Origin of the sequence: Methanolobus sp. (assembly GCF_030682845.1) — an archaeon.
In the GTDB taxonomy this organism is placed as follows: Archaea; Halobacteriota; Methanosarcinia; order Methanosarcinales; family Methanosarcinaceae; genus Methanolobus.
Genome location: NZ_JAUXNK010000096.1, coordinates 1 through 57,006, shown reverse-complemented (window position 1 = coordinate 57,006; position 57,006 = coordinate 1). Strand labels below are relative to the sequence as shown.

General features: G+C 46.6%; 61 protein-coding genes (1 of these 61 only partly in view). 22 read left to right on the top strand and 39 right to left on the bottom strand.

Annotated elements, in window-relative coordinates:
- From pdxT to Q8J68_RS13285, 3 genes are all read left to right on the top strand, one after another.
- A protein-coding gene (gene pdxT, locus Q8J68_RS13295; protein WP_305311995.1) for a pyridoxal 5'-phosphate synthase glutaminase subunit PdxT crosses the window boundary here: on the top strand, positions 1-559 show its 3' portion. It extends 35 nt beyond the left edge of the window; only the last 559 of its 594 coding nucleotides appear in the window; its start codon lies off the left edge, out of view; the stop codon is at positions 557-559.
- A 122-nt stretch (positions 560-681) separates the two neighbouring features.
- The gene (locus Q8J68_RS13290; RefSeq protein WP_305311994.1) at positions 682-1,089 is read left to right on the top strand and encodes a pyridoxamine 5'-phosphate oxidase family protein; all 408 of its coding nucleotides are present in this window, start codon (positions 682-684) and stop codon (positions 1,087-1,089) included.
- A 571-nt stretch (positions 1,090-1,660) separates the two neighbouring features.
- Positions 1,661-2,746, top strand: coding sequence for a hypothetical protein (locus Q8J68_RS13285; RefSeq protein WP_305311993.1), 1,086 nt, complete (start codon positions 1,661-1,663; stop codon positions 2,744-2,746).
- Between the two features lie 73 nt (positions 2,747-2,819).
- Here the strand turns inward: Q8J68_RS13285 and Q8J68_RS13280 are convergent, their stop codons facing one another.
- The 19 genes from Q8J68_RS13280 to mbhE all read right to left on the bottom strand — a co-directional run bounded on the left by Q8J68_RS13280 (position 2,820) and on the right by mbhE (position 18,466).
- Positions 2,820-3,218, bottom strand: a complete 399-nt coding sequence (locus tag Q8J68_RS13280) for a 30S ribosomal protein S6e (RefSeq protein WP_305311992.1) — start codon at positions 3,216-3,218, stop codon at positions 2,820-2,822.
- A 71-nt stretch (positions 3,219-3,289) separates the two neighbouring features.
- The gene (gene infB, locus Q8J68_RS13275) at positions 3,290-5,065 is read right to left on the bottom strand and encodes a translation initiation factor IF-2 (RefSeq protein WP_305311991.1); all 1,776 of its coding nucleotides are present in this window, start codon (positions 5,063-5,065) and stop codon (positions 3,290-3,292) included.
- A gap of 95 nt (positions 5,066-5,160) precedes the next feature.
- Positions 5,161-5,610, bottom strand: a complete 450-nt coding sequence (gene ndk / locus Q8J68_RS13270; RefSeq protein WP_305311990.1) for a nucleoside-diphosphate kinase — start codon at positions 5,608-5,610, stop codon at positions 5,161-5,163.
- A 13-nt stretch (positions 5,611-5,623) separates the two neighbouring features.
- A complete protein-coding gene (locus Q8J68_RS13265) occupies positions 5,624-5,812 on the bottom strand; it encodes a 50S ribosomal protein L24e (RefSeq protein WP_305311989.1) in 189 nt (62 codons plus the stop codon).
- Positions 5,813-5,817: 5 nt separating this feature from the next.
- Entirely contained in the window at positions 5,818-6,033 is a 216-nt protein-coding gene (locus Q8J68_RS13260) for a 30S ribosomal protein S28e (RefSeq protein WP_015054764.1), read from the bottom strand.
- Between the two features lie 21 nt (positions 6,034-6,054).
- Positions 6,055-6,411: a 50S ribosomal protein L7Ae gene (gene rpl7ae, locus Q8J68_RS13255; RefSeq protein ID WP_015054765.1), complete on the bottom strand. Its 357-nt coding sequence runs from the start codon at positions 6,409-6,411 to the stop codon at positions 6,055-6,057.
- Between the two features lie 307 nt (positions 6,412-6,718).
- A complete protein-coding gene (locus Q8J68_RS13250) occupies positions 6,719-7,573 on the bottom strand; it encodes a hypothetical protein (RefSeq protein ID WP_305311988.1) in 855 nt (284 codons plus the stop codon).
- 55 nt (positions 7,574-7,628) lie between these two features.
- Positions 7,629-8,855: a SufD family Fe-S cluster assembly protein gene (locus Q8J68_RS13245; protein ID WP_305311987.1), complete on the bottom strand. Its 1,227-nt coding sequence runs from the start codon at positions 8,853-8,855 to the stop codon at positions 7,629-7,631.
- Positions 8,834-9,580, bottom strand: coding sequence for an ABC transporter ATP-binding protein (locus Q8J68_RS13240; protein ID WP_305311986.1), 747 nt, complete (start codon positions 9,578-9,580; stop codon positions 8,834-8,836). Before Q8J68_RS13240 ends, Q8J68_RS13245 begins: the two co-directional genes overlap by 22 nt.
- A gap of 226 nt (positions 9,581-9,806) precedes the next feature.
- On the bottom strand, positions 9,807-10,163 hold the full coding sequence (locus tag Q8J68_RS13235) for a winged helix-turn-helix domain-containing protein (RefSeq protein WP_305311985.1): 357 nt from the start codon (positions 10,161-10,163) through the stop codon (positions 9,807-9,809).
- Positions 10,164-10,880: 717 nt separating this feature from the next.
- Positions 10,881-11,123 carry a hypothetical protein gene (locus Q8J68_RS13230; RefSeq protein WP_305311984.1) on the bottom strand — a complete coding sequence of 81 codons (243 nt, stop codon included), beginning with the start codon at positions 11,121-11,123 and terminating at the stop codon, positions 10,881-10,883.
- 25 nt (positions 11,124-11,148) lie between these two features.
- The gene (locus tag Q8J68_RS13225) at positions 11,149-12,198 is read right to left on the bottom strand and encodes an L-threonylcarbamoyladenylate synthase (protein ID WP_305311983.1); all 1,050 of its coding nucleotides are present in this window, start codon (positions 12,196-12,198) and stop codon (positions 11,149-11,151) included.
- Between the two features lie 421 nt (positions 12,199-12,619).
- Positions 12,620-12,976 (bottom strand): monovalent cation/H(+) antiporter subunit G, encoded by a 357-nt coding sequence (gene mnhG / locus Q8J68_RS13220; RefSeq protein WP_305311982.1) that lies wholly within the window; start codon positions 12,974-12,976, stop codon positions 12,620-12,622.
- A 5-nt stretch (positions 12,977-12,981) separates the two neighbouring features.
- Positions 12,982-13,242: a cation:proton antiporter gene (locus Q8J68_RS13215; protein WP_305311981.1), complete on the bottom strand. Its 261-nt coding sequence runs from the start codon at positions 13,240-13,242 to the stop codon at positions 12,982-12,984.
- Positions 13,239-13,733: a Na+/H+ antiporter subunit E gene (locus tag Q8J68_RS13210; protein ID WP_305311980.1), complete on the bottom strand. Its 495-nt coding sequence runs from the start codon at positions 13,731-13,733 to the stop codon at positions 13,239-13,241. The genes Q8J68_RS13215 and Q8J68_RS13210 overlap by 4 nt, the downstream gene beginning before the upstream one ends.
- On the bottom strand, positions 13,730-15,268 hold the full coding sequence (locus Q8J68_RS13205) for a proton-conducting transporter membrane subunit (RefSeq protein ID WP_305311979.1): 1,539 nt from the start codon (positions 15,266-15,268) through the stop codon (positions 13,730-13,732). The genes Q8J68_RS13210 and Q8J68_RS13205 overlap by 4 nt, the downstream gene beginning before the upstream one ends.
- A complete protein-coding gene (locus Q8J68_RS13200; protein WP_305311978.1) occupies positions 15,268-15,687 on the bottom strand; it encodes an NADH-quinone oxidoreductase subunit K in 420 nt (139 codons plus the stop codon). Before Q8J68_RS13200 ends, Q8J68_RS13205 begins: the two co-directional genes overlap by 1 nt.
- Entirely contained in the window at positions 15,684-16,100 is a 417-nt protein-coding gene (locus Q8J68_RS13195; protein WP_305311977.1) for a monovalent cation/H+ antiporter subunit B, read from the bottom strand. The genes Q8J68_RS13200 and Q8J68_RS13195 overlap by 4 nt, the downstream gene beginning before the upstream one ends.
- Complete coding sequence (gene mbhE / locus Q8J68_RS13190) at positions 16,097-18,466, bottom strand: hydrogen gas-evolving membrane-bound hydrogenase subunit E (protein WP_305311976.1); 2,370 nt, start codon at positions 18,464-18,466, stop codon at positions 16,097-16,099. The genes Q8J68_RS13195 and mbhE overlap by 4 nt, the downstream gene beginning before the upstream one ends.
- A gap of 178 nt (positions 18,467-18,644) precedes the next feature.
- On the opposite strand from mbhE, the gene Q8J68_RS13185 reads away from it, so the two are divergent.
- Positions 18,645-19,316 (top strand): HAD family phosphatase, encoded by a 672-nt coding sequence (locus Q8J68_RS13185; protein WP_305311975.1) that lies wholly within the window; start codon positions 18,645-18,647, stop codon positions 19,314-19,316.
- Between the two features lie 42 nt (positions 19,317-19,358).
- Here Q8J68_RS13185 and Q8J68_RS13180 read toward each other — a convergent pair whose 3' ends face one another.
- The 7 genes from Q8J68_RS13180 to Q8J68_RS13150 form a co-directional block, all read right to left on the bottom strand.
- Positions 19,359-21,269 carry a beta-CASP ribonuclease aCPSF1 gene (locus Q8J68_RS13180; RefSeq protein ID WP_305311974.1) on the bottom strand — a complete coding sequence of 637 codons (1,911 nt, stop codon included), beginning with the start codon at positions 21,267-21,269 and terminating at the stop codon, positions 19,359-19,361.
- Positions 21,270-21,384: 115 nt separating this feature from the next.
- Positions 21,385-22,017, bottom strand: a complete 633-nt coding sequence (gene psmB, locus Q8J68_RS13175) for an archaeal proteasome endopeptidase complex subunit beta (protein ID WP_015054783.1) — start codon at positions 22,015-22,017, stop codon at positions 21,385-21,387.
- Positions 22,018-22,127: 110 nt separating this feature from the next.
- Positions 22,128-22,619 (bottom strand): TIGR00295 family protein, encoded by a 492-nt coding sequence (locus Q8J68_RS13170; protein WP_370867651.1) that lies wholly within the window; start codon positions 22,617-22,619, stop codon positions 22,128-22,130.
- Between the two features lie 16 nt (positions 22,620-22,635).
- Complete coding sequence (locus tag Q8J68_RS13165; RefSeq protein WP_305311973.1) at positions 22,636-23,130, bottom strand: transcription factor; 495 nt, start codon at positions 23,128-23,130, stop codon at positions 22,636-22,638.
- Positions 23,131-23,250: 120 nt separating this feature from the next.
- Entirely contained in the window at positions 23,251-24,420 is a 1,170-nt protein-coding gene (locus Q8J68_RS13160) for an ATP-grasp domain-containing protein (RefSeq protein WP_305311972.1), read from the bottom strand.
- A 12-nt stretch (positions 24,421-24,432) separates the two neighbouring features.
- Positions 24,433-25,500, bottom strand: a complete 1,068-nt coding sequence (locus Q8J68_RS13155) for a 60S ribosomal export protein NMD3 (protein ID WP_305311971.1) — start codon at positions 25,498-25,500, stop codon at positions 24,433-24,435.
- Positions 25,501-25,557: 57 nt separating this feature from the next.
- The gene (locus tag Q8J68_RS13150; protein WP_305311970.1) at positions 25,558-26,613 is read right to left on the bottom strand and encodes a DUF362 domain-containing protein; all 1,056 of its coding nucleotides are present in this window, start codon (positions 26,611-26,613) and stop codon (positions 25,558-25,560) included.
- 376 nt (positions 26,614-26,989) lie between these two features.
- On the opposite strand from Q8J68_RS13150, the gene Q8J68_RS13145 reads away from it, so the two are divergent.
- Both Q8J68_RS13145 and Q8J68_RS13140 read left to right on the top strand, forming a co-directional pair.
- Positions 26,990-27,157: a hypothetical protein gene (locus Q8J68_RS13145; protein ID WP_305311969.1), complete on the top strand. Its 168-nt coding sequence runs from the start codon at positions 26,990-26,992 to the stop codon at positions 27,155-27,157.
- Positions 27,148-27,327: a hypothetical protein gene (locus tag Q8J68_RS13140; protein WP_048147235.1), complete on the top strand. Its 180-nt coding sequence runs from the start codon at positions 27,148-27,150 to the stop codon at positions 27,325-27,327. Before Q8J68_RS13145 ends, Q8J68_RS13140 begins: the two co-directional genes overlap by 10 nt.
- Positions 27,328-27,354: 27 nt before the next feature.
- Here Q8J68_RS13140 and Q8J68_RS13135 read toward each other — a convergent pair whose 3' ends face one another.
- The 7 genes from Q8J68_RS13135 to cdhA form a co-directional block, all read right to left on the bottom strand.
- Entirely contained in the window at positions 27,355-27,702 is a 348-nt protein-coding gene (locus tag Q8J68_RS13135) for a hypothetical protein (protein WP_305311968.1), read from the bottom strand.
- A gap of 121 nt (positions 27,703-27,823) precedes the next feature.
- Entirely contained in the window at positions 27,824-29,230 is a 1,407-nt protein-coding gene (gene acsC / locus Q8J68_RS13130) for an acetyl-CoA decarbonylase/synthase complex subunit gamma (RefSeq protein WP_305311967.1), read from the bottom strand.
- 3 nt (positions 29,231-29,233) lie between these two features.
- Positions 29,234-30,565, bottom strand: a complete 1,332-nt coding sequence (gene cdhD / locus Q8J68_RS13125; RefSeq protein ID WP_305311966.1) for a CO dehydrogenase/acetyl-CoA synthase subunit delta — start codon at positions 30,563-30,565, stop codon at positions 29,234-29,236.
- A gap of 43 nt (positions 30,566-30,608) precedes the next feature.
- Positions 30,609-31,361: an AAA family ATPase gene (locus Q8J68_RS13120; protein ID WP_305311965.1), complete on the bottom strand. Its 753-nt coding sequence runs from the start codon at positions 31,359-31,361 to the stop codon at positions 30,609-30,611.
- 11 nt (positions 31,362-31,372) lie between these two features.
- Positions 31,373-32,794 carry a CO dehydrogenase/CO-methylating acetyl-CoA synthase complex subunit beta gene (gene cdhC, locus Q8J68_RS13115; RefSeq protein WP_305311964.1) on the bottom strand — a complete coding sequence of 474 codons (1,422 nt, stop codon included), beginning with the start codon at positions 32,792-32,794 and terminating at the stop codon, positions 31,373-31,375.
- Positions 32,795-32,824: 30 nt separating this feature from the next.
- Complete coding sequence (gene cdhB, locus Q8J68_RS13110; protein WP_305311963.1) at positions 32,825-33,337, bottom strand: CO dehydrogenase/acetyl-CoA synthase complex subunit epsilon; 513 nt, start codon at positions 33,335-33,337, stop codon at positions 32,825-32,827.
- Positions 33,338-33,339: 2 nt separating this feature from the next.
- Complete coding sequence (gene cdhA / locus Q8J68_RS13105) at positions 33,340-35,748, bottom strand: CO dehydrogenase/acetyl-CoA synthase complex subunit alpha (RefSeq protein WP_305311962.1); 2,409 nt, start codon at positions 35,746-35,748, stop codon at positions 33,340-33,342.
- Between the two features lie 357 nt (positions 35,749-36,105).
- Here cdhA and Q8J68_RS13100 point away from each other — a divergent pair, with 357 nt between their 5' ends.
- From Q8J68_RS13100 to Q8J68_RS13090, 3 genes are all read left to right on the top strand, one after another.
- The gene (locus Q8J68_RS13100) at positions 36,106-36,978 is read left to right on the top strand and encodes a rhomboid family intramembrane serine protease (protein ID WP_305312012.1); all 873 of its coding nucleotides are present in this window, start codon (positions 36,106-36,108) and stop codon (positions 36,976-36,978) included.
- Positions 36,979-37,004: 26 nt separating this feature from the next.
- On the top strand, positions 37,005-37,403 hold the full coding sequence (locus Q8J68_RS13095) for a hypothetical protein (protein WP_305311961.1): 399 nt from the start codon (positions 37,005-37,007) through the stop codon (positions 37,401-37,403).
- 191 nt (positions 37,404-37,594) lie between these two features.
- A complete protein-coding gene (locus tag Q8J68_RS13090) occupies positions 37,595-38,194 on the top strand; it encodes a TIGR00288 family NYN domain-containing protein (RefSeq protein ID WP_305311960.1) in 600 nt (199 codons plus the stop codon).
- Here the strand turns inward: Q8J68_RS13090 and Q8J68_RS13085 are convergent.
- The 6 genes from Q8J68_RS13085 to Q8J68_RS13060 form a co-directional block, all read right to left on the bottom strand.
- On the bottom strand, positions 38,191-39,363 hold the full coding sequence (locus Q8J68_RS13085; protein WP_305311959.1) for a homocitrate synthase family protein: 1,173 nt from the start codon (positions 39,361-39,363) through the stop codon (positions 38,191-38,193). The genes Q8J68_RS13090 and Q8J68_RS13085 overlap by 4 nt on opposite strands.
- Positions 39,364-39,587: 224 nt before the next feature.
- A complete protein-coding gene (locus tag Q8J68_RS13080; RefSeq protein WP_305311958.1) occupies positions 39,588-40,421 on the bottom strand; it encodes an NAD(+)/NADH kinase in 834 nt (277 codons plus the stop codon).
- Positions 40,411-41,226, bottom strand: coding sequence for a bifunctional fructose-bisphosphatase/inositol-phosphate phosphatase (locus Q8J68_RS13075; protein ID WP_305311957.1), 816 nt, complete (start codon positions 41,224-41,226; stop codon positions 40,411-40,413). Before Q8J68_RS13075 ends, Q8J68_RS13080 begins: the two co-directional genes overlap by 11 nt.
- A gap of 14 nt (positions 41,227-41,240) precedes the next feature.
- The gene (locus tag Q8J68_RS13070) at positions 41,241-42,248 is read right to left on the bottom strand and encodes a type II glyceraldehyde-3-phosphate dehydrogenase (RefSeq protein WP_305311956.1); all 1,008 of its coding nucleotides are present in this window, start codon (positions 42,246-42,248) and stop codon (positions 41,241-41,243) included.
- Between the two features lie 110 nt (positions 42,249-42,358).
- Complete coding sequence (locus tag Q8J68_RS13065; protein WP_015054805.1) at positions 42,359-42,547, bottom strand: CooT family nickel-binding protein; 189 nt, start codon at positions 42,545-42,547, stop codon at positions 42,359-42,361.
- A gap of 13 nt (positions 42,548-42,560) precedes the next feature.
- Positions 42,561-43,436, bottom strand: a complete 876-nt coding sequence (locus Q8J68_RS13060; RefSeq protein WP_305311955.1) for a DUF89 domain-containing protein — start codon at positions 43,434-43,436, stop codon at positions 42,561-42,563.
- Between the two features lie 180 nt (positions 43,437-43,616).
- Here Q8J68_RS13060 and Q8J68_RS13055 point away from each other — a divergent pair, with 180 nt between their 5' ends.
- From Q8J68_RS13055 to Q8J68_RS12995, 13 genes are all read left to right on the top strand, one after another.
- Entirely contained in the window at positions 43,617-44,564 is a 948-nt protein-coding gene (locus Q8J68_RS13055; protein WP_305311954.1) for a calcium/sodium antiporter, read from the top strand.
- Between the two features lie 60 nt (positions 44,565-44,624).
- Complete coding sequence (locus Q8J68_RS13050) at positions 44,625-45,074, top strand: membrane-binding protein (protein WP_305311953.1); 450 nt, start codon at positions 44,625-44,627, stop codon at positions 45,072-45,074.
- 671 nt (positions 45,075-45,745) lie between these two features.
- Positions 45,746-47,260 carry an ABC transporter substrate-binding protein gene (locus tag Q8J68_RS13045; protein WP_370867650.1) on the top strand — a complete coding sequence of 505 codons (1,515 nt, stop codon included), beginning with the start codon at positions 45,746-45,748 and terminating at the stop codon, positions 47,258-47,260.
- A gap of 637 nt (positions 47,261-47,897) precedes the next feature.
- Positions 47,898-49,472, top strand: coding sequence for an ABC transporter substrate-binding protein (locus Q8J68_RS13040; RefSeq protein ID WP_305311951.1), 1,575 nt, complete (start codon positions 47,898-47,900; stop codon positions 49,470-49,472).
- A gap of 195 nt (positions 49,473-49,667) precedes the next feature.
- The gene (locus tag Q8J68_RS13035) at positions 49,668-50,597 is read left to right on the top strand and encodes an ABC transporter permease (protein ID WP_305311950.1); all 930 of its coding nucleotides are present in this window, start codon (positions 49,668-49,670) and stop codon (positions 50,595-50,597) included.
- Positions 50,594-51,451 carry an ABC transporter permease gene (locus tag Q8J68_RS13030; protein WP_305311949.1) on the top strand — a complete coding sequence of 286 codons (858 nt, stop codon included), beginning with the start codon at positions 50,594-50,596 and terminating at the stop codon, positions 51,449-51,451. Before Q8J68_RS13035 ends, Q8J68_RS13030 begins: the two co-directional genes overlap by 4 nt.
- Positions 51,452-51,512: 61 nt before the next feature.
- Positions 51,513-52,490, top strand: a complete 978-nt coding sequence (locus tag Q8J68_RS13025; protein WP_305311948.1) for an ABC transporter ATP-binding protein — start codon at positions 51,513-51,515, stop codon at positions 52,488-52,490.
- Positions 52,480-53,157 carry an ABC transporter ATP-binding protein gene (locus tag Q8J68_RS13020; protein ID WP_305311947.1) on the top strand — a complete coding sequence of 226 codons (678 nt, stop codon included), beginning with the start codon at positions 52,480-52,482 and terminating at the stop codon, positions 53,155-53,157. Before Q8J68_RS13025 ends, Q8J68_RS13020 begins: the two co-directional genes overlap by 11 nt.
- Before the next feature lie 110 nt (positions 53,158-53,267).
- Positions 53,268-53,825, top strand: a complete 558-nt coding sequence (locus Q8J68_RS13015) for a CBS domain-containing protein (RefSeq protein WP_305311946.1) — start codon at positions 53,268-53,270, stop codon at positions 53,823-53,825.
- Positions 53,826-54,023: 198 nt separating this feature from the next.
- A complete protein-coding gene (locus Q8J68_RS13010; protein ID WP_305311945.1) occupies positions 54,024-55,178 on the top strand; it encodes an alanine--glyoxylate aminotransferase family protein in 1,155 nt (384 codons plus the stop codon).
- A gap of 13 nt (positions 55,179-55,191) precedes the next feature.
- Positions 55,192-55,656, top strand: coding sequence for a riboflavin synthase (gene ribC, locus Q8J68_RS13005; protein WP_305311944.1), 465 nt, complete (start codon positions 55,192-55,194; stop codon positions 55,654-55,656).
- 24 nt (positions 55,657-55,680) lie between these two features.
- Positions 55,681-56,085: a 6,7-dimethyl-8-ribityllumazine synthase gene (gene ribH / locus Q8J68_RS13000; RefSeq protein ID WP_305311943.1), complete on the top strand. Its 405-nt coding sequence runs from the start codon at positions 55,681-55,683 to the stop codon at positions 56,083-56,085.
- Positions 56,086-56,129: 44 nt separating this feature from the next.
- Positions 56,130-57,006, top strand: an 877-nt coding sequence (locus tag Q8J68_RS12995; protein ID WP_305311942.1) for a pyridoxal phosphate-dependent aminotransferase, incomplete at its 3' end; no start/stop codon positions are given.

Here is a 57,006-nt window from a genome sequence, read left to right as displayed (position 1 = left end):
TTCCGAACATGTGGACGCGCTTGTCAGGGCGCTGGAGGAGCGCGGCCAGTCTGCCGATATCGTGACCATCAAGCACAAGGGCATTGTACTCGATTGTGACGCACTCATTCTTCCAGGAGGGGAGAGTACAACCCTGGGCCGTCTGCTTATACGGGAGGGCATTGCGGATGAGATAAGGCAAATGCATCTCTTAGGGAAACCCATTCTGGGAACATGCGCCGGCCTGATCCTGCTCGCAAAGGAAGGTGATGAGCAGGTGAGAAAGACCCATCAGCATCTTCTGGGAATAATGGATACGAAGGTGAACAGGAACGCTTTTGGAAGACAGCGTGAGTCTTTTGAGACCGGGCTTGAGCTTACTTTCCTTAATTCCCCATACAATGCCGTTTTCATCAGGGCGCCCGGCATTGTTGGATGCGGGGAGGATGTAACTATCCTGGCAAAGATGGATGGCATGGTGGTGGCTGCAGAACAGGGAAACATCCTGGCACTGGCTTTCCATCCGGAACTTACGTTTGATACAAGGGTGCATCAGTATTTCCTTGACAAGTTATTCTGATATTGCTTCCAATGTTTTTCCTTTTCTCTTTTTCCCTATATTCATCACTGATGAAAAAGTTTAAACTTAATTGATGTGTAGATTACCTGAGTCTTATATTTTGATATGCAGAGGTGACATCAATGGTAAAATTAACAGATGAGATTAAAGCAGAATTCGCAAAGATGAAGATATTCCCTTTCGCAACAGCCTCCAAAGACGGCGTACCAAATGTAATCCCTATAGGGATGTGCATGCTTCAGGAAGATGCTGAGACAATATGGATCGTTGACAACTACTTCCTCAAGACTATGGAGAACCTCAGGGCAAACCCAAAAGGTGCTATTTATGTATGGGGGCCTGAGATTAACGGATGCTTCCAGATAAAAGGCGATATAAAGACCATAGACCGTGGTGAGGAATATGATGAGATGCGCAAGATAGTAAAAGCAAAGAGTGACCGCTTCCCTGCAAGATATCTTCTAAAAATGAAGATAACAGATGTATTTGAATGTAAAAGTGGACCTGAAGCCGGAAAGAAGCTGATATGATCAACTTTTCTATTCATGGTTTTGCTTTTTATTGTTTCAGAAGGGCGGAATGTGTTAGGTTCTTGCGAACCTAACATCATTTCCAAGTAGCAATGTTTGGAGTGTTATGTCCGACAAAACATAACGATAGTTGCTACGTACTTCAAGTATAAGTACTTGTTTATATCCTGATTCTGTTAGGTAAAGGAACATTTTCAGTTTGTTTTCTTGGTTTATTTTTCCTGCTCCCGGAACAGGTAATCATTGTATTATATTGTAAGTTATATATTTATATAGGCAAATCTAATTTCATTTAATAATTACACATAGTGATTGAATGAGGCTGTCTAGAATAACTAATAGATTCACGTTTTCTCTTTCCTATGCTCTTTTCAACAGGGCCGGTGGAACAAGTGGAGCCATTTTTCAGATATACTCTCTTGTATGGGTAATGTGGCTGGCTTTCTTTTTAGTGGGAATGTTACATCCTTTGTCTTTTGGCATTGGCCTGCAAGCCCTTGCTTATTCCCTGATGCCCCTTAGCATTTCATCCTTAATGTTGGAAGTTATGCCATTATCAGTGCCAGTTTTTATGCTGGCTTTACTCGTGTTTGTCATACTTCCTTACACGCCAATCTATCTTTTCTGGGTATATGAGAAGACTTGGGGAATAAGCAAGAGAAGGTTCCTTGGGATGCAGGTATGTGATGCGGTGGCCGTGGAGTATGACCATCCTGCAAGTACGGAAGCAGGGTTTCCGTGTGCATTGACTTTAAGTGTTAACAACCCTACTGACACCGATATCAATAACGTATGGCTTAGATGGGTGTTCCATGGCTCTTTCAAGTGCGCTGGCTCCCAACTTCCTCTTGGCACCATTGCAGGAGGGTCTTCAGGATACGTATCAATGCCTTTTATCCCTCTGCATACAGGAAAGAGCTCCATGGGCACAGCGGACCTGTATTTTGAGATACGTGGGCAGAAATACACAAAGACCAACCTTCCGATTGGTTTGTGTAATGTTATCTGCTCCTGCCTGTATGTGAATACCAGTATTGCGGATACCTTGCAATTCGGGGAAGAGGCTCCCCTGGGGATATATATCATGAACAGGCTTTCCTTTTCTCTGGATGATATACAGGTAAAGTGTTCTTTCAGGGACGACATAGACCCGGATGTGACATCATTTAGTATTGGTAATATGCAGGCAGGGTCCGGGCAGGCACTGGCTATTAACATAACTCCTAAGACTATCGGCGAGATAAGTGTAGGTCATTTAAGTGTCGAGTACAGGATGAATGGTAATGTCTGCAATGCGGGACCACTTGGATTCGATGTTCGCCGGATATTTGCTCCGGAGCTGAATGTCAGGATGAATACGCCGGAAACCCTTTACAAGGGCATCCCTGCATCTCTCGGTTTCATTGTAGAGAACCGCTCGGATGAACCACTGATCAATATAACTCTCTCTAGCTGCTTCTCTTCACAGATCGAGTGTGATGTCCCGACAGTTCTTATTGAGAGGTTACTACCCTCAGCTTCGCGTTATGTTTCCATTGCTATCAGGCCTATGACACGTGGAAAGGCAGACCTTGGAAACCTGAATGTATCTTTTGAGGTAAATGGTATTCTCTGCAGGAAAGAGCCGCTTGTGCTTGGCGCCCATAAGATCAATTAAAATAGAAAGTAGACAAGTAAAAGGAAGCAAACGAGTAAAAAAGTGATAAAAATTAGTATGAAGAGTGAGTTGCTCACTCTTCTGCTGCTGCTTCTCCGCCACCAACGATGACTTCGATGGCCTTGTCACCATATTCAACGACAACTGTGTTGACCTGTATTATGTCCGGTGCAATTTCCCTTCCGCGCATCATTTTTCTACGGCGGACACCGCTTGCGACAGGAGAGTAACCTACACCCTGTGCAACAAGTACTTTCTGTCTCCTTGGACCGGGGATCTCAGGTCTCATGACCATGCCGCTCTTGTCGCTTCCGCCTGTAATCTTCAATGCATAGCCTGGGAGTCCGACGATTGCGCCGTCAACGGTCTGGCCTATGGATTTTCCGACAAGCTTGTTAGCTTCCGGTCCTGTCACATTGAACTGATATGATTTTGTCTTCGGGTCTGATACTACTATTTTGAAATCTGCCATATTTATTCCTCCAATTTTTTGTTCGTTCCTACGTTCCTGTGATATCTATGATCATGCGTTACCCTGAATACTTATTTTGCCCAGAAGGGATTACCCCTTCTTTTGAATTCAAGGAACGCCTCAAGTGTCTCTAATTCATCTGCCGTCAATGAGTCGTTAATTTCATTTTCCATCTTCTTAGCATGCCGTTCCGGGACGTTGATAAAGAGGGTATCTCCTTCCTTGATCTGCCTTCCGACAGTCGGGCCTTCTATTGCCATGGCAACTTCCATGCCGACCTTTGCCTCCGAAATATTTTCACCGCTGGATTGAAGGCCTTTAACCTTACCGACGATGGTACCATCAAGTGCCATTATATCGAGTTTTGTCCTGACGACTCCCCCGATTATTTTCACACCTACGACAGCAGGTTTACTCTGCCGGAATGTACAGTTTGGCAATATCTGGAACCTTCCTGGTTTTATGATAGTGTCAGCCATCTCCTTCTCAGCCAGTTCTTTCTGCTCCTGCACCCAGTCCTTGTAGTCATCTATCAAACGATATATGACATCATTCTGGAAAAGCCTGACATGTGTATCCTGCACTTTGTCTCTTGCATCTGGAAGCACCTTTATGTTGAATCCGATGATCACTCCATAGGAATGGTCCTCGATGGCTGAAACTTCCACAACATCACGCTGGGATACATCTCCCACGGTCGCTTTTCTGATGGGTATATTCTCTTTCCTCAGCTCGTTGACAATGGCCTCAAGAGAACCTATAGTATCCGCTTTTATTGTAATTCCCATTGAGTCAGTGTCTATCTGGACATCTTCTATCTCACTCTGTACCTCTTGGGTGATGTCATCGATAGTCTCAGGCGTTGCGACCCTGACGGGAGACCCGGCAAGTGCACCTTCAAGCCCGGGTGCAGATATCTTCACGCCTATGGCTGCTGTAGCGAATGGGACCTGCTCGAATCTCTCTTCGGATTTTATCTCGGTAAGCGGGCGAGGTTTCAATAGTGCACGGATCTTGGTCTGGATAGGTTTTCCAAGGCTTCCGACAACTATAGTATCTCCCTTTTTAAGGGTCCCGTCATAAAGAATGACGTCTATCGTTGTCCCAAGCCCCTTCTCTTCCTTTACTTCAAGGACGGTGCCAATTCCGGGGATGTTTGCGTCATAATGGAGATTTGCCTCGAGGAATCTCTGGGCAAGTCCCAGAAGCACCATCAAAACGTCAGGAATGCCCTCTCCTGTCATAGCGCTGATTGGGATTATCCCAATGTTCCGCTGGAAATCGTTGATCCTGTCATGCCTTTCGGAGTTGAATCCCAGTTTATACAGCTCCCCTACGATCTCATAGAACTTCCTGTCCAGGTCGGTCCTTACCCTTTCGATCTGCTTGTTATATGATTGCACGAAAGTGGAGTTCTTCTGCGGGTTCCAGCCGTGTATCCTGTCGATCTTGTTCGCAACGACCACAAAAGGTGTCTTGAACCTTTTAAGGATCTGGAGGCTTTCTATAGTCTGTGGCTTGAAACCTTCGTTTATATCCACGATAACTATGGCAAGATCCGCAAGAGCTCCACCGCGACTCCTGAGTGAAGTAAAAGCATGGTGCCCCGGTGTGTCAATGAACAAAAGGCCGGGCACAATGAACTTATCCCGGAGCGATGGATTGCCACACTTATTTACTATAATATCAATGGGAACTTCGGTCGCACCTATGTGCTGGGTAATGGCGCCTGCCTCCCCGTCAGCAACAGTACTGCCTCTGATCTTGTCAAGCAATGTAGTCTTTCCATGATCTACATGTCCCATTACAGAGACAATTGGTGTGCGTAAGTTTCCCTTGACTGCCATGTGCATCCCTTCAAATATGATTGACTGCCGGTACTAATCTATTAAGATGTTCCGGGCATTATCTAAAAAGAAGGTGCCCGGAATTGTCTTAAAGTTTACTCGTAAAGGCAAACCTCATCTATCTTTGAATAACTGACAATCTCTGTATCCTTAAAGTGGATCGAGATCTCACGTTTGGCCGATTCCGGCGAATCGGATGCATGGACAACATTCCTTCCGGTCTCGATGGCAAAGTCTCCCCGTATGGTGCCCGGAAGTGCATTTACAGGGTTGGTTGCCCCATTGACCGCACGCATGATGGCGATTGAATTCTTTCCTTCAACCACCATTGAGACTGAAGGTCCTGATGTGACATACTCTATGAGGGATGCAAAGAATGGTTTCTCTGCATGTTCCTTATAGTGCTCTTTTGCACTCTCGGAACTCATCACATTCAGGCGCATGGCTGTAACCTTCAGGCCGCGCTTCTCGATCCTTGAGATTATCTCTCCGATGAGCCCGCGCTGTACGCCATCGGGCTTGATCATAATATATGTCTGTTCCATGCCTGACACCGGGTTAAGCCTTCTTCAAATGTATTCTGCCCTGCTCGGTCCATTCAGTGCGCCTTGGAAGTCTTCCAAGATCAAAGTTGCTCTCGCATTTTGAAGAACAGAACAAATAAGTTGATCCATCCCTCTTCACAAAGAGCTTGCCTGTTCCCGGTTCAAGGAGTTTGCCGCAAAAAGAACATTTTCTTTGTTCCACTATAATCACCTGGTAGTTAGCTTCTTGGCTTCTCTGGATGTTTCGATCAGCATCAATATATCTCCTACTCTGATCGGCCCTACACAGTTGCGGGTGATTATACGGCCTTTGTCGCGCCCTTCAAGCACACGGCACTGTATCTGGCTAGCTTCGCCATGCATACCGGTGTTGCCGATAACATCAATGACTTCAGCCGCATAGCCTGTATCTTCATCTGCCATAATGATACCTCATGTATCAGATTATTTCAATGCACTTATTTTCTGTGCTATGTCTTCAACAAGTCCGCTGCCCTTGCCGGTATCAATGATGGCAACAGCTGCACAGGCTACTCCGATGCCGCAAGCTGCACCAAGTTCTTTCTGCTGCTTGACGAATATGTACGGAGTGTTCTTCTCTTCACAGAGTGGTGCAAGGTGGGCTATGACTTCAGCAGGGCTTACATCTTCAGCTATGACTGCGAGTTTTGTAATACCTCTCTCAATTGCTTTTGTCACTTCGTTTGTGCCTTTCTTCAGTTTTCCTGTGTCCCTTGCGAGTTCTACGCTCTCAAGTGCTTTGTTTGCTAATTCTTCTGGAACGTCAAATTTTGCTGCCATATTATTAATCTCCTTCGAAACCGCGAGAAATGCGGTTTTTCATTATTCATTGCAGGTCAGGACAGTAGCCTGAAACTAATTTGGCCAATTTTATGATTGCTACAAATTAATATCACTAACTGACACTGTTATATGCCAAAGTAATGGCTATCAACCGTTGCATTCAGATATATATCTTTCGGCAAATAGCGGTTTGATTCCAAAACAATCTATTCATGTATAAATCTTGTGGCAAAAGGCGCAATCTTACCAAAAAAGGTGGTGAGAATGACTCCCACCGAAATTCCTGATAATCTCTGGTATGAACTCACCAGAACTGTTCAAGTGCCAGACTGTAAAAGTTCGAGGCATTGGTCGTTACAGTTACCTTTGTTATATTTGCGTCATCATGCGTAGTTACATTGTACGCGAGTCCGCGCTCGGAACTATTTGCACCCAGGGCCGTTATATTGTCAAGCAGGCTTTGCTCTGGCTCAACAAATACCTCTGTCCTTGTATAGTTCCCGTCAGCTGTATACCTGAACTCCATATAGTGCTGGCCAGCAAGTCTGTCCGCGGAAGTGAGCATCTGGTATTCAGCACCAGCTTCGATATAAGGCATTATTCTCTCAAAATCCCCGGAGCTTTCAAGAGTGCCGGATTTTACGTCAATTACCTGCTGGAGTGATTCCTGTGGACCAAGCAGCATCGGATTGCCTACAATATTATACACCTGACCATTTCGGGATAACATGTAATACCCATTATATGGCTGTTCTGCAAGCATATAATTGAAATTTATAACCTCTGGGTTTATCACATGAGCTTCGAATGCAAAATCTTCGGCAGTATTATATGCGGAATACCTCTTAATGATCATCGAGTTGTAAACCGAGTATACATCGGTGATATTGGGTGCCAGTATCTGGAGTGGTGTCCCATATACCCTGGAATAATCGACATAACTAACGATTGTCACACCCGCCGGTGTAATGGCCAGCCCGTCCTGAAGTGAGTTCAGTTCATGGCTCATCTTTGTCCCGGGTATAGTTTCAAATCCGGGTGCCTGTGAGGCATCATTCCCATTGTTGCTCTGGTTGGACAGAGGGCCGGCAAAAAAGAATGTCCCTACCGACATTAGCATAATGGCAGCCAGAAAGATGCCTATTAATTTTTGGTTCATTAATATCCTCTTGTTAAAGTTAATTTATTAAAGGTAACTACACATTATATGTGGTTCAGATCGCGTTCTCTCCGATCTTTGCAATGGTTTCGTCAATATCTGCTCTGAGCTCATCGGGTATGCCCTGGATGCCAACATCAAGGAAGCCCCTGACAATCATGCCGATTGCATCCTCCTCGGTAAGTCCGCGGGCCATCAGGTACTCTATCTGCTCCCTGGCGATGCGGCCAACGGCAGCTTCATGGGAAAGCTCTATGTTCTGGACATTTGCCTCAAGTATGGGGATGGCTCTCTGTGTGCCCTTGTCACTCAGCACGAGCCCATGGCATTCCAGATGGCCTTTGGCACCATTGGCATTACCTATCATTTCTCCTCTTGCAATGGATACGCCACCTGTTGTGATGGTTCGCGATATCAGCTCGGCTGATGTGTCCTCTGCATTGAAGATGACCCGGCTTCCAAGGTCCAGCTCCGAACCCGGATGAGCTACAGCTATCGTATTGAGCCTTGTGAACGCGCCCTTCCCCTCCAGGAGAACTGTCGGGTAAGCCTGGATAGATTTGACTGGCTTCAGGGTCACATAATTGCTAATGTATTTGCCATTCTCCTCAACATGAACGACAGTTCTTGGCCTGACACCTATCTGGTCAGCCCAGTTGTGGATCATTGTAAAATTGAGTGTTGCCCCCTTCTTCACATACATCTCTGAAATACCAAGGTGGAGGCCTTTTTCCACTCCATGCTTTGTAGAGCAGCCAGTTATCACTTCAAGCTCGGCTCCTTCTTCTACAATAATTATGTTGTGCACTGTCTGCGAAACCTGCTTTGAGCCTATGAGGAGGCATGTCTGTATGGGCATCTTTGACTTCTTGCCTGCCGGGGCCCGGATGAAATAGCCGTTAGCATCCTGCAGATAGCTCATCGCAGTGTATTTGTCTGCATCCGGCTTTATGAGCTTCCACATATAATCCTTTACCCAGCTGTGAACTTTCATTGCATCCCGGAGAGACATCAATTCGACACCGTCTTTATCATGCAGCGATGTATGGGCTATGGTATTATCGACCATTATGAGGCTTCCTGACCTGTTCTCCTCTCCCGGAGTGAAGCCTACATTAAGCAGTGTCCTCTTGTCTTCTTCCGTAAGATCTGTCAGGTTTTGCTCGTACCGGACATCGGTAGCACCTGCGCTGTATTCATCAAGATTGAAGTCCTCTCCGTAAGCGGCGCTTTTCCCGAGGGCGTCTTCTGCCTTCTTCCTCATATCTGCATCAGCTTGCATTTGATACACTCCTCATATCCCTGTTCTTTGATCTCGCTGAGCATTTCGCGTGGATTACCCGAACACATCACAGTCCCGTTGCAAAGAATGTAAGCTCTGTCGGTTTCAATATAGTCCAGAACTTGTCCGGTGTGGGTTATCACAAGCGCTGATTTACCATGCCTGCACCTGTCTCCCGGGCATTTGCAATCCCTGTTCAGGAGAGTATTGATCGTGTTTCCCAGAAGCTCGATGCTTGCAAGGTCCACTCCTGATTCGGGTTCGTCAAGCAGGAGGAAATCTGGATTTTGCGCTGACAGCTGGAGAAGCTCCGATCTCTTTATCTCGCCGCCTGAAAACCCTACATTGACATCCCTGTCAAAGAACCTTACCATATCAATTGACTCTGCAAGCTCTTCTGTTTCTTTCGGATCTTTTGATATCACCTTCAGGAGGTCATGCAGCCTGACGCCACTGAGGTTAGGAGGCCTCTGGGTCATGATGCCCATTCCCATCTGTGCTCTCTGGGAAACAGACAGGCGGGTGATATCCTCACCCTTGAAAATAATCTCTCCGCTAATAACATTATAACCGCTGAATCCCATCAGGGTCATAAGAAGTACGGACTTGCCCGCGCCGTTTGGCCCGAACAGTACATTGGTGTAGCCGGCATCGACTTTGAGGTCTACACCTTTCAGCACCCTGCGACCGCCGACTTCGACTGTCAGATTGTTGATCTCCAGCATTAGTATGTTCCTTCCTTTAACTTTTATCAATGCAAGGACATGGATTAATACAGTATTGACATAGGATAATACTGGTTATGAGTTAAAAAGGTATTGAGATTCTTATAACCTCGGGCTATCCCTGGCCGGGTAATGCATTGCCTGACAATAATGGAAGTCTTAGAATAGATTAACAGCCATCGCCGGTGGAAGGATCTCATCAGGTGGTACTGATGAATATCTCTTCTTATAATCCAAGTTCCTGTGCAATTTCCTGGAATTCCTTTCCTTTCTCAGTTGTCACATAGAGGCTGTCCTTCTTCTCTATAAGCCCCTTTTCTTCTAACATTGTAAGATATCTGTTGACAACTTCAAAGTTAAGGTTTGCACGATAGACTATATGGGTCTTTTTTGCTCCCTCCATGGCAGCCCTTAATATTTCCACGCTGATGGCAGTTCTACTTCTTCTGATATGAATCACATCTCCGTTTGGATCAACAATCTGGAGTGAGGCTGAAACTGAACAATGTATTGCTGATGCTTGCAATGGTAGGCTATACTTTCTGTAAGGCCTCCACAGGAGCATTGGGTCGGTTTGCAACATCGTGCATATTCTGTAAAGTGAAGCCTTATTGCCTATGTGAATGCCGGAAGTTCCGTTTGCTCCTGGTTATCTGACAAATGATAATAAGGCCATCACTTTACGCCGCCTTCCCCACTTATCCCGTCCAATACCCTTCTTCTAATCCCGTAGAGTATATGGAATTTAATCTAATAAATAAGTAAGAATCTTAGTTACTTATGATATGTAAGAAACAAAAATTCATTCATACTTTCTTGAAGCTGATAAGGATACTGCCTGTCTTGTCCGGGGTTTGAGAAAAGCACACGACGGTTGGAATACATCAGGGCTTTTCTCCAGGCGCAACGGGGTAGGTATATAAAACTAAAAGGAACATGTAGTATTACCACTAAGATGGGCTTGGTCAGGCATCGCAGGTGTGGTCTTGCCGGTGGCAATTACCTTAAACAGGAAAATCGAACCTACAAAAAAGGAAACAAGCGTATGTTCTCACGCCTGTTTCCCAACTCCATGTTTCGCAGTAAGGTGGTACTTGGTGGTAACTATATCAATCTCTGAGATATCTCAGGACAACACTGACCACCAGATTTTATTTGTTTCATGTGGCAATAAATGGGTAAGAAACATTGCTACTAACAACTGTTATATTCTCCTGATATTCTATGCAACCATATTGTGCAGCCCAAAAAAGTCCGCATGGCATTGTTTTTCTTACAGTGCCATGAATGCCACCTCAGATCAGAGTTTCTTCAGTGCTGATCTTGCAATATAATTAGTTACCAGGGTATATACGAAGATGATGATCCCAAGCCAGAGCAAAGGCTCACCGATCTCATATTCCATGATTTCATATTCAAGATAGGAAAGTGCAAGTCCGGAACTTAATATCAGCAGATTGATCCTTATCAGTTTTCTGTTCCTGTAAAGAATCGCAATGTTCTTTTGTTTTTCCTGCATGACCTGTTTTTTTTCTGTTTTCATTTTCTTTCCTCCAGTTGTTCTGTTTTCAAACTTTTATGATCGAGCGGGCTGCTTTACGTATCCTGTTACTGACGGCTTCACCGATGCCGTGGCGGCTGAAAGAACCGTCAACGAGTATAATGTCCACACCTCTTGCATCCAGGGAACGCAGTCCTGAGAATAAGTTGAAGGCCAGTTCAGCAGGCTTGTCCTTGCTACCCAGTGAGAGCTGGTCATCCTGATGGATGGTCATATTGCTCTCGTCCGTTAAAAGCAGTCCTACTTTCAGTCCTGCGGATTCATATGTCTTAAGCATCTCCTGTATCCTGCGGGCTACGTTGACACTTGCTCCTTCGATGAGTATCACGGTTGCATCGGGCGCATAATGTGTGTACTTCATTCCCGGGGAACGAACAGCCGCTGAGTCCGGATGACCTCCATCCAGATATCCTGTTGTTATACTCCCTATCTCCTTCTCTATATCCTCCCGGCTTATCCTGCCGGGCCTGAGTATGGCAGGTACCTGCAATGTCATATCTATGACTGTTGACTCCAGGCCTATCTCTGCGGTCCCGCCGTCAATAACCGCATCTATCCTGCCGCAGAGGTCTGAAATGACATGCTGCGCGGTCGTAGGGCTTGGCTTTCCGGAGAGGTTGGCGCTGGGGGCCGCGAGGGGTTTTCCTGATACCCTTATTATCCCGAGTGCTATTTCGTTGTCGGGCATTCTCAGGGCAACTGTATCCAGTCCGCCTGTTGTCACATCAGGCACGATTTCCTGTCTTTCTAAAATAAGCGTGAGAGGGCCAGGCCAGAATTTCTCCATAAGCTTAAAAGCTTTCTCAGGGATATTGCGGGCAAGCTCGCAGCATTGCTGCTTTGAGCAAATGTGCACTATGAGAGGGTTATCAGCCGGCCGGCCCTTTGCTTCAAAAATACCCCTCACAGCTTTTGTATCAAGTGCATTAGCTCCCAGACCGTAGACCGTTTCAGTCGGGAAAGCCACCAATCCCCCATCATCAATGATGGCTGCAGCTTCCTTTAAAGTGTCATGGAAGTTGATTTTATTGATGGGGAATATTCGGGTTCTTGTCATGGGTCTGTTCTTTCAAAAACGGCATTTCTGTCGAGCCCATTATGCATTAACAGGCAGATAAATTTTGTGTTCACCTGCACTTCATTCATATATGGTCCCATTCATTCTAAACTATACGCAATAGTGGCTCTTCTTTCATAATTTTCGGCAAAACAAAATAACAATGCTTATATACGATAATGACTTCTATGCTCTCAGTGAGCGGGTCTATTTTTAACCCCACTCCCACACTAACCCCCACTCCCCAACCCGCTCACAATAATACTCGGGGTAAAGTAACGGAGATGAAGTATCTAAAATTAAGTTTCCCAAAAGAGATAGTTTAGATCCATCCTTCATTATAAAGTGTGCCTCTCCAGGATTCAAACAGTCAGGAACTAAAATCTGAAATGAAAATATGTTTTGAGTGCCGCTGTGAAGGTTAGGTTTGGCTCTCTTTCTCTCTCTTATTATCCTCTTCATACTCATCAGTTACAGAGCCCGTCCACATCTTGGCTCCACTTCTGTGGGCAGCTCTTGCTATCATGTGTGCTGCTACAGGAGCTGTCAGGAGCAGGAATATGCCGACAGTTATGGCTTTTAGACCCATTGTCGAAAAGCCGGCCTTTATTGCGATTGCGAGCATGACACCAAAGGTACCAAGCGTCGCTATCTTCGTGGTTGCATGGAGACGGTTATACACATCAGGCAGCCGCATTAGGCCCACCATTCCCACGAACACGAACAATATACCTGCTAAAAAGAACACATTGCCGATAATGTCGATTGCAGTTGTCAATATGCTCAGAATATCGCCCCCTCATCAATGTACCTGGCTATAGCAATAGTCCCTACAAAACTTATGATGGATAGTACAAGGGCAGCATCCAGGAAAAACGGAGATTCCTGCACATATGAATATACTCCCAGAGCTACCACCATGACAAGGGTCAGCGCATCAAGCCCGACGACCCTGTCAGGAAGTGTCGGTCCGACTATGATCCTGTATATGCAGGGAATTAGTGAAATGCTCATTATAACAAGGGCCACGTCAAGTAAATTCATTCAAAGGCCTCCAGTACATATTTTTCGAGTTTGTCGCGGATAGATACCTTAAGTGCCTCAGGATCCGAAGCATCTATTGAATGGACATAGATCTTTGTCAGATCATCCGATACATCTATCGTGATTGTCCCGGGGGTAAGGCTGATCGTATTTGCAATAGCTGTAATGGACACGTCCTTTGTTGCACGTATGGGAACCGCTATTATTCCGGGCTTGATATCCAGCTTTGGCCACAGGACTATCTTTGCTATCAGGATACTTGCTTTTGTGATCTCTATCGTGAGGATGGCAAAGAAGGTTGCAATTTTTGGAATGCGTGCTAAGATGTTCTTGTAAGGCACTTCCTCATCAGGCTGGTATAGCTTCCTCAGAGACCAGATGATCAGAATACCCAGCACAGAGCCAACCATAAAATTCAATATACTGGCTTCTCCGCTGACAAAACACCAGACGATTCCCAGGGCCAGTGCATAAGCAATATATTGTCTCATCGTACACTCCTCTCAAGTACGGCTGCTATATATGGCTGCGGGTCAAGCAATTGCTCTGCTATTGTGCTTGAAAGTACTATCAGGGGTTCGGGATACACTCCCAGGAATATGACCACACAGGCCAGCAGGGCAAGGGATATCTTGATCGCAATGGTCGGATTACGGGATTTATATGTATCTTCTTTGTCATGTTCCTTTACCTCTCCCCAGAAGATGGACAGCCATGTCCTGAACAGATAGAAGAGTGTGAAAATTGCAAATACAAGTGCTATCCCGATGGGAATATAATACTCCGCGCCAAGACCTGCATCAAAGAGCACAAGCTTGGCAAAGAACCCTCCTGTGGGTGGAAGTCCTGCAATTGACATGGCACCGATCAGGAATATGACACTGAGGAAGGGGGCTGACTGGACGAACCCTCCCATCTTTCTTATGTCCTTTGTACCTGCATGGTAAAGCGTTTCTCCCGTAGCCAGGAAAAGCATGGATTTGGCAATGGCGTGGTTGACGAGATAAACCATAGCTGCAGTCAGCGCATAAGCAGTTCCCATGCCTACCCCAAGCAGCACATAACCTATCTGGCTTACACTTGAATACGCAAGCAGCCTTTTAAGATCATACTGACCCACTGCTGAAGTAGCTCCCACTGCTATTGTCACAAGCGATAGCAGGATCAGCACTGGTTGAAGCATGAACATGGACTCCTGGAATATCAGGTAGTGGACCCTAAGGATACCATACACTCCGACCTTGATCACCATTCCACTAAGCATTGCATGGATAGGTGCAGGTGCTGATGGATGCACATCCGCAAGCCAGAAGTGCAGGGGAAACAAGGCTGCTTTGTATCCAAAGACCACAATAAGCATCATTGCAATGACGTGGATGTGCCAGGGAAGCGTTCCTGTCTCAGCCAGATATGCTATTTTGACCGCAATATCTGCCATATTGAGCGTGCCTACGGTTGCATAGAGAGAAGCAATGGCAACCAGCATCAGGATGATGCTCACCATGTTAAGTATCAGGTATTTGAATATGGCCTCCAGCTTGTCTGCCATTTTTGTGTGGTCACCCCTGCCTGTCAGGACTATAAGCCCGCAGGAAGAGAGCACCAGAACTTCAAAGAAGACGAACATGTTGAATATATCCCCCGTGAGGAATATGCCGTTAAGGCCCGCAGCCATCAGATTGAAAAGCGGGAAGAATGTGGCATCCAGGGCTTTTCTGTCCATATAGTCCGTGGCATATATCATGGCCATCAGGGATATCAGGGAACTGAGGACCACCATGCCTGCACCAAGAAGGTCTGCAACAAGCAGTATGCCGTATTTGCCCCATTCGCCGACCTCATAAACAAGGATACCATTGTTCCATACATGGAATAAAAGACTGAGGCTCATGACAAACAGAATGGCAAACACGCCTATGTTAAGAGCTTTCTGTAAGCCCGACTTTGATCTGAAAAGCACAGTTATCGCTGCGAATATTATGGGCAGGGCAATCAGGATCATGGGGACTTGTTGCATTGTATCCATTATCCTTTCAGCCTCCTGATCTCACTCACATCAGTTGTGCCATGTTCCTGGTAGATACGATAGCAAAGTATTAGCAGGAAAGCAGTTATAGCAAGACTGATCACTATTGCGGTGAGCGTGAGGGCCTGTACCAGAGGGTCTACAAACACCATTTCTGTCCCTTCTGGGATAACAGGGGCAAGAATACCGCTTGCAAGATCGTCTGTGAAAATGATGCCTGATGGGCTGCCTGCATCGTCGCTGGTGATTATGGGTGCCCTCCCTCCAAGAAAAGCTCCTGTTGATACAATAAGAAGGTTTGTTGCATGGGAAAGGACCGTGATACCTATGACTACTTTTATCATGTCTCTTCTGAGGATCATGAATGTACCAATCGCAAAAAGCAGCGCTATGCAAACAGAGAGCAGTGTATTGTTCATTCATCCTCACCTGTACCCTTGAACACATAAAGCAGGCTGCCAATGACCACAAGATATACCCCTATGTCAAAAAGGGTTGTTGATAGCAGCTTGACATCACCTAACAATGGCAGGCTGACCAGCATATATAAGCTTCTGAGGAAATTATATCCGAAGAGCATGGCTCCAAAGCCTGTAAGGGAGGCAAGCAGCAGGCCAGCGCCAAACCATTTGTCCCACTGGTAACTGTAAATGGAATCAATATATTTCAATCCGAAAGCCACATACAGTAAGGAGATTGCAGAAGCAAACATCACCCCTCCTATGAATCCGCCTCCGGGAAGATCATGCCCTGCAAACAGCAGGGAGACGGAGAATAATATGATTATGGGCACGCATGCCTTTGATACGGTCTTGGTTATCAGGGTTGTCACTTGCTATCACTCCTGCTTTTAATAAGGTTATAAACCCCCAGCCCTGCCAGGCAGAGTACTACTATTTCTCCCAGGGTATCGTATCCCCTGAAATCGACCAGTATCACATTTACCATGTTGTGCCCTCTTGCAAGCGGAACACTGTTCTCGATAAAGTAGTATGATATTGATTCAAAAGGAGATGCTATCCCCTGGGTTGCGTTAAGCAGCAGTACCAGTACCGTGATACCCACTGCAGAAGATATCAGCAGATCTCTCGCCAGGACTGATCTTGTGAGATTCTCCCTGAATGTCTGGGGTATCTTTAGTATGACCAGCAGGAAGATTATGGTGAAAAGGGTTTCTACAAGGATCTGTGTCATTGCCAGATCAGGCGCTTGCAGGTATATGAACACTAGGCTTATGAGATATCCAACTGCAGAGACTGCAATTACAGCATGCAGGTACTTCCTGAGGATTGCCGTACCAAGAGCAGCTAGTACAATAAGACCGAGAAGGATTCCTTCATAAGGGGGTACGTTAAAGTTAAGGTCAGCCGGAACCAGTGTGGTTGCAACCAGCATGGCAGGTATGGCCCCGAGAACCAGGAACAATAGCAGGAGTGCAACAAGATACGGTTTTACAGGTCCTGGCTGCATAACGGCTGCAAAGGCCGCACTTTTTCCCGGTGCCCCGTTCACTATCCTGTCATAGGCATAGTTGATACTGAACCAGGGGTATCGAGCATTCATCCGATCCTGCCAGGCTGCAATGGTATCATACTTTGTGTATAATGCAATACCTGCGATGAAGGTTATGATCGTCATCATGAGTGCTGTTGTGAACCCATGCCAGAGTGACACGTGAAGGTGCACTTCCTGAAGCAATATACCTGCTGCTGCCGGCTCGATTATATAGTGGACTGCAACAGAGGGGAAAAGGCCTATAAGGATGACAAGAACCGCCAGGAATGCGGGCGGGACGAGCATGATCAGAGATGGCTCATGCATATGTTTAGGAAGATGTTCACTGCGCCTTTTTCCAAGGAATATACCGTCTATGAACCTGATCGAATAGGCAAATGTAAAGACACCTCCAAGAACTGCGGCTGCAGGTATCAGGTATTCTAGCGGTCCTCCCAGCAGATGTCCCATCTCCAGTGAGCTTTCATAGAACATCTCCTTGCTGAGGAAACCGTTAAGAGGCGGTACGCCTGCCATGGCAAGGGCAGCTATTGAGCCGATGATGAACGTCACGGGCATATCCTTGCGAAGCCCGCCCATTTTTGTTATATCCCTTGTAGCTGTCTCATGGGCTACGATACCAGCAACTAGGAAAAGACATGCCTTGAAAGTTGCATGATTGAGCAGATGGAATGTTGCAGCTGCCACTCCTATGCCAGGGTATTGGTAGGTGGTGTAGCCGTACATGGCCATCATATAGGCCAGCTGGCTGATGGTCGAATAGGCAAGTATTCCCTTGATATCCGTCTGGCGGAAAGCAAGGAACCCTGCTGCCAGCATGGTAATGATCCCCAGTCCGCTTACCAGGATGAACCATGCATCAGTTCCGGAAAATATCGGGTGTATCCTGGCAACAAGGTAGATGCCTGCCTTAACCATGGTGGCTGAGTGAAGGAATGCGCTTACAGGAGTTGGTGCCTCCATTGCGTTGGGGAGCCATATATAGAAAGGTCCCTGCGCCGATTTTGCGGCCGCTCCTATCAGGATGAGGACAAGTGCAAAGAGAAAGAACTCATGTCCTTTTATTGTCTCTATCATGGACTCGTTTTGCAGGACAGTGGCAATGTCAAAGGTGCCTGTGATGATATTTAGTACCAGGAAGCCAGCAAGCATGAAAATCCCACCACTGGCTGTTATAAGCAGGGATTTGGTAGCTCCGTAAACGGACATGGGGCGGTTGCGCCAGTATCCGATAAGCATGAAGGATGTGATGCTTGTAAGCTCCCAGAATATGAACAGCTGGATAATATTGGACGAAAAGACCATCCCAAGCATAGATCCCATGAACATGAGCAACTGCCTGTAATAACGGGAAAGGTCTTCGCGCTTTGACATGTATTCATTGGAGTATGCCATTATAAGTATGCCAATTCCGGAAACTATCAGCCCAAACATTATACTGAGTCCGTCTCCGTAGAAGGACATCTCGATTCCCAATGATGGAAGCCATGCAACAGAACCCTGGACGTTCTCTCCGTTCACTACAGACGGCACAGCCAGTGCCACCAGCAGCAAAGACAGGAAAGCTGTTGCTGTTGCATACCATCCAATCCTGTTCTTCAGGACCTTTTCTGCAGCAGGCAATATACCGGCCATGATAAATGGCAAAAAAACCGCCAGTGTAATTGCTGTAAACAAATCCATGCCATGTAAGATTTCATTACCCGTATATAATTGTTGTTAACCCCAATTATTATTCGTGATGGATTCAGGCTCCTATGTCTGACATGTTCCTTTTTCTGCATTTAGTTTCAATGCATGATCTATCATCTCATATTTTGCTGGTAAACTTATTCTAAGATAGGCTGCAATACCATTCAATATGTTAAAGGGAATTATTTTCGATTCGGATGGGGTACTTGTGGATTCCATGCCTTACCATGCACAGGCCTGGGTGCAGGTTTTCAAAGAAGAAGGCATAGATGTGCGTAAAGAGGAAATATATGAAGTGGAAGGAGCAAACCATGTTGGTGTGATCAATACTATTTTCAGGAAGACTGATAAAAAGCCCGGAAAAGATAATTACGATTCCCTTCTCACTAAAAAAAGGGAGCATTTCATGAAAAATAGCAAGGCAGAGCCTTTTGACGGAATGCTTGAGTGCCTTCAGTCATTGAAAGGCAGTTATAAGCTTGCAGTTGCTTCAGGTGCAGACAAGACCATCGTGAACGACCTTATGGACAGGTTCTATCCTGGTATTTTTGATGTGCGCATCACGGGAGAGGACGTAGAGAACGGGAAACCTGACCCGGAACCTTATGTCAAGGCTGCCGGTAGGCTTGGCATTGACGCTGTGGAGTGTATGGTTGTTGAGAACGCTCCTCTTGGGGTGCAGTCTGCTAAAAAAGCCGGTATGTACTGCGTAGCAGTTGCAACATACATACCTACTGAAAAAGTAGCCGGTGCTGACAGGGTTTTCAAAGACCATCCCTCACTTATTGCTTATCTCAAAGGGCTGGCTGTATCAGAAGATCCTGGTCAGCGAACGAATTAAAAATAAGAAAACAAGGTATAAGAAAAGAGAAACACGGTACGGTTATACCAGCCGTACTGTTTCAAGGTTTGTCAGTGCTCTTGTCTCAAGCTTGTTCTTCTTGTGTATCGAACTTGCAAGGTCAAGGCAGGAGCGCTCGTCACCGTGCTCCGTGAACACTCTTTCGGGGCGTGGCTTCATCTTCTTGATGTAATCCATCAACTGTCTTCTGTCTGAATGGCCTGAGAAGCCGTCAACCACTTCTACCTGCATGTTCATGGATATAACATGCGTTCCATTGCTGGTAGAGAGAGGAATCTCCTTCCACCCTTTCTGTATCCTGCGACCCAGGGTTCCGTCTGCCTGGTAACCTACGAACACAAGGGTGTTCTTCTCATCGTCTGCGAACTTCTTGAAATATTCTATAACCGGGCCTGCATTCATCATACCTGAGGTGGCGAGAATCACACAAGGCTCTGGCTCTTGAAGGATTTTCTGTCTCAGTTCGTTGGAGTCCACAGGCTTGAAGCATTCTGCCAGGAACGGGTTTTCTCCCTTCTGGAAGATAAGCTTGCGCAGATCGTTGTTCAGGTATTCGGGATAGGTGGCGTGAATTGCCGTTGCTTCCCATATCATGCCGTCGAGATAGACCGGGACGTTGGGTATTTCCCCTTTGCGAATTGCATCCTCAAGGACTATCATTACTTCCTGGCTCCTTCCAACCGCAAATGCAGGGATAAGAACCACACCATTCCTGTTCAGGGTTGTATTGATCACGTTCTTGAGATTGTTCTCAGCTTCCAGGAGGGAAGGCTGCATAGCATTAGCACTTCCATATGTCGATTCCATCACTACACTTTCCACACGGGGGAACTTATTCACTGCTGCATCGAACAGTCTGGTCTTCTCGTACTTGAAATCACCCGTAAAGACCACATTATGCAGCCCGTCACCTATGTGGAAGTGGGACACGGCTGACCCGAGGATATGCCCGGCATTATGGAAAGTAAGCTTGACATCCGGTGCGATATCGGTCACTTCTTCATAGTCCAGCACGATAGTGTGTTTAAGAACTTCCCTTACATCTGCTGAAGAGTATGGTGGCCTCTTACCTTCTTTTGCAGCTACGTCTATGTAGTCAAGCTGCAGCAGTGCCATAAGGTCGCGTGTGGGGGGAGTACAGTACACCGGACCTTCAAAACCATACTTATATAGTAACGGCACAAGACCCTGATGGTCCAGGTGGGCGTGTGTCAGCACAACTGCATCTATCTGGTTTATAGGGAAAGCCTCGGGAACATAGAGGTAAGGCGACATGTTGTCATCAGAAGCGACATTGACGCCACAGTCTACCATGATCCTGGACTCAGGGGTTGAGATGATAAAGCAACTACGACCAACTTCCTTTGCCCCACCGAGGGATGTTATCCTTACCCAATGGTCCTTGGAAGTGCATCCTCTGTGGATCTTCCTTCCCACGGCCTTAAGGATGTCTTTCCTTTCCTTGTGGTTGGTACGCATGAACTCACGGATGTTCTTTACGGTCCTTGATTTGATTGGTGGTGCTCTGACCACTTTTGGTGTCCAGCCGATCTTCTTGGTGATCTCTCTGAGGGTCTCACCGTGTTTTCCTATAACAAGGCCTGGTTTTTCAGCTTCGATGATGACTTCCCCGACATCCGGGTCAAAATGGTAGTTTGATACCATCGCTTCCTCAGGCACTGTCTCAGCAATTCTCTGTATGGATTCCTCCGGAGGTGTAAGCACTTTAGGGTCAGGGCGCACTACAATGCGTGTCCTGAGTACTTTTGCCAGATTCCTGACAATGTTACCGTTATCTGCGAATTTCTTGGGCTCTTCTGTATAAATAACAAGCTGCGGACCTTCAAATTCAACACTAGAAATAGTCGTGCCGCTTGGCAACTTCTCTTCGATTTTCTTCTTAAGATCAGATAGTACTTCTTCTACCGCCATTAAAACAGCCTTCCTGTAAAAAAGTAAAAAATTGGGTTTAAAAAGTGTAATTTTTTAAAATTACATAATTTAACATTACTTGAACATTTTGATGTATAGTAAAGATCAGTAAGCGTCAGTTAAGTAATTCCCTGACCTTCTTCACATCCTCGAGTTCGAGCCTTGTGAACTGATCCTTCGTTATGATGACCACATCGATCCCATCCCCTGACGCGGAATCCCTTTTCATGGCATTATGAAGTGCCCTGACAGCCAGTTCCACACCTTCCTGGGTGGTCATGTTCTCCTTATACCTGTCCTCAAGCACACCGTATGCTATGGGTGAACCGGAACCTGTCGCAACAACCCTCTTCTCATCAATGTTCCCGCCGAGAGCATCAATTGAGTATAGTTCAGGGCCATGCTTGTCATAACCTCCTACCAGCAGCTGCACCATCAGTGGATAGTAGCGCTGTCCGCTCAGGAGATTTGATAACATCGTTGTTAACCCTTTGATTGTCATTGATTCTTTGCGTCTCATTTTGTACAGCTTTGATTCAACGCTTATGATACGTACGATTTGCTGAGCATCTCCCACGGAGCCAGCAGTTGTCATTGCTGCGAAGTCGTCGATCTGGTATATCTTCTTTGCAGTCTTGCTTGCGATAAGATGCCCCATTGTTGCACGCTGTTCGGTCGCCATAACGACACCGTCACTGCATACTATCCCAACTGTGGTTGTACCTTTTAAATACTTATCATCGGTCATTAGTTATACCTCTAGCTAAAAATGAGTAAGTGATATGATAAAAACGTGTTATGCATTTATTGCACAGCTACCCATTAGTGATTTTTATATAAATAATTATCCCTTGTGTCTTACTGAATGCCAATTTCATCAGCAAGCGCTCTGACTCTCTTGATGCTCTCAATATCGATATTCTTTTCTGTCATCATTGCAATGCGTTCGTCCATAGTTATCCTTCTTGTCCCGACTATCAGGTTATCCGCATGAGCAACTATCTTTTCCTCGATCGTCCGGGGCATGTAGTCATCTTCCGGCAGGCCTAACCGGACAGCCTCTTCAGTGCTGATACCTGCACCGATATGCCTTTTGATGATCTCTGTGAGCTGCTTGTCAAGACCAAGCTCCCGGGCAATGGCCACGCCCTCTATGGCATGGGCAATACCGTGTGTCCTGGCGCGTCCCAGGTCATGCAGCAATCCTCCCAATTCTATGAGTTCCATGTCCGGATACTCTTTTTTAGATGAGAACTTTCCGGCAATATCGACTGCAAGCTTAGAGACTGCAATGCAATGCGCTATGACATCATTGTTGCATCCTGAATCTTTCAGGATCTTCAAAGCCATCTCACGTGAGATCATATCAGTCTTTTTCAAACAGTTCAAGCCTTTTGTGGATCCTGCCTGTGAATGGCTGGTTATCCTCAAACATCATGTCCTCTCCACAGAGGGGACAGAGGAATTCACATTCTGTTGCTTCGTTGAAGTTCATGCGAGTGCATCCTTCCGGGCAGCTGTAAAATACATTATCCTCTTCAAAGCAAAGGCGTGTCCTGAGGTTCTTAACAAGCCTTTTTTTCTCTTTGACAAGCTGGGGCTCAATATCTGACATGTCTAATGTCCAGAGATATGTCAGCCATCCGCTGCTGGAGTCGCGCTCCCTCCTGCAGACAGCCAGTTTGTTCTCGTTGAGAATGAATAGTGTCCGGCGCACGATATTAAGCAGTATTCCTGTCGCCTGTGCAATCTGTTCATCCGTAACCTCGCCTTCGGGCATATTCCGGATCATTTCCACCCCTTCTTCGCCCACCAGCCGGATAAGATATCCCCTGATAACTGGATTATTCAGATCTATCAAAAAACATTCACCTCGTGAAATGTATGCTTATGCAATGTATTACAATATTAAGTTTTGGTAAAAGCCTCTGTAATTAAATCACACACAAGCATTTTACCTTCCCGGAACATGTTCACAGGACTAGTCTACATTTAAGCGTTGACGTATAAACATGACGCTTTGTTCGATCTCACTCATTACCTTTTTTCTGGTGTCACCCGTGGATATTACTGATGTTACCGGCTCATTCTCTCCTATAACATCGCCTCTGTTGGGGATATCCGCAGTCTTCTTTGCAATTATTCCCTCCATTGCATGTTCTGTAACAACTCTTCTTTGATCCGCGTACATCACTGCCCGGGCGGCATATTGTCTATAGACAGGCTTTCGGGTTCTTTCCTGTTTAATGTTGCCTTCAAAGGCTTCCATATGTTCCCCAAATAGATTTGTTCCGGTTGCAAGTTCAACTGTATCCATGCTTCCCTGGAACCTGGCATTTACTTCTATTACAACGGGACCACTATCCGTAATGAGGAAATCCACTCCCGTGGACCCTATCAGTCCAAGTTGATATATTAGCTCTTCAGCTATATTTTTCATTTGGTTGGCATATGGGGTAATAATCGGTGTCACATTGCCGCAATACGCAAATGGAAGTTTTGTAAGCCAAGGTACTCCGATAAGTTGTTCATTCACCGCTACAGTGCAGGCTTTATCCTGTGTCGATATGACCGAAACACTGGCAGGGGTGCCGGTGAGGTAATCCTGGAATACCATGTCCTCTTTTTTCAGGGGGATTTGTGCATTTTCCAAAAAAAGCATGTAGTCGTCCAGCTCTTCCGGGCTGTATAGCACGCGATTGAAAATCCCCCCGCCTGCACATGCAGGTTTGACCATCAGCGGAAACGGGGCATTCTGAAGCTCCGGGCGGGAGTAAGTTCTCGGATGTGGCATCCCTATCGATTCAAGGAGTTCTGAGAATCTGGATTTGTCCGAAACCTGTCTCATTGCCGAAGGGTTGTTATGCAGCACGGGAAATCTGCTTTCCGGCAGTTCCAGTGTCTCAAACCCGGATGCGGGTATGATAGCATCGAAATCCACTCCAAAAGTGTTGATCATTTCCGTCAGCAAGGCAGGCTCAATACCCTTGCTGTTAAAGCGTCCTTGAGTTTCAAGTTTCTTTGCTGCGTTTGCACATTTCAGCATATCCTGATCACAGAAAGCGTCAATTGCGAACATATTGTAGCCTGCACGGCATCCCGAGCAGACCGCGTTGCGGGTACTGAATCCTATTACAAGTATGTTTTTCATGTATGAGGATATTCAAAGATCGTTTTTTCTTGATGTTTCATCAGGCAGCGCCACAAGGCCGATACTCGCTTTTATTACAGGAACTTCATCTCCTTCTGAAGCACTGAAAGGAACAGGTATCTTAACCGTGACCGTCTCAAAATTATCCGGGTCAAGCAGCATCATTTCATCTTTCTCTATGGAAACGACTACTGCCTTTTTAGCAGTGCTCCTCTTTGCGATGAGCACGAAACCTTTCATGTCGTCTGGTGATGAAATGAACCTGCCACTTTTGATAAGATCCGTCCCGGTCACGCTTTTTGAGAACTTCTTTATTTCGACAACCTTATCCTTGAACTCGATTATATCCCCAGGCATGAACTCAGGAAGCCTGAGAGAGAATGTCATTCTGTAAACTTCTTTTCCATCCTTTCTTCCAAAAAGGGAAGAAGATTCAGCAAAGCCTCCTCCAAGCTCAGCGACTATCTCTTTACAAATAATTCTGGTCGCATTGGCAGATCCCATATAAAGGTCAATACCATCCCTTGCCTCCGCGGAATTAGTTATGAAGGCTGTCCTGTCACCCTTCTTCTGCATTTTGTCCAGCGTGTTGTTTATTATCTGCATGCATCTTTTCTTTTCTTCTTCGGTCGGATGACGGCTGGCTGCCCTTATCTGGAGTATTGCCTCAAAGTAATTGCCTGACATCCTGCTGCACATATCGCAGGCTATGCGGGTTATGCGCGCTTCAGTTTCAATGCTCTGCTGCACCGGTTCTCCAAGGATGGTGGCAGAGGCTTCGATCTTTACACGATACACGTGTGGAGTCATCTGTTTTGGCTCAATGCATAATTCAATATCATCCGCCTTATCATGTATAAGTAGTGCATCCTCTGCTGTCTGTATCACAATCTCCGGGATCGTGTAGTCATTGTTCCATTTGCCTTTGAGAAGCTGTGCTCCGCAGGTCGGGCATATTTTAGCATACAGCACCAAAGGTGCTTCTATCAGATGGGATGCTTTAAAAAAGCAATCTTTGCAGAGACCGTCAATAAGTCCCTGTGTAAGTCCCCCGCATTTGGGACAGGTGATATCGTTCATTGTCTTTCAATCCTTGAGCCGATTTATAATATTTTCGCTTATTTTCATTCTGCCTGTTCAGCGCAGGGAATATTGCAGGCTGCCTGCTCCTATCTTCGCAGCATACTCAACGTGGATGACCGGGTCTACGTTCCACACACTGGTGAGTTGTCCCACATGGTCATGCTTCATTCTCCGGTTAATAAGGTCGATGCTTGCCACATCTATTGCAACGGGATCCTTTGATGCAAGTATCCCTATATCGCCAGCGAACGTGGGTGCGGAGAAGTTAAAACAGTCACATCCCGGGGTCAGGTTGAATATCCAGTTGATGTATCCTATCTTTCCCCCAAGGGCCTTTACAGGTCCCAGAGCCGCCTCTCCAAGCCGGGCCTGCATCTCATCGGTGAATCCTTCAGGTGGCACAATTGCCCCATACCTGCAGCTATTTGCGCACGAAAGGTCGCCTTTGCACAACTCCGTATTCACCCTGGCTGTGTCGCCCTCCATGTACAGTGCACCCCACAGGCACTCTGATATGCACTTGCTACAGCCTGTACATTTTTCGGGGTCTATGTCAGGTACGCCCGGTTTGTGGACAAGGGTCTTGCCTGCTTTATCCAGACACCCCATGCCCAGGTTCTTTACGGTGCCCCCGAAGCCGGAAGCAGGATGGCCTTTGCAATGAGACAGCATTATCATTGAATCTGCCTTAGCGATAGCTGAGGCAACCGTTATCTCATCGAGCTTTGTTCCGTTGATCCTGACGACTATACTGTCATCACCATGAAGCCCGTCGGCACAAATAAAAGGAGCTCCCATACCTGCATGTGAGAATCCGTTCGATGCCGCGGTACAGATGAGGTCCGCAGCATTGAACCTCCTGCCTTTATATAATACCGTGGTATCGGTGACAAAAGGTATGCCACCAGCTTCCTTTACAAGGTCGACCACTGTTTTGACAAGTATCGGGTGTATGTGTGTGGTGTTCCCATACTCTCCCGGGTGTATCTTCACAGCAACGATATCTCCTTCTTGAACAGGCGATATCTTTGGGAACAGGGCGGTGATCTGGTCTATCTGGGTCTCATCAGCACCTATACTTTCCGCAGGTTTGAAAAAAACATCGCTCATCTGTATTCCTCTGTCGTTAATGTTCTTCTGAGTATATGTATGTGCATCCTGACCTTCTCTTTTTTAGCATCCGGTGTGTTTCTATAGTGCCTATATATTCAATATTGGTATATACAGATTATTTACATCAAATATATCTATTCAGAAGCAATTCTATACTCTGTAAGAGAGAAAAGGAGTAATGAATTATGCGAAACGTTCAAAAGTGTGTAAAAACATATAAGTGTCAGAAGATGGAGACCGAATATATGTCCATTGTAAATGGTCAATACGAAAAGTGTGTGGATGCTGATGAGTTGGATTTGATCCGGTTCATGATAGGCGGTATTGGCTCAAAGTAAAGCTGGGGAAAACCGGACAATGAAAGGGGCTTCATATGAGCAGAAGGGACGGTACGTCGTGTGAGTACTGTGGCACCGGGCTTAAGAGACAGTCTGTAGGATCGAATGTGTTCTACTACTGTGAAAGGTGCGGCAGGATCACTTCAGGAAACGACATTGCCTTAGTAGGAGCAGATTGTAGTATGGTGGGAGCATGTGTGTAATAGAAACGATGGGGTACTCGAAAGAGAACAAGTTGATGTACTGTACCAGTTGCATCATTTATAGGAAAACGGGTAAGTGCGAATATCTCAGGTATCTTGAGTCAAAGGTCACAGTTGACCTTGCAAAAGATCTGGTTCAGGAGATGTCTGCTACTGACTGTGGTCTTTAATAAGGGCTTCTTCGAGAAACGTGTGTGTCACTGGATGAACCAGTCTACATAGGCCATGATATCTCTCTTTTGCCAGTTGTGCAGCTTAGCCGGACTATCCTTGCGGGAGGCATCAAAAAGAGCTTCGAGCTGCTCTCTGTCAAGTACATGGACTTTGTACTTTCCACCGGCACTATCGCGGATGAAGTATCCGGGCTCCATGGAATCTGACTTTTTCCACATGCTTATCTTATCATAATTCCATAATGTATCTGCCCATTCTGCAAGCTTGCGTATATGTTCATCTGTGATATCTGCAACATCTCCTACTATTGTGCAGTGCTTACCGTTTTTTGTAAGCTCAAGGCTTTTCTCACTTCGTACGATAAGTTCCATGGTTTCACATATTAGAATTCCACAAGCTCTATAATAGTATTGTGATTCCTTTTTAGCGTATAGGAAAAAATAGTATAGACCTCCGTGTGGTTAAGGCACGGAGATCAACCGTTGAATTTATTTACTTCTTCGGAGGCCAGTTCTTCTCCAGCCAGCCTGGTATACGGCCTGAGTCCGCGGGCCCTATAAGGATCTTGGACCCGGTCTCATCCTCAACATCTCCCTGCAGACGTGCAGCAAGTCCAGGCAGGATGATGGTGTTATGGGATGTGTCATCCTTCATATTGAATCCGGACTCTTCGATCCCCTTCTTTATTTTGGCAGCCGTAAGCTGGCCACCTGCCACCGCAGCCTCGACACCTATACCATCGGTGTCGATAGCCCATAGGAAACAGTCTATCTTGTTGGAAGAGATGTCGCTCTCCACAGTGTAGTATGTAAGGGCGAAGTTTGTCGTCACGAACACAGGTGAATCCTTTGTAGGAGCCCCGATCTTGTACATCCCGGGGTCAACGCTCACAGGCTTTCTTGGATCTGTGTATATCGTATCACGGATGTGAAGCTCCGGCAGCATCGCATAAGGTTCGATGCTATGGAGAATCATTATGTCTCCATACTTTATGGTGAAAACTGAAGCGACAACAGTTTCCCAATATGATGCACTTACGGGATCGTCGTGGACCATCCAGGCTGTCAGTGGAACTGCCATGAGCGGGAATGCTATCTCCCGGTCGCCGTCTATACCTGCCCTGCGTATCTTGATGAAGTTACTGAAAGTTTCTTTAAGCTGTTTTCCTGAGGGGAATGTTCCCGGGTCGAGCACAAGTTTCTCGGTGCCCATCTCAGCAAAGGTCTTTGCGAGTGATTTCAGCAGATCGAGGTCATTGGGTGCGAAGAGAGTTACAGGCACATCGTACTCGAGAGCCAGGGCAGCCACCTGTTGCCAGTTGTCCTTGTTTGCGGCATATAGCAGCGGGTTCCTGTCTTTTGCAACTTCAAGTCCGGCCTTCAGCACTTCCGGGTTGAATGAACAGAGCACTAAAGGCATGTCTGTTGTCTCAACGACCTTCTTCACCGCAGATGCGAACTTTTTGGGATCGTTGGACGTGCTGCGCACAGCTACCATGTCAACTGTCAGGAAGTTGCCTACATAGAATTTCTTAAAACCCTGTATCTTATTCACTCTTTCCACAAGATCCTTCTCGTCCATGGTGTCCCATACATCATAGGCCAGTGCAGTCTGGTTGAAGAATGTCAGCTTGTGGCGGTAGAGCACATCATCGCCGCCGATCTTCACGACCTTTTCACCGACACCGATCTCGACCTGTCTGATCTCGGGTGCGAGCAGTCCCTGAAGCTGATCGAGTTTTTTCCTGAACTTGTCCTCGAGCATCGGGGTACATTCACTGAGTTTCTTGGATCTGTCTATCAGGTGCGAGGCAAATGCCATACATGTCTGCTCACCGCATATTGCGCAGTTTGTACCGGGCAGGTACTTGTAAGCCTCAAGAGGGCTGTTGATCTTCATGTTTTACACCTCCGCTCCGATCCAGTTACTGATGTCCAGCTCCTCAGCCTCGATGGAGCCATAGAGTGTCTGGGTTATTTCCTTGAGCACCTGAACAGATGTCGGGTGCATCATCATGAACATGTCGTTACCTGCAAGCGAGAGTGCAAGGCCTGTGACAATTTCCCAAATAGGGCCACGATATTCTCTCGGGCCCCAGTCCGAGTCCTGCTTCAGCGGGGATGCTACCATCCATGACTCACGGGCGCCCCAGGCGTTGGTGGTACCGGAGGACATAGGGAATGTCAGCTCGTCGTCGCCCATTAGACCTGCGAGCCTTATACGCTCCATGTTGGTGTATGCGTAGTCAAGTCCGTATCCCAGTGCTGCGGTTGTCGGGTCCATTACAATGCTGTCCCTTGGGACCTTGCACTGCTTCATGAGCTTCCTGTTAAGTTCTTTCTGGGCATTGATCTCAAGCTGTGTCCATGAGAGCACAACATGGCCATGTTCCACAGCAGCCCTTGCAATCCTCTCATAGTCCAGATTAAGGCTTGCGGAAGCAAGCAGCACACGCTCACCGGCTGCAACCTCTGCGGCCTTTTCCAGCACTTCAGGGTCTTTCTCAGGATTTCCTGAACCGCCGATGACAATAGGTACATCCACTGCCTGCAATACGTCCTCTACAACCTTTGCAGCGTCCCGCGCAGAAGTATCCTTGATGAGCGGATCAGTGGAGATGAGGTGAATGGTCACCATGTCCGCATTGAAGTCACGAACAACCTTCTTGGCCCATTCCGCAGGGTCATTGATAACATCATCATAATTGGACTTGACAGCCTTTGCCATTCCAATGGGCATGTCAAACACGTCCATTGTCACGTAGTTCCTGTGAGGCATTGCGGCGTCGAAATAATAAGGAAGCGCATTCTCTCCGCCAATTGTCACTGTGCTCTTCCTGGAACCTCCGTCTGCTGATGTGGCACCTAATGTCACTTCCTGGATGGGGTTGTTCCAGTTGCTCATCTTTGCGACCTCGAACTTAGAGGCCAGTAGTTCCTGCATCCTCGGAGTAGTCCCAAGTGAAGGTGCCTGGGGCCCAGGGATGCCATTCATACCAAAAGCAGATGCGAATAACTGTTCCGCAGGGAATCCGAGCATCCTTCCTATATTGGCCATGTGCAGGGATATCTGTGATATCTCGCTTCCAAGCGCATAGGCCAGCGCAGGGTTAAGCCCTCCGCCACCTGTGATATTCAGTTCGATGTCGCCTTCAATGGTCACTCCTTCGAGAGACTCTATATTGAGTTCCTGCAACATCTCAGTAAGTTGCGTCAACTTCATTTTCTGTGTCATGTGCATTCCACCATGTAATGATACTCTTGAGTTAGAAACCTGATCACAAACCCAGTTTTGCAGCTATTTTCTCAATTTCCCGGACTGCAGCCGAATCGTCAGGAAGCTCGAACAATGGCTCCCCGGCAAGATCCTTGCGGATGAGCATCTCGTCAACAGGGATCATCCCTATAAGCTCCAGCCCGAGTTCCTTCGCTGTGCCTGCTATAGTTTCACGGTTTGTTTCTGTGACCTTGTTTGCAATAACATAAATATTTGATACATCTGTCTCCATCTCATCCACAAGTTCCCGGATGCGCTCAGCAGTCCGCAATCCCCGGCGGGACCCATCCGTCACCACGATCAGGTCGTCTACTTTGCGGAAGATCCTGCGGCTGAAGTGCTCCAGCCCGGCCTCAGCGTCAATGATGAGGATGTCATAGTTGTCCACAAGCTTGTCCATGATGCCGCGCAGGAGGTTATTGACGTAGCAATAACAACCTGCACCTTCGGGTCTGCCCATGACCAGCAGGTCATACTTTGGCATTTCTTCGATGATCTCGTACAGCTTTGATTTGAGCACCGACTCCTTGTTGGAGTCAGGAGGCAGGTTATCTCGCTCGCTGTGCATGAACTCCTTGATGTCGCCGATGGTCTTGCTAACCTCGCAGCCAAGGGTTTCGGGAAGGTTTGTATCGGGGTCGGCATCGACTGCAAGGATGACTTTGTTCCCCTTTGCAAGCTGGCGTATCAGAAGGGCCGACGTTGCAGTCTTCCCTGTTCCGCCCTTGCCTGTCACTGCAATGATCCTGGCCACAGAATACCTCTTTAATCCTCTTTCAGGATGGTGATCTTGTCAACGGTCACCTTTGCATTCTTCAGGATGATCCTGACCCCACCGGAGCCGCCGCCCATCATTGGCATGGCCGGCATGAAGTTGGATGGAATCTGCATCATCTGCGGTGCAGCAAATCCTGCCTGGGGAGTTGCCTGTGCCTTTGCAGGTGCTTCATCTTCAACCTCTTCCTCTGCTTCTTCTTCCACCCATCTCTCCAGTATCGGATGATTCTTCTCTTTCAGGAAATTCCTGAGGGAATCAATATCCTTTGCATCATCTTCGGTAGCAATCTTCTCACGTATGTCTTCGGGCATATCCTGGAATACTTTTTCCTTGAGCATCTTTGGCATCCATACCACTCTGTTCCAGCCACCGTCGGCCTGGATGAATTTGGGTGAGCGGAAGTAGTTGACGCCTACTCCGAGGAAACCTACTACCTGTTTTCCTCCGCCGGTCTGTCCTGCCATTGTGGAGAATTGCAGCCCGTTGGGTGCCGTGCCTGCGAAATCCCTGTCTACCCAGCCGATTCCATCAACTTCAGGGATATAGAATCCTACAACTTCAAAGCAGCCGCAGGAAGTGTGTGGGTATTCCATAAAAGAGTGCAGTTTGATACGGTCGTATTCACCGCTTGAAAGCTTCTTTGCAAACTCGTTTACGCCTGAGTACTCTCCTGATTCCGCATCCAGAAGCTCTCCCTTAGGGATAGCGAACTGTGGTCCCTCGGGGTCCACCTTTGCGGCTGCCCTTCCGTCAAACCAGTTGATGGCACCACAAAGGGATATCCTGTCAGGGGTAACGACACATACATTAGTGGGTGCGAAGGAGGCACATAATGTACACCCATAAAAGGTGTCAACATCCTCATCATGCAGGCCGCGTGTCCTCTCGTCCCTTGCCTTGTAGACTGCCCTTGTGTTCTCGATCTCTTTCTCTATCTCTTCCATATCGGTGATATAGATAGCCTCGACCTTCTCTATGAACGGGAGTTCGTTCTTGAAGAGCATCATCACCGCTTTTGCGATATGCTCAAAGGAATTCAGCCCTTTGCTGACAGCTTCCTTACCCACCCTGATCCACACATCATCTCTCTGGTTGAGATGCATCATGCCCTGGATGTAGTTCTGGAATTCGTGGTTCCTTCTTTCTACTATGGACTCAAGGTCTGTTTCCACAAGTTCACCTGCGATCCTGTAGATCATTGCGAACGGGTATCGTGAACCCTCTTCCATATCCGAAAGATCGGGTCCGATGAGTGTGAACCTGCCATCCTCAACATCATTCATATCTGCAGCCCTTACAAGCTCAAAACCCTTGGATTTCGGACCTGCAAGCTCGACATGCATACCTTCTTTTCTTATTCTCTCTCCCTCGAACATAGGAGATATCTCAAAAGGAAATTCATCTGCCATGATTAGTTCTCCACGTTTAGCATTCAATGATCAAAGATTCTCGATAAATTCGTCCAGCGCTTCAATGTGCACATCCGGCCTGAGGTTACCAAAGGACAAAGTCGCATTCTGCATGAAATGCCTTTCGATTGCAATGGTCTTCAGGTCCGAGAAGTTCTTGAAGCCTGAAAGTACCTGGTCCAGGTAGTATTTCTTGTGTCCAAGGAAGACTATCATATCATATGAACCCTGCCCGTCAAGTCCCTTCCAGTTCTTGTCCCCGAGGTAATGGGCCAGTGCATGGATGTTGATGTATTTTGCATTCACGCCCTTGCCATGGAAGACAGTGATGGCATGGCCTGTCGCAGCTATCTGCACGCCCTTCTTTCCAATAGCAATAGCCCTCTGTGCAAGCTGCTCGTTGTCAACGATCTCAGCGCCAGCTACCAGAAGTGGTTTCTTTGCTTTTGATATCAGCTTAGCTGCAACATTGGGGTTGACCGGCTTTGCGGTCTTCGTTCCCCAGGTGGTATACATAAGTGTGTTCTTGGTCGTATCTACCATTTTCAGCACTCTCCCTTGCAAAGTCTCTTGAGGTTTGTAGGCTGGGCTGAGACATCTGACTTCATCCTCGGACCGGACAGGATCTTCTTCCTCTTCCAGTCGATCTCCCATCCATGGTCCTTTTCAAGTATCTTAAGGAGCTCTTCACGCTTTGCCAGCGGAAGATCCGTTTCAGTCCTGACGAACCTGTGCCAGTCATCTGGCATCTGCCCAAGGTATTTCTGGCTGAGCTCTATATAGTGGGTCAGCTTGATCATCCTTCCCATGTTGTTGTCGGATGGGCGTATGCAGTTCTTTGCAAGCATGGGCATAAGTTCCTCGACAGTCTCAACAGTCGTAAGCAGGAACTCGGGTGAGGCAGGTATTGGCAGATCCTCGCCGTTCCTTGCGTCATAGAGTTTCCAGTGCTCTTCTTCATACGGCTTGCCTATTAGGGCTCTCCTGTATTTTGAACCATGTGGTCCGACAACCACCGGGATTCCAAGCCTGTTACATCCGGTTGCAATAGAGCCTGCTTTCTGTGAATAGGCACCCCATGCAACACCAACAGCACCAATACGGTTCATGATGTAATCGGCGATCTCCTCGTAGTTTCCGGTGATGTTGCGCTGGGCGAATATGGCTGCCACCTTGATCGCAGTTCCGGTTATATGTGAGTTGGATACGCAGGAGCCTACGTTAATAAGGTTGCCTCCGAGGAATTTTGCAGGATACCTCTCATACAGGGTTTTGCCGTCCTCATCCTTGTACATCCCCAGGTCCATTGCAGAGCAGCCTGATGTGAGCATGATGTAGTTCCTCTTGAGCATCTCCTCGGCAAGTTTATACAGGTCCTTGGTGCCCTCCGGATAGTTGGAGCAGCCTACCAGGGCAATGATTCCTGGTGTAGTTCCCATGACCAGATTGACACCTTCCTGCCTGATCTCCGGGTCGCTTATCTGTCCCCTTCCGGAGCGTATCAGGCCCTTCTCCTGGCTGATGGCCTTCTGTGAAGCCTTTTCGATGACATCCAGGACCGGTATATCCTTCGGACAAGCCTGGTCGCACCTTCCGCAGGCAACGCAGTGATCATGCAGGCTTTCGAATTTTGTCAGGTCACCTTCGACACAGGCTTTCATTGCATCCATGATCGGAAGGTTGTTAGGACAGACCAGTTCGCATGCACCGCAGTGTACGCACTTTCCAGCCAGCGCGGTGAGCTCTTCATCACTCGGGAGCGCCTTAATGCCCTTTTCCTTACGCAGGGGAGCCACTTTCATTACAAGCCTCGGGGCAACCTCGCCAAGCAGGTCCAGGTCAAGTATGAGTGCCCCTGCCTCTTTTCCGCTGACAAGGTCCTCGATGATGTTGTCAGCCTTGTCCTTTGAGCGGTTGCGCAGTCCGTACATGATCTTTTCATTACAGGTGATGACCGGGATGGAAAGTCTCTTAGCTTCATCCAGTACGTCTGCTCTGACACACTGCTCGTCTACGACGATGACATCCGGTATACCCGAACGTATCATCTTGAGTTCCTTTGCAAGGGTTCCCACGACCTTTGCATAGGGCTGTCCACCCTTGTCCATCTGGTAGCGGATCATGTCAATGGCAGTGCAGCACAGGCCACCCAGCTCTATCTTGTCCGAGAGGTCATTCTCATGCATGTAATCTATCATGTTTGCTACACCTGCAACGTTGTGTCCGATGACCAGCAACATGGGTTTGGTGGCATCTATGCACCCCATGCCTATCTCAGCCAGCGGCGCCTCCGGGTCGGATTTTGGCATTCCCATACAGGACATCTGGGCCAGGTCGGAGATCTCCATGCCTACATGGTCCAGCATTCCGCCATGCATTGCCTTTGATTCGAAGTCTATGGCTGCACCCTCCTGCCCCATGTGGACTGTCGCAAGCAGTTGCGTGAGTTGCTCTTCCACATACTCGATTGCAGCTTCGAGGTCTCCAAGGGTCTTTGGCTTGATGCCCGTAACCATCTGGACATTGGGTGCAAGCAGGTTTGATGGTCCTACGTCAAGAGGATGGTCACGTCCGTGACGTTCTATCAGATAGTGCAGGAGGTGTCTGCCGTGTCCGGAGTGGGCAGCTGCGCCGGTGATTACCCTGAGCAGGAACTCGCGGGACTGGTGGGCAGCCAGGTTAATGCCACAGGCTCCTTCCTTGTTTCCTCCCAGATCGCATTTCCCGAAAGTACAGTAACAACATTGGTCACACTGCGGGGTGTATACTGGCTGATAGCGGGTGAGCAACTGGTGATCCCAGTCCCTGAGTGCGGAGACACTGGGTTTAGGAGTTGGTCCCATATCTATTTCTTCCGCCACCTTTTCTTCTATAGCGCCGACTATCTTCCCGATCGTGATCTGGACATTTTCCAGGTCTTCAATGGAAAAATGTCCGGTTGATATCTTGCTCATTGTATCTTGTTCTCCTGTAGGTGTGTTATTAATCACTGTAATCGTATGAGATAATGTTAATATCCGCTCAGTACGTAATAAACTTGAAACAGTTTTATTGAGGGCTCTAACAATATCATCCTATAAATAGATTTCCAGAATCTATCACGATTATTTATGACAATGGTATCTAGCTCCAGATACTTAGAGAAATAATCAATAATAATTGTTTTGGCCCAAGGTTGATAAGCAACTTTCACATATAAGTATTACGATATTTATCATGATTATTCTTGACAATCAGCAGCGTGTTTTACCATCTATCCCTGGAAATCGTTTTATCTGATGCGAACCTTATAAGCGTCACTATTTGTCATGGTGAAAACATTGGATAAAAAATGCTGGATATGCGGCAGGGAAGAGCACTTACCTTTCAAATGCCGTTTTTGTGGAAACGTATTCTGTTCTCAGCACAGGCTTCCTGAGCAGCATGCATGCGCGGGCCTTGAGAAAGTGAAACAACACAGTGCAGACGGTTCAAACCGCGCGAACAGACAGTCTGGAACAGATGATATCATGAAAGATGTGCTAAAGAGCACTGCCAAATATGCCGCAAAGAGTGCGTTCCGAGGAATCAGGAACAATGTAAGTTACTCCATGAGAAGCAGCCCTTCCATGGCAATTATATATCTTTGCCTGTTCTCGTTCCTCTTACAAATGGTGCTGGACCCAATGGGCATAAATTATGCTCAATTTTTTATGTTTGTACCTATAAACTTCTTGGCACAGCCATGGACTTTAATCACTCATATGTTCCTTCACAACGGTTTCTTTCATCTGTTTTTCAATATGATGGTACTGTTCTTTTTCGGCCCGGAACTTGAGCGCAGAGCAGGTAAAGCTACCTTCCTACGGGTCTACTTCATTGCAGGTGTCGTTGCGGTTTTAGGTTACTCTCTAACCACTTCGCAACCTCATATCGGCGTGGTCGGGGCAAGTGGTGCCATAATGGGTGTGTTTGCAGCTCTCGCAGTCATTGCACCGGAAATCCGCGTTTATGTGTATTTCATCCCTATGAGGATAGTGCATGCTTTGATCCTGTTCGCACTGGTTGACTTCTTACTGATAGGGTCTAACGATATGGTGGCTCACACTGCCCACCTCACAGGCATACTGGTAGGTCTTCTTATGGGACTGAGGATCAAAAAGAGTCAGCAAAGGTCTGGATGGCATGATCCCTACCGTTACTGAAGAAGGTGATCCTGCTGGATAAGGGTATGACTCGTATGAAATGCCTCTTCCCAAGGCCTGAAGAAAACGAAGAGATCCCTATCCAGTTCATTGACATGCAACAGAAACTGGCAGGCTGGTCCCCGCGGCTTAAACGTTCGGTTTACGTGGATGATTTTAAGGATACAGAGGGCTTGAAAAGGGTAAGGGATGTGACTCTCCTTCGTGTTTACAACTGGTTTCTTGAAGGTGAAAGTCTTATTGAATTGTCAGAGATGGAGAAGTCCCAGTTTGAGTGCATCATGGATATGTTTATAAGACATGGTGGAGAAATTCGATATACGAGGAAGAAGGTAGGGGAACGGTTAATCAATTATTTCCTTTTAGAGGAAGGCCGCATATCACAAAAGAGTGTCAAGGCAAGATTGTTCTCTGACCTTCTTTGATTCCCGGGAAAGGTTTAAGGAACTGGCATAATATTTATGGCAGTCAGTAACAATTATATGCTATCAGGATTAAGATTTACCTGCAATTATAGTGCCTATGGCGATTATCTATCTGGTATCTCAACATTGGAAACAGTTGATATAGGAATATTATATTTATATGCACCTTGTAATACTTATAGTGAGGAATCATGGCCAACGTGAAAACCGGACTGAATTCTATCGTTAAATATCTTAGTACAAAGAAAGAAACTGGCAGACGCAGTATCGGTCTTCTTGTCGATGGCCCCAACGTGCTCAGGAAAGAGTTCAATGTCAACCTTGAAGAGATAAGGGATGTGTTAAAGGAATACGGTAATGTCAAGATAGGACGTGTCTTCCTTAACCAGTATGCATCCGATAAACTTGTGGAGGCCATTGAGAATAACGGCTTTGAGCCGATAATCTGTTCAAGCGACGTAGATGTCAGGCTTGCGGTGGAGGGGATGGAGCTTGTGTACAATCCTACCATAGATACTCTTGCCCTGGTCACAAGAGATGCTGATTTCAAGCCTCTCCTGAACAAAGCTAACGAACATGGTAAGGAAACCATCATCTTTGGGGTCGAGCCAGGTTTTTCAACCGCTCTTCGCAACTCTGCTGATTATGTTATCATCCTTGAGAATAATCGCATGAACTACCATGATGATTATGTTCCCGAGAATGGTGGAGGAGAGCGGCCACTTGAAGTGGCAGAGAAGGATACAGTGTCAGGCTCCCATAGGAAAAAAGGTACGGTTGTGGAGTATTAAACCCCGCTGACATCATTGATCATTTCTTTCAGTCTTTTCGGGGATATTCCTTTCTTTGCCTCTGTGCAGTTCTTTATTTTCTCAAGCAGGGCACAGAGCTGCTCTTTCTCGAGATCATATCCCATACTTTTAACAATGCCCCTCAGTGCTTTCATGCCTGTGTGTTTACCAACTATAAGGTGTCGGGTTCCTCCAACCATTTCAGGGCTGAAGAGCTCATAGGTCCTTGGCTCTTCCAGAATGGCACAGACATGTATGCCTGACTCGTGCGAGAATGCATGTTCCCCTACTATGGCCTTGGTGATGGCTGGCCTGATACCTGAGAAATCATTGACCATTCTTGAAAGCTCCACCAGTTTTGTGGTATCATACCTTTCAATTCCGTATTGGACCCGAAGGGAAACAAGTATCTCTTCCAGGGAAGCATTACCAGCTCTTTCCCCGATAGCATTTACAGTCGTATGGAGTTGCTTTGCTCCGGCTTCGGCAGCAGCCAGCGTGTTTGCAGTTGCCATTCCCAGGTCGTTATGGCAATGGATACAGATGGGTGTATGCACTACTTTCTTAATCTCGCTGACAAGGTAATAGGTGGTGCTTGGAGAAAGTATTCCAATGGTATCAGCAATGCTGACGTAGTCCACTTTATACTCCTCTGCAGCCCTGAAAGCTTTCTTCAGTACCTCGATATCGGTCCTTGAGCCGTCCTCGGCTGCAAACCTTACACCGACCCCGTGGTCCTTAGCGTACTGGACAGCCTCCATTGCGCTGGCAAACATCTCATCGTAGGTCTTGTGATACTTGTATTTGAGATGAAGGTCTGACATGGCTATGAACACGCTGATAAAATCTACATCACATTCAACGGCAACCTCTACATCACTGATAACAGAACGTGAAAGGCAGCAGGTTTTGGCATTCAGGCCCATGTTTGCTATTTCTTTCACTATTGATTTTTCAGCAGAGGACACTACAGGGAAACCTGCTTCAATGATCTCAACACCAATAGAATCAAGCTCATTTGCAAGTGCTATCTTCTCTTCCCTTGTAAAAACAACCCCTGGTGTCTGTTCACCATCACGCAGTGTGACATCGCAGATCTCAATATCAAGAGGCTTCAGATTAAGGTAATCGACAAGTTTATTCCTTGAATATGCTTCGATTTGTGACATGCTCTTTTTTCCTGTGAATGAGGAAAATCCCTGTTACATATTTAAGTTTTAGGATTCGAAGACCTTTTTGCTATGATGCGGTACTGCAGTATCTACCCACAAACGGTAATCTTTATCAAGTGAAAGGAAGGTAAATGCCTGCACCTTTGCTAATCCTGCTCAAGCATTGCCTCTCTTTTGAAGTTGCCCGTGTGTATGTACTTACATTTAGCACCTTAAAGTGCCTAGGCAAGTTTGCTCTGCACTTTTTCATAGAATCCGTTGACAGAACTGCTGACAAACCTTGCAGGGTTCTTTGCTCTTGTAAGTGTGACAACATCGTTGGCCTTAATGCTGTAAGAGTGCTGGCCATCAATGACTATCACTGCTTCCTTTTCAGGGATTATCATCTCAACTTTGATAGTGCTTGCAGCCGGGACCACCCACGGTCTGGCAGAAAGCTTGAAAGGTGCCAGGGGTACTATCAGGGTGGCGTTAACTCTTGGGTCAACTATGGGGCCGCCTGCACTCATCGCATAAGCTGTCGACCCAGTGGGGGTCGCAATGACTACTCCGTCAGCCCGAATCACTTCCATCAGCGACTCATCCAGTGATACTCGGAAAGTAAGTATCTTTGCAGGCCTTGCAGTGATAAGCACAACCTCATTGGTTGCAGGAGGAAGTGTTTCCGCATTGAATGACACATCCAGTCGGCTGCGTTCTGTGTATGTGAATCCTCTGAGCACATCCTCAATGGCGGTGATGGCCTCTCCGGGCTGTACATCAACAAGGAATCCCAATGTGCCCATATTTATTCCCAGGACAGGTAACGGGTCTTCCATCTTTGAAATGTTGCGCAGTACGGTTCCATCCCCGCCGATGGATATAACAAATTCGGCCCCGGCACTCCTCATGTTCTCAACAGGGACAGCCAGGTTGCTTTTTCCCAGGTGTTCTGCGGTTTTGGGAGACAGCACGATTTCGACCTTTTTCTCAAAGGTCTGCAAAATTGTCCCTGCCATCTCCAGGGCTTCCAGGTTATCATAGCGTGATACAATGCCGATCTTTTTAACCTTCATGCGAACTTCCTGCCAAAAGCTTCAATATATCTTCATGCGCATGCCCGTTGGATGCAACCATGTGTACTTTGTTTATTATACTGTCCTCAAGAAGCAGAGGAGCACCGGACCCATCAGTGACAACCCCGCCTGCCTCTTCTATGATCAATTTGCCGGCTGCAACGTCAGTCAGGCGCAGTGATCCCCTTACATCGATGAATGCATCGAACTTCCCTGCAGCTGTGTAGCACAACTCAAGAGCCACGCTACCAAGTATTCGTACCCTTCTGACCTTCCTGCAAAGCATGGTGGTTTCTTTGACGTGGGGCCTGTAACCATAGATACTTACACAGAATTTACTTATGTCCGACTTATTAGATATTTCTATTCTTCCTGAATTAAGAAAAGCCCCTTTGCCCCGACGGGCATGAAATATGTCTCCGGTGGCGAGGTTCTTCACATACCCGAAACACATCTCTTCCTCAAGCGCGTGCTTGAATGCCAGAGATATGCTGTAAAATGGGATCCCAAAGCATGCATTGTAGGTCCCGTCAATAGGGTCAACTATAATTGTGTATTGTGGAGAGTCACCTATTATCTTCTCACCACATTCCTCACTGAGGATTCTTATGGATCTTCCTTCTCCTGAGAGTATTTCCAGGATCACTTTTTCCGCGATGTCATCGATAAATTTAGTAGGGGTACCGTCAGCTCCCATATAAAGAGTATCGCTGGCCCTGAGCGTTCCCGTAATATCCTTTATACGGTCGTGCACAGCATCAGCTATCCGGTTGCTCAGCCCCAGAAAATAATAATCATCCTCCATAAAGAAAATGGGTATCAGATACCCATTGCCTTGTTGGTCTTAGCTACGGATCTTGCGCCGTCCTTCTCAAGTTCCGTCATTGCACGGATTGCATCCACATTATCCGGTATAACGATGGATTCCTGATGGATGGCCTGGAAGAAATAGAGTTCTCCTTCGTGCATTGTGATGGAATCATCCCATACACAGTTCTCCCACATATCGTTCCTCGGGCGTCCGAGGTCCCTGCCAAGCTCTATTATCTCTGCAGTGGAGTTAATGCCTTGTCCTATGAGCCTTATGCGGGACTGCTTCTCAAAGATGCTTCTTACATCAGACGCAGAGCATTCTTTATCGAGCTCGATATTGAGTGTGTGTACATGCATGAGCGTCGTAGGAAGTTTTACTGCAGTTGACACTATATTGATGTGAGGTAAGATGGTCTTGACATCCGGGCCGTGGTGTGAAGGGAGTTTGATAGGGTTTGGCACTATTGCGTTGATAGGTCCTTTCTTGATATCTCCGGGGTCGGCTGCTCTTCTCATAAGGGTGACCCTTACCTTGTTGACGCCGAATTGCTGGTCCAGAGGATAGATGACCCTGCACAGACCTGTGGTGTTACACGAGACTACCCTTACGAAGTCCTTACCGAAGGCCTCCTCGTAATTGGCTGTCGCATTGAAGGAAACACCAGCAAGCTCGTGCTCTTCCCCGCCCTGCCAGATGGCCTTGACGCCAGCCTTCTCATATAAGCTCTTGTTCTCTTCTCCAACTCCCCCGGGAGTGCAGTCAACCACAATATCGGCATTTGCAACCATGTCCTCAATGCTGCCAGCCACAGGTATGCCGGCTTTTTTCATTGCATCCATCTTGTCTGCAAGAGTATATACAGGGTAACCCTTCTGATATGCAAGTTGGGTCTCAAAGTTAGGTCTGGTCTTGGAAATACCTATGACTTCCATATCGTCCTGCAGGTTTACAGCATCTGCAACTCTTTTACCTATGGTACCGTAACCGTTTATAGCCACTTTTACTTTCGACATCTTTTGTCCCTTCCGTTTAGCATTTGACATATTGATGTTTTGTAATGAGAAATCAAAACCCGTATCTGTATCTTTAGTCTTCCAGAATACAAACTTTTTGAGTGGGTATATCATTTTCCAATTATTATAGTTTCCCCTTTTGAAAAGTCAACCTCTTTTATAGAACCTGCTACGGTTTCCTTTTCGCCAAGAATACTATAAAGTTCTATTGAGCCACCCACAACAACCATCTTTGTAACGGATTCCATAATTGTCTTACGCTCACCATCTTTGAGCAGCAGCACTTTCAGTTCACACATTTCCTTACCTCCTTTATTCGAATATCCTGGCAACAGAGCATCCCAGCGGGGCACCGATGTCCTCTCCCACAGGATCACATTTGACCTTTAGTAAGTATGCTATAGGCCTATAACTCTCTTCTGACATGGTCTCATAGTTGGCCATACCCTTACTAATGATAAGGGACGCATTTGCAAGTGCCTCTTTAAGTTCTGCCGGTGCCTCCTCCAGGCAGACACCGATTGCGTTAGAGCCGGTGGTAAGCACATGGTCCACCTTTTGTGCGAGTTCGAAACGCTCAACGTCCTCCATGGTCGCATCATTCAGGATAGGGGCACCGCGTACGACCAGCGTGATCTTCCCGCCCATCTTCCTGATCACCTCAAACACCAGCGTGTCAATAAGTATCTCTCCACAGTTGTCCGCAAGGTAGACCACATTGTCCAGTCTGCCAAGCATCTTCCCTGTATCGTCGATATCCAGGCCGCGCTTGAAATGCTCGGTGAATGTCCTGTCAAAGATGTCTATAGGCACATCCAGTCCCATGACTCCGTAATCAAAATAGTTCCCGATGACTGCGGCAAGCACAGCACGTTTGAAGGTGGCCGCATCATCGCAGTCCCCGTTGAACACATGCGACCTTATAACGGGAAGGAATCTTTCTGCAGTCCTGCTGCTCAGTTCTTTTTTTTCCCTGTAAGGATCGTTGTCATTGAGTATCTCATAGGCTTTCCTGTGCATGACTGTGGAAAGGGCTGCTGCAGGCATGCCGGGCTTGTATGTGCTGCTAAGGACTTCTATCCCACCTCTGATGGCTTTGTGGGTCAGTTCCTCGTCATTTGTGGACAGTTCCGCTTCCAGGTGTATCCTTGAGAGCAGACAGTATGTGCATCGCGGGTGGACTTTCATTGGATCATCTCTGTTATCACTAACTTAAGTTGCGTATTCTAAGTGAATTTAGTACAACCCTGCTAATATCAGAAATGATAAAAAAGCTTTGTGTGTCTCTTAAAAGTAAGCTTACATCATTGTAACAGGATGCACAACATGGAGCATGTTTAAATTCACATAGTGTCTATTACCTGTCTCATGGTGCTGGAAACTGCCGTATTACTTATCTTAAGCCTGCTGCTGATAACCAAAGGAGCTGACTGGTTCGTGGAATCGGCAGTCTCGATCTCTGAGAAGAGCGGTATCCCCAAGATCATCGTAGGTGCTACGATCGTAAGTTTTGCCACAACGTCTCCCGAATTCGCTGTATCTGTGACAGCTGCATACATGGGGCATGTGGAACTCTCCGTAGGCAATGCAGTAGGTTCAGCGATATGCAACATTGGTCTTGTTCTGGGTCTTATCGTTGCTATTAAGGCTATACCTGTCGATAAGCATGGTTTTTTACGCAAGGGCGCCTTTATGCTTTTATCCGCTATCTTGCTCATCCTGCTCACCCTTGATGGGAAGCTTTCGCCAATTGATGGCTTGCTCCTCCTTACAGTGTTCGTGGGGTTCATGTACTACAACTATAAATTGCAGCGTGCGGTGTTTGACGGAGATGAGGGCAGGCGTGAGCGCACCCCTCTGCGGGAAATGAAGAGGGACATCCTTCTTTTCGTTACAGGTTCGCTCATGGTAGTGATAGGCAGTCGCATACTTGTCGATGCCGGTATAGCTGTCGCAGAATGGCTTGGAGTACCTCAGATGCTGATAGGCCTGACACTTGTAGCCCTTGGCACTTCTCTTCCGGAACTGATAACTGCCGTCTCATCACTCCTGAAAGGACACCAGGATATTTCCATTGGCAATATCCTGGGTGCTAATATAATGGACATCACTCTAATCCTCGGTGTATCTTCCCAGATTAGGACACTGGAAATCCTGCCTCAGTCCATAACATACGATTTCCCTGCAATGCTGCTGATAATGGTGCTTCTGGTCATCTTTGGCATTACAAAGAGTAAACTGGACAGGTGGGAAGGCGGCCTGATCCTTGGGGTCTATTTCGCATACCTCGCTGGCCTTTTCGTATATTTCAGGTGACTCTGTGAATAAATCGATACCTTTAAATCTATCCTGTCACGAGCATTAAGTGTGGTTACTATGCAAACAAAATGGTTATTTGTTCTGGTGATGGTTGTCCTTGCATTGGCAGTGTCCGGCTGCACAGGCAGCGATGATGAAACGGTGACGTATGAGGAAGATGGTGTAACGGTCGAATACACTGCATCCGCAGGTAGTGAGGACGATTGGTGTCCCGTGGGAAGTTCCTGGGCATCGTCAAATCCCGGCACAGGTGAAGAGGTCTCTATGAAGATTACCGGGACTGAGGAGATTGACGGAGTGCAGATGTGCAAGGCCGAGTTCAACTCCAACAATCCTGATGATGAATATGCCAAGATCTACTACATGTGGTCTGAGGACAGCGAGAGATTCAGCTGGAAGTACTATGATGCAGACGGCAATCTGGTAAGTGAGATGACCATGAAGGACGGAAAGATGAGATTTGTGGCAGAGGACGGTACTGTTACAGAGATCAATACTAACAATTAGATATCCTGGACGCTTCAATTTCAGCTCTGAGGGTGATAAAAGTGTTCTTTGTTCTTGTTACGCAGATAAGGTGCGCAGCAGGACTAAGGGCATATGTAATTTTTTAACCATTTTCTTCTATTTTCTGCATTTCAGCTCTAATGTAAACCAATTGTGAACCAATTATCCCGGAATTCTGCTTTTCGTTGAGAGCTTCAGTCTTTTGCATCCATTGCATATTCGGGATGTGGTCATCCTGGGATGTTATATCTGCGAGCACATATCAGAAACAGTGAAACTGGATGCTGCTCGGATGATGAAGTATTGTTTTATGTTAAGTTGTACTGATTGGCAGGTTGTCTGCAGGGTTGATTTTTGTAGCAAGCAGCATATCTATTTTTCGTGTTACTAATCCAATCAAAAGTATTATATGTTACTATTGAATTAGTAAAAGTATCTACATTAAGTTACAGAAACTGTGTATTTGTAATATTGTATAAACTTAATCCTGCAATAATTATTCATTGCACCGTTGGAATTTATTTGCTACAGGAACAGGCCGTGTTTTCAAAAGTAATATCAGAGGAATATGTATGAAAAAACCATTGAATTTTTTGCTGTTAATTATATTGATGCTAGGATTGGTATCAGTCTCCGGATGTGCTGATAAAACCGAAAAGACAGGTGTCTATATGGCACCAGATGAACTGATTGTGGCCGTCGGTACTCATGGGGGAGAGCCGGAGTCCGGTTTTGACCCCATCACCGGCTGGGGCTATAATCACGAACCGCTGGTTCAAAGCACCCTCTTTAAAAGAGGCAGTGATGCAGCTGTGGTCAATGATCTGGCAACAGACCATACTATCAGTGAGGATGGCCTGATCTGGACTGTAACTATACGGGATGGCGTAAAATTCCATGATGGTATGCCACTAACAGCCGGGGATGTAGCTTTCACATTCAACAAAGCGGCAGCATCCGCTGGCAGAGTGGACCTGACCATGCTTGAAAAAGCTACAGCTATTGATGATAATACAGTTGAGTTAATACTGCGTAACCCCCAGTCTACCTTCATCAATAAGCTCATTGGAGTAGGTATAGTTCCTGAATATGCCTATACTGGATCTTATGGTCAAAATCCTATAGGATCCGGCCCATACATATTCAAACAATGGAATAAGGGTCAACAGGTAATATTCGAAGCAAACCCGGACTATTATGGACCGGAACCGTACTTCAAAAAGCTGACAATCGTCTTTATGGAAGGAGATACTGCTTTTGCCGCAGCGAAGGCAGGGCGGGTGAACATAGCTGAGATCCCGCATACATATGCAAATCAGGTAGTTAATGGAAAGAGGATCGTATCCCTCGAAACTATTGAAGCCTGCGGGGTTACCCTGCCAACGGAACCAAACACCGGTGAAAAGACAGAAGACGGGTATCCTGTCGGGAACAACGTGACTTCTGATATTGCAGTACGAAAAGCCCTGAATATTGGAATTGACCGGCAGTCCCTGGTAAACGGGCCTTTGAACGGGCATGGCGCAACAGAATTCACAGGTGTAGATAAGCTGCCCTGGGGGAACAAGAAAGCTATTTTTGATGACGGGAATATTACTGAGGCGAAGAGGATCTTACGTGATGCCGGATGGATAGATACTGACGGTGACGGGATCGTTGAGAGGGACGGAGTAAAAGCCGAATTCACTCTGCTATATGCGTCCAGTGCACAGGACAGGCAGGTATTAGCGGTTGCTGTGTCCGAGCAGGCCAGAGAACTGGGTATCAGGATTAAAGTAGAAGGCGCAAGCTGGGACAAGATCCAGAATATGGCAATTTCCACTCCAGTTGTTTTCAAGTATGGTGATATCGATCCGACTGATGTATACTTAAGGTACCATAGTGAGAGTTACGATCCTTCTAACTGGAACAACATGATAAGATACAGCAATCCTGTTGTAGATGCTTATCTGCAAAATGCCATGACAAGCCCCGATGAGGAAACAGCCGTTGAATACTGGCAGCTGGCCGCGTGGGACGGAGAGACCGGATACTCTGAAAAAGGCGATGCTCCATGGTTGTGGATGGCATCCATTAACTATCTCTATATAATGGATGAGGATATGGACATCGGAACCCCTGTAATACAGCCTCATTGCGGTAATATCTTCGGCAACATTCTGGAATGGAAGCGAATTGACAGTTAAAGCATAATCTTAATGAAGCTGAGGACTTCCCATCCTCAGTTTAAAATATTTCCGGACTGTCCATTGATACGGTTATGAATGCATATTCCGGATTCTGGCTTCAAAAAGAGATTATCTATTACCCCGCTTTAATGAAAAAATGTGTTGTGGTTTGTTTATTGGTGTCACACCAAATTAAGAATCAAGTATTTTGACTGCAGGAAATATACATCTCACGAGCTGATAGGTGATAAAAGCTTGATATTTGGAGTATATGCTAACAGTTTTGATTGCTGCCCCAAGGGTATATATCCTACAAAGAATTACTACATTTGCTAATGTGTTTACCTTAATCAGCATTATTCTATCGCTAAGAACAGGTCTGACTAGGGATGTATGGTTATATACCAAACATATTGGCCAAAGCACAAAACCATGACACCATTAATAGAAAATCAATAGATAACTAGGAATGTACTTCGTTATGTTCCACTATGTGGATTGTGGCATATATATGTAACGTAAAGTAGAAATAAAAGTATGTCCAAAAGCAAAGTGTTTTATCAAGGTATATAATAAGCGTTGTATATACGGTAAGAACGAATTAGGAAGAAGAATTATGAAAAAGTTGTTAGATCTTTTATTGATATTTGTAGTAATGATTGGAACCGTCTCTGTTCTCGGATGCGTAGACGTGTCAGGAAAAGCAAAGTCAATTGACACTGTTGCATCTGATGGGCTAATTGCAGCTGTAGGAACACATCTAGGAGAGCCTCAGGATGGCTTCAATCCCATTACTGGCTGGGGCTATGACCATGAACCATTGATTCAGAGCACTCTTTTTAAAAGAGATAGCAACGCAGTTGTGATCAATGACCTGGCTACAGGTTACACTATCAGTGAGGATGGTCTGACCTGGACTGTAGATATAAGGGATGACGTAAAATTCCATGACGGTGTGCCACTGACAGCCAGGGATGTAGCATTCACGTTCAATACAGCAGCAAATGCCGCTACTGTAGTTGATATGACCATGCTGGAAAAAGCAACTGCCATTGATGACAATACAATTGAATTTAAATTATTTGAACCCCGATCTATATTCATTCATAGACTTGTAGAAATGGGGATAGTTCCCGAACACTCCTATACCGGGGCTTACGGTCAGAACCCCATAGGGTCCGGCCCATACATCTTCAAACAGTGGGATAAAGGTCAGCAGTTAATTTTAGAAGCAAATCCTGAGTATTATGGCCAGGAACCTTACTTCAAAAAGCTGACAATACTCTTTATCACGGGAGATACTGCTTTTGCTGCTGCCAAGGCAGGAAAAGTTGACATAGCCGAAATTCCATCATCACTTGCTGATAAAAATGTGAATGGAATGAGGATTGTATCTCTTGATAGCATTTCTGCTCGTGGAATCAGCTTCCCGTTTGAGCCAAACACAGGCAAAAAAACACCACATGGTCATCCGCTTGGAAATGATGTAACTTCTGATATTGCAATACGAAAAGCCCTGAACATTGGAATTGACAGGCAAGTCTTAGTCGATGGGCCTTTGAACGGACATGGCCAGCCGGAATTTTCGGGTGTTGATAAGCTGCCTTGGGGAAGCAGGGAAGCAATTTTTGAAGACGGGAACATTGACGAAGCCAGAAGGATCTTGAGCCAGGCAGGTTGGGTGGATACTGACGGTGATGGGATCCGTGAGAAGAACGGAGTAAAAGCTGAATTTACCTTGCTATATCCCGCAAGTGCACAGGAAAGACAGGCTTTAGCACTTTCTATATCCGAGCAAGCCAAAAAAATGGGTATCAGCATTAAACCGGAAGGTGGAAGCTGGAACAAGATAAACGCCTTAGCTCCTTCGACTCCGGTCATTTGGGGATGGGGTAAACTAGATTCTTCCGACCTGTATTTCAGATACCATAGCGAGTCTTACGACCCGGCAAACTGGAACAATGTTATAAAGTACAACAACTCAAAAGTGGACCAGTATATTGAAATTGCCATGACAAGTTCTGATCAGGATATGGCCAATGAAAACTGGCAACTGGCTGCATGGGACGGACAGACCGGATTCTCTCAGAATGGAGATGCTGCATGGATGTGGCTGGCAACAGTCAATTGTGTATATCTAGTGAATGAAGATCTGGACATCGGAACTCCCTTGATACAGCCCTTTGGTTCTGACATATTGGGAAACGTAGTTGAATGGGAGCGAATTTAGAGCTGAAGCATGAACTGAAATAGAGCTGAGGATGGGAAATCCTCAGCCTAATATATTGTTAGATGTATAGACGTTTTCTCACATGATTGTACCTTAAATGCGATAGAATGACCGTGAATAGGGTGGATAATGAAAGCTGAAAGCAAAAAACTAGCTATTTTCACAACAAAAAAAATTCTCAAATTGATATGCCTCATGGCAGTTGTTTCTATTGCCAGCCTTTGGCTTGTCGATCAATCCCCAATAGATCCTGTCAGTATTTACATCGGAGCAATGAGCATCACACCGGAGCAAAAGGCAATATTGGAGGAATACTGGGGAGTCAACACTCCAGCCCATGAAAAATACCTCAACTGGCTTGGAAACGTGCTTAAAGGGGACTTGGGTGATTCATTGATATACAGGATGCCTGTAAGTGATGTCATTAAAGAACGTTTCACTGCTTCTCTGGCCCTGATGGCCTCAGCTTGGCTACTATCCGGGGTACTAGGTTTTGTTCTGGGGATAGTGGCAGGAATGAAAAATGGGACGTGGGTAGATAAAATAATAAAGACTTACTGCTATATCCTGCTTGCCACTCCGACATTCTGGCTGGCATTGGTCATGATGCTTGTGTTTTCAGTGCATTTGGGCTGGTTCCCTGTAGGGTTGGGTGTACCCATCGGTGTTGCAGCTGAAGAAGTGACAGTTCTTGATCGTCTGAAGCATTTGATTCTCCCTGCAATAGCCCTGGGCTTGCTGGGAGTCGCCCCAATTGCAATGTTCACCCGTGAAAAACTAATAGAGGTCATGTCGAGTGATTATGTATTATTTGCAAAGGCAAGGGGTGAAAAAGGATTTGGCTTGGTATTAAGACACGGTGTTAGAAATGTGGCTCTTCCGGCTATCACGCTCCAGTTCTTAGGATTCAGTGAATTGTTCGGAGGGGCTCTTCTGGTGGAGCAGGTTTTTTCCTATCCGGGACTTGGTCGGGCCGCGGTAGAGGCAGGCATAAGGTCCGATGTGCCTCTGCTTCTAGGAATTGTTCTCATAAGTACTCTGTTTGTCTTTGTTGGGAATCTGATCGCTGATATAATATATCAGTTCGTGGACCCCCGGATAAGACAACAGGAGATGGAAGCATGAGCACTGCTTTTCCAATGAATAATAAGGGACTGTTAAGACCACTGAACCTCAGGCAAAGGACCATTCTGTTGATAATCCTCATGTCGTTGTTAGTGATAACAATTCTGACATCAAGCCTTTATATGGACAGCGAATTATTGTCTACTAATTTTGGTTCCAAGAATCTTGCTCCTTCTCTTGAACATCCTTTTGGGACTGATTGGATGGGAAGAGATATGCTTGCAAGAACTCTCGCCGGACTAGGCTTAAGCATAATGGTTGGGATATTTGCCTCTACAATAAGTACTTTAATAAGTGTGTTTCTAGGTTTGTTTTCCAGTATGGGAAAAACAGCAGACTCTATTGTATCATGGCTGGTGGACCTGTTCCTCTCAATACCTCATCTGCTGCTGATTATCCTTGTCTCGATAGGATTGGGAGGAGGTGCTACAGGAGTCATAATAGGGGTTGGATTAACGCACTGGGCAGGCCTTACAAGAGTTGTAAGAGCAGAGATCAAACAAATAAAAACTCAGGACTATATCCACATATCCAGGAACTTCGGCAAGTCATACGTGTGGGTGGCCAGAAAACATATTCTTCCTCACTTGATCCCAAAGTTCATGCTAGGTACAATATTAATATTTCCACATGCAATTCTGCACGAAGCTTCTGTGACTTTCTTAGGTTTCGGTCTTTCACCACACGAACCAGCAATTGGTATTATTCTATCTGAGTCTATGAAGTACCTGTCAGCAGGATACTGGTGGCTTGCACTATTCCCCGGATTATCCTTGCTGATCGTAGTTCTGGCAGTTGACATTTTAGGAGAGAATCTCGGAAAGCTTATGGACCCCAAGAAAGCCCATGAGTAGAGCTAGTATCAGGAATTTAGTCATGAAAAGAGAATAAGTGACCAATTAAAGCAGGTGAATTATGAAAAGTGAAGTGATGACAAATATTATAGATGGGTCTGGCTCTGAAGCTCTTTTGAAAGTAAGGGATCTTTCACTTTCTTTCTTTCAATATACTTCAGGACTTCGCCAGACAGAACTGCGAATCATCTCCAATATGAACCTGGAAGCTTACAGTGGAGAGGTTCTGGCTGTCGTAGGTTCAAGCGGGTCTGGCAAAAGTCTTCTGGCGCATGCTATCCTGGGAATCTTGCCTTCTAACTCCAGGCTTTCAGGTAGTATGGAGTATAAGGGCCAGAGTCTTACACAAGAGAAAAAAGAAGAACTCCGAGGTAAGGAAATATCTCTTATACCCCAGTCGACGACCTATCTGGACCCCTTAATGAGAATTTCCGATCAGGTGACGGGAAGCGTTGAAAAAAAGGATAAGGGGTTGATGCGAGAGCGGCAGAGGGATACCTTCCAAAGGTATAATTTGCGACCAGATGTCGGCAAAATGCTCCCTCATGAACTGTCAGGTGGTATGGCCAGAAGGGTCCTGGTCTCAACTGCCCTGATGAGCTCTGCAGAGCTCATAATTGCAGATGAGCCGACTCCCGGACTGGATGAGAGGAGTCTGGATGAGACTCTGAGATATTTCAAGGACATGGCGAAAAAAGGGTGCGCAGTTATACTGATAACCCATGACATAGAGGCCGCATTGAAGATATCTGACAGGATCGCAATATTCTATGCCGGCACTATTCTGGAGGAGGCTAGGATTGAGGATTTTACAAATGAAGGGGAGAATCTGAGACATCCCTACACACGTGCCCTGTGGAACGCCCTTCCCCAGAACAGATTCCAGAAAATGGAAGGCCATCAGCCGATGCAGGATGAGCTTAACGGGGGATGTGTGTTCTTTGAAAGGTGCTCTATCAGGACCGAGGATTGCTCAAAAGATATCCCTCAGTTGAAAAGGATAGGCGAGGGCTTAGTGAGGTGCAATAATGTATCTTAAAGGTGAGAATATAAGCTTTGGATATAGGAAGGATGACCTGATATTGAACAATGTGGACATATCTTTAGGCAGCGGGGAAGTATTAGGGCTGGTGGGAGACAGCGGAAGCGGTAAATCCACTCTATGCAAGATACTTGCCGGGTATGAGAAGAACTATCAGGGAACTGTAAGTATAGATGGGAAGAAAATGCCCTCAAACGCATATAACCCCGTCCAGCTTATATTCCAGCACCCGGAAAAGGCTGTGAATCCAAGATGGAAGATGAAAGATATCTTGAATGAGGGGCACGTAGTCTCACAGGATGTTCTAAGCTCTTTTGGAATAAAGACGAGCTGGCTTGAAAGATGGCCCAACGAGCTTTCCGGCGGTGAGCTTCAGCGGTTTGCCCTTGCAAGGGCCCTGAGCCCTGAAACGAAGTTCCTGATAGCTGACGAGATAACTACAATGGTGGATGCTATCACACAGGTCCAGATATGGGAGAGCATCCTTGATATTGCTGAAAAGCTGAATATCGGGATCCTGGTTGTGAGCCATGAAAAGAACCTGCTGAAAAAGGTATGCCATGAGGTTATATGTCTATCCCGGATAAATAATGCAGGCCTGTATAACGAGCTTGCTTTCAGGGATATGCAGAATGCATCGCTTGGTGGAATGGTGCCAGAATGAACGCAAATCCAGGCTGCTCTCTGCGAGTCTTTCAATATTTTATTTTATATATCGCATATTCCGGTTCAAAGGTAATGGCTTAAATATTATAATAACTATCAGTAATAATTATGCAACTTCCTACGCCTGATGAGATAAAACAAAAAAGGGTAGAACTGAGCCTGACTCAGAGTGACCTCGCAAAACGCGCGGGAGTCAGCCAGCCTTTGATAGCACGCATAGAATCAGGGGATGTAGATCCACGTTTATCTACTCTCAGGAAGATAATCGAGGTGTTCGAGGACGCGGAAAAAGAGGATATCCTGGTGGTAAACATCATGAACACCGATGTGATCTCAGTTTCTCCGGAAGAGCATGTAGACGCTGCGGTACAGATAATGGGTAAGTATCACATTTCTCAGATACCGGTCATATCCAACGGGGTTCCGGTGGGGAGCATCTCCGAGGAGATGGTCGTGAGGTCCCTGGCTGACAAAAAGAAAGCCATGGTCTCGCAGATGATGATCAAGGAAATGATGGGTGATTCATTTCCTACAGTTTCCCCCAATGCTGATATCAAGGTAATATCCCATATCCTTGAAAAGAATCCCGCGGTCCTGGTACTTGAAAAAGGCCAGGTGGTAGGGGTTGTCACCAAGCATGATGTGATGCAGATGCTTAATGGATGATCCAGCGGAAAGCATTGATCGGATATCTCTAAATAATATCTTAAAACAGGGCCAGTCAGGATTATATAATAGTCTTACGTAATCAGGCAGGTATTGCACTGTCCTTAAAGGGGTCAGGATCCCAATCTACATGTCTTTAGCCCGTTTAATCACAGGAAATCTGTCAATCACGCTTTCACAAAGTATTAGGAGATTTGCATGGAACTAGAAGATACATTACTTATGATGCCCGGGCCTGTTCCTGTGGCACCGCGTGTTCTGCGGGCGATGTCAAAGCCCATGATCAATCACAGAAGCTCGGAATTCGCAGCCGTGTATGACGACTGCCGCGACATTATGGCGGATGTCTTCAAAACCAAGAACGATATTTTTGTTATCAGCGGTTCAGGTTCTGCAGGCATGGAAGCTGCTGTTGGGTGCACTGTGGGCAGCCAGGACATTGTGGTCGCTCTGGAGAACGGCAAGTTTGGTGAGCGGTTCAAGAACATTGCAGCAAGGTATGGAAAGGTCAATGCTGTCAAGGCCGAATGGGGTCACTCTTTTGATCTGGGCGAGGTCGAGAAGAAGCTTGAGGAAGGTGCAAAAGTCCTGACCCTTGTGCACAACGAAACCTCTACAGGTATCCTGAATCCCGCAAAAGAGATTGGCAAGCTCACAAAGAAGCATGATGCGCTCTTTATCATGGATGGTATCACCTCCATTGGCGGCGATGATGTAAGGATCGATGAGTGGGGCGTGGACATTGCTGTGACCGGTTCCCAGAAATGCATAGCTGCTCCGCCGGGACTCGCCATGGTGTCCGTGAGCGAGCGCGCTTTTGAGGCAATGAATGGCATGGACCGGATGCCGTACTATCTTGACCTCAAGGCATACAAGAAGAGTGCGGATAAGGACAGCACCCAGACCCCGTACACTCCAGCAGTCTCGCTGTTCTTTGCGCTTCAGGAATCCCTCCACATTGTTAAGGAAGAGGGCATGGAAGCAAGGATAAAACGCCACATCACCGAAGGAAATGCAGTCCGTTCGGCTATGTCGGCTCTGGGTATCGAGATGTTCCCCTATCTTACTGGGGAAACCAGCTACTCCAACACGGTCTCTGCAATGAAGGCACCACAGGGTGTCAGCGGCGACGATATCAAGAAGGATATGAAGGCCAGGGGAATTATCATCGCCGGTGGCCAGGACCAGCTCAGCGGCAAGATATTCAGGATAGGCAACATGGGCAATGTCATGCCCAAAGATGTCATGCTGACCATACAGCAGCTTGAGGTAGTTCTCAGGAAGAGGGGTGTTGTCTCTGAACTGGGAGCAGGGCTGGAGGCTGCAAGCGAAGTGCTTGATACCCTCCTCTAAATTTAAGGTGAACATGCCGATCATCGGAGTTGTCGATACAACATTTGCGCGCTTTAATATGGGCAAGGCTGCGGTGGATGAGATCCAGAAGAACGTTTCTGTAAAGATTATCCGCCGTACTGTTCCGGGCGTCAAGGACCTGCCTGTGGCAGCCAAGAAACTCATCGAGGAAGAAGGCTGTGACATTGTCATGGCCCTTGGCATGCCAGGTTCAAAACCAACCGATAAGGTCTGCGCACACGAAGCATCCACCGGGATAATCCAGGCGCAGCTCATGACAAATACCCATATTATAGAGGTCTTTGTACACGAGGATGAAGCAAAGGATGCAAAGGAGCTGGCTTTTCTGATGGAGCAGCGTTCAAGGGAGCATGCTCTCAACGTTGTCAAGATGCTGTTCAAACCGGAACAGATGATCAGGGAAGCAGGAACAGGCCAGCGCCAGGGATTTGAGGATGTCGGGCCTGCAAGGGTTTAAATTAGGGATACAGCAGTGATTGATATGACCATCAGATTAGGATTTGTAATAGCTGAATTCAACAGGGATCTTACCTACCAGATGGAATTGCTTGGCGATGAGCATGCAAAGTTCCTCGGGGCTGAGGTAGTGGCAAAGATACTGGTACCGGGTGTATATGATATGCCGCTCGCGATCAAAAGATTGTGCGAAAGGAAAGATATCGATGCAGTGGTTACCATGGGAATAGTGATCGAGGGTGCTACGCAGCACGATGAGATAGTTGTTCAGCAAGCAGCAAGGAAGATAACCGACCTTTCTCTGGAATATAACAAGCCGGTGACTCTGGGTATCGCGGGACCCGGTATGACAAGAATGGAAGCCCACGAACGTGTTGATTATGGAAAACGCGCAGTAGAAGCTGCCGTTAAGCTTGTTCAGCGTCTTTGAAAAAGAGATATGCTTAAATACTATGTAAACGGGTAAGGGTTTCCATGGCATCATCAAGGTTAAAACGGGTGGAAGAGTCTGCAACTATAAAAGTTGCAAACATGGCTACAAAATTAAGGCAACAGGGCGTAGATGTCGTCAGTTTCAGTCTGGGTGAGCCGGATTTTGATACTCCTAAACATATATGTGATGCTGCATGCCAGGCGATGTACAGGGGTGAGACCCATTACACCCCCCCTGCCGGTATTCCTGAACTCAGGGAGGCCATCGCCGAAAAGCTCCGGACCGAGAACAAGCTTGACGTAAAAGGATCAGATGTAATTGTAACTCCGGGTGCGAAGCAGGCTATCTTTGAAGTCATGCTGACAGTCCTCGACGATCATGACGAGGCAATTCTCTTTGACCCTGCATGGGTTTCCTATGATTCTGCTATTAAGTTCGCAGGTGCGGATACTGTGTGGGTTCCGACCGATGCCAACGACCGTTTCAAGCCTCAGGACCTGGAAGAATACATTACTGATAAGACCCGGCTGATAGTTGTCAACAGCCCGGGCAATCCCACAGGTGCCGTATATGACAGGCAGACCCTGAAAAATATTGCGGATCTGGCCATTGACCACGATCTCCTTGTACTTTCGGATGAAATATATGAGAAGATCATCTATGATAAGGAGCATGTGAGCATTGGCTCAATGGAAGGCATGCAGGACCGGACCATTACAGTCAATGGTTTCTCCAAAGCTTATGCAATGACAGGGTGGAGGCTGGGATATGTATGTGCCAGGCCTGATATATTCGAGAACATGCTCAAGATACAGTCGCACTCTATAAGTAACACGACCACTTTTGTGCAGCATGGGGGAGTAGCGGCCCTCAAAGGTCCTCAGGAACCCCTGGCAGAAATGGTTGATAAGTTCAAGG

Excerpts from the sequence above, each read along its gene's own strand:
- Q8J68_RS13290 (WP_305311994.1), top strand. The coding sequence starts at position 682 with ATGGTAAAATTAACAGATGAGATTAAAGCAGAATTCGCAAAGATGAAG.
- Q8J68_RS13285 (WP_305311993.1), top strand. The coding sequence starts at position 1,661 with ATGCTGGCTTTACTCGTGTTTGTCATACTTCCTTACACGCCAATCTAT.
- Q8J68_RS13280 (WP_305311992.1), bottom strand. The coding sequence starts at position 3,218 with ATGGCAGATTTCAAAATAGTAGTATCAGACCCGAAGACAAAATCATAT.
- infB (WP_305311991.1), bottom strand. The coding sequence starts at position 5,065 with ATGGCAGTCAAGGGAAACTTACGCACACCAATTGTCTCTGTAATGGGA.
- ndk (WP_305311990.1), bottom strand. The coding sequence starts at position 5,610 with ATGGAACAGACATATATTATGATCAAGCCCGATGGCGTACAGCGCGGG.
- Q8J68_RS13260 (WP_015054764.1), bottom strand. The coding sequence starts at position 6,033 with ATGGCAGATGAAGATACAGGCTATGCGGCTGAAGTCATTGATGTTATC.
- rpl7ae (WP_015054765.1), bottom strand. The coding sequence starts at position 6,411 with ATGGCAGCAAAATTTGACGTTCCAGAAGAATTAGCAAACAAAGCACTT.
- Q8J68_RS13250 (WP_305311988.1), bottom strand. The coding sequence starts at position 7,573 with ATGAACCAAAAATTAATAGGCATCTTTCTGGCTGCCATTATGCTAATG.
- Q8J68_RS13245 (WP_305311987.1), bottom strand. The coding sequence starts at position 8,855 with ATGCAAGCTGATGCAGATATGAGGAAGAAGGCAGAAGACGCCCTCGGG.
- Q8J68_RS13240 (WP_305311986.1), bottom strand. The coding sequence starts at position 9,580 with ATGCTGGAGATCAACAATCTGACAGTCGAAGTCGGCGGTCGCAGGGTG.
- Q8J68_RS13235 (WP_305311985.1), bottom strand. The coding sequence starts at position 10,163 with ATGTTGCAAACCGACCCAATGCTCCTGTGGAGGCCTTACAGAAAGTAT.
- Q8J68_RS13230 (WP_305311984.1), bottom strand. The coding sequence starts at position 11,123 with ATGAAAACAGAAAAAAAACAGGTCATGCAGGAAAAACAAAAGAACATT.
- Q8J68_RS13225 (WP_305311983.1), bottom strand. The coding sequence starts at position 12,198 with ATGACAAGAACCCGAATATTCCCCATCAATAAAATCAACTTCCATGAC.
- Q8J68_RS13215 (WP_305311981.1), bottom strand. The coding sequence starts at position 13,242 with ATGAATTTACTTGACGTGGCCCTTGTTATAATGAGCATTTCACTAATT.
- Q8J68_RS13210 (WP_305311980.1), bottom strand. The coding sequence starts at position 13,733 with ATGAGACAATATATTGCTTATGCACTGGCCCTGGGAATCGTCTGGTGT.
- Q8J68_RS13205 (WP_305311979.1), bottom strand. The coding sequence starts at position 15,268 with ATGGATACAATGCAACAAGTCCCCATGATCCTGATTGCCCTGCCCATA.
- Q8J68_RS13200 (WP_305311978.1), bottom strand. The coding sequence starts at position 15,687 with ATGAACAATACACTGCTCTCTGTTTGCATAGCGCTGCTTTTTGCGATT.
- mbhE (WP_305311976.1), bottom strand. The coding sequence starts at position 18,466 with ATGGATTTGTTTACAGCAATTACACTGGCGGTTTTTTTGCCATTTATC.
- Q8J68_RS13185 (WP_305311975.1), top strand. The coding sequence starts at position 18,645 with ATGTTAAAGGGAATTATTTTCGATTCGGATGGGGTACTTGTGGATTCC.
- Q8J68_RS13180 (WP_305311974.1), bottom strand. The coding sequence starts at position 21,269 with ATGGCGGTAGAAGAAGTACTATCTGATCTTAAGAAGAAAATCGAAGAG.
- psmB (WP_015054783.1), bottom strand. The coding sequence starts at position 22,017 with ATGACCGATGATAAGTATTTAAAAGGTACAACCACAGTTGGGATAGTA.
- Q8J68_RS13170 (WP_370867651.1), bottom strand. The coding sequence starts at position 22,619 with ATGGCTTTGAAGATCCTGAAAGATTCAGGATGCAACAATGATGTCATA.
- Q8J68_RS13160 (WP_305311972.1), bottom strand. The coding sequence starts at position 24,420 with ATGAAAAACATACTTGTAATAGGATTCAGTACCCGCAACGCGGTCTGC.
- Q8J68_RS13155 (WP_305311971.1), bottom strand. The coding sequence starts at position 25,500 with ATGAACGATATCACCTGTCCCAAATGCGGGGGACTTACACAGGGACTT.
- Q8J68_RS13150 (WP_305311970.1), bottom strand. The coding sequence starts at position 26,613 with ATGAGCGATGTTTTTTTCAAACCTGCGGAAAGTATAGGTGCTGATGAG.
- Q8J68_RS13145 (WP_305311969.1), top strand. The coding sequence starts at position 26,990 with ATGAGCAGAAGGGACGGTACGTCGTGTGAGTACTGTGGCACCGGGCTT.
- Q8J68_RS13140 (WP_048147235.1), top strand. The coding sequence starts at position 27,148 with ATGTGTGTAATAGAAACGATGGGGTACTCGAAAGAGAACAAGTTGATG.
- Q8J68_RS13135 (WP_305311968.1), bottom strand. The coding sequence starts at position 27,702 with ATGGAACTTATCGTACGAAGTGAGAAAAGCCTTGAGCTTACAAAAAAC.
- acsC (WP_305311967.1), bottom strand. The coding sequence starts at position 29,230 with ATGAAGATCAACAGCCCTCTTGAGGCTTACAAGTACCTGCCCGGTACA.
- cdhD (WP_305311966.1), bottom strand. The coding sequence starts at position 30,565 with ATGACACAGAAAATGAAGTTGACGCAACTTACTGAGATGTTGCAGGAA.
- cdhC (WP_305311964.1), bottom strand. The coding sequence starts at position 32,794 with ATGGCAGATGAATTTCCTTTTGAGATATCTCCTATGTTCGAGGGAGAG.
- cdhB (WP_305311963.1), bottom strand. The coding sequence starts at position 33,337 with ATGGTAGATACGACCAAGAACACACTTATGTATACCACCTGGGGAACG.
- cdhA (WP_305311962.1), bottom strand. The coding sequence starts at position 35,748 with ATGAGCAAGATATCAACCGGACATTTTTCCATTGAAGACCTGGAAAAT.
- Q8J68_RS13095 (WP_305311961.1), top strand. The coding sequence starts at position 37,005 with ATGACTCGTATGAAATGCCTCTTCCCAAGGCCTGAAGAAAACGAAGAG.
- Q8J68_RS13090 (WP_305311960.1), top strand. The coding sequence starts at position 37,595 with ATGGCCAACGTGAAAACCGGACTGAATTCTATCGTTAAATATCTTAGT.
- Q8J68_RS13085 (WP_305311959.1), bottom strand. The coding sequence starts at position 39,363 with ATGTCACAAATCGAAGCATATTCAAGGAATAAACTTGTCGATTACCTT.
- Q8J68_RS13080 (WP_305311958.1), bottom strand. The coding sequence starts at position 40,421 with ATGAAGGTTAAAAAGATCGGCATTGTATCACGCTATGATAACCTGGAA.
- Q8J68_RS13075 (WP_305311957.1), bottom strand. The coding sequence starts at position 41,226 with ATGGAGGATGATTATTATTTTCTGGGGCTGAGCAACCGGATAGCTGAT.
- Q8J68_RS13070 (WP_305311956.1), bottom strand. The coding sequence starts at position 42,248 with ATGTCGAAAGTAAAAGTGGCTATAAACGGTTACGGTACCATAGGTAAA.
- Q8J68_RS13065 (WP_015054805.1), bottom strand. The coding sequence starts at position 42,547 with ATGTGTGAACTGAAAGTGCTGCTGCTCAAAGATGGTGAGCGTAAGACA.
- Q8J68_RS13060 (WP_305311955.1), bottom strand. The coding sequence starts at position 43,436 with ATGAAAGTCCACCCGCGATGCACATACTGTCTGCTCTCAAGGATACAC.
- Q8J68_RS13055 (WP_305311954.1), top strand. The coding sequence starts at position 43,617 with ATGGTGCTGGAAACTGCCGTATTACTTATCTTAAGCCTGCTGCTGATA.
- Q8J68_RS13050 (WP_305311953.1), top strand. The coding sequence starts at position 44,625 with ATGCAAACAAAATGGTTATTTGTTCTGGTGATGGTTGTCCTTGCATTG.
- Q8J68_RS13045 (WP_370867650.1), top strand. The coding sequence starts at position 45,746 with ATGGCACCAGATGAACTGATTGTGGCCGTCGGTACTCATGGGGGAGAG.
- Q8J68_RS13040 (WP_305311951.1), top strand. The coding sequence starts at position 47,898 with ATGATTGGAACCGTCTCTGTTCTCGGATGCGTAGACGTGTCAGGAAAA.
- Q8J68_RS13035 (WP_305311950.1), top strand. The coding sequence starts at position 49,668 with ATGGCAGTTGTTTCTATTGCCAGCCTTTGGCTTGTCGATCAATCCCCA.
- Q8J68_RS13030 (WP_305311949.1), top strand. The coding sequence starts at position 50,594 with ATGAGCACTGCTTTTCCAATGAATAATAAGGGACTGTTAAGACCACTG.
- Q8J68_RS13025 (WP_305311948.1), top strand. The coding sequence starts at position 51,513 with ATGAAAAGTGAAGTGATGACAAATATTATAGATGGGTCTGGCTCTGAA.
- Q8J68_RS13020 (WP_305311947.1), top strand. The coding sequence starts at position 52,480 with ATGTATCTTAAAGGTGAGAATATAAGCTTTGGATATAGGAAGGATGAC.
- Q8J68_RS13015 (WP_305311946.1), top strand. The coding sequence starts at position 53,268 with ATGCAACTTCCTACGCCTGATGAGATAAAACAAAAAAGGGTAGAACTG.
- Q8J68_RS13010 (WP_305311945.1), top strand. The coding sequence starts at position 54,024 with ATGGAACTAGAAGATACATTACTTATGATGCCCGGGCCTGTTCCTGTG.
- ribC (WP_305311944.1), top strand. The coding sequence starts at position 55,192 with ATGCCGATCATCGGAGTTGTCGATACAACATTTGCGCGCTTTAATATG.
- ribH (WP_305311943.1), top strand. The coding sequence starts at position 55,681 with ATGACCATCAGATTAGGATTTGTAATAGCTGAATTCAACAGGGATCTT.